The following is a 57,671-nucleotide window of genomic DNA, read 5'->3' on the forward strand; positions in this document are numbered from 1 at the left end:
CCAAGATATGAAGCAAATAAGAAATTCGCTAACCAATTGTTAGAACAGCTAAAAAAGGCTAATGGTGTTACGGCAGAAATAATTGAATTTAAGACAGATACATTGTCATATTTCAATGAGGATTTGTCTAATAATACTATCCTTATTGAGATTGGAAATGATAAGTCTAGTGACAGTGACATTCAACAAAGTGTAAATGTATTAGCTGCATCATTAAAGAACATACAAAATAAATAGTTTCTGTGAAAACATAAGCACACAATATCAATTGTTATTCAAAATTAACAAATTAATACTGTGTGTTTGTATTTTTGCACAGTTTTTTTCTTAGAATCTTTTAACCAATTAGAGGTTTTGAAGCAAAATATTTGTAATTTTAGACTTGTGTGATATATAATTAAACAAGTGAACAATTGTAAGTTATGATGAAGTGAGGGCTTACCTCATCTTGTGGAGGAATAGTAAGCCTATTTTATGTGTTTATATACTTAAATATTGAGTCTGTATACCATGCATGTCAAAAAGCGAATTAGGTAATGAGGCAGCCTATGACCTATTCAAGAAGTATTGATTGAGCCTAATGACCATGATGTTGTAGGATGTACAGTTAAAAATTTCAAGTGAGGTGGTATAAGGTTAGAAGAAATGCTTTCATCCCGTTTTGTGACTTTGGCGAAAGGAATGATTATAAAAATGAATAAATCAAAAGTAGAAAAAGTAAATTTTTATAGCGATATACTTGGTAAAGAGATGTTAATGCTGGTATATTTACCTGAATGCTATAATAGTTCAACTCCTATGCCTGTATTATACTTTCTACATGGGAGAAGTGGGAATGAAAATATAATGTTTGAAATGGATATAAACACCAAAGCTGATGGAATGATAAAAGATGAGGAAATTAAACCTATGATAATTGCATGTCCAAGAATTGAAAACAGCCGAGGATTGAATTCATCCTTAATCTGTAAAGAGGTGTCTGAACTTGGAGATAATAATAGAATCATAAATGTAGGAATGTATGAAGATTACTTTATAAAAGAGATAATACCTTTAACAGATAAAACTTTTAATACTATAAAAGATAGGAAAGGAAGATATATAGGAGGAGCATCTGCTGGTGGTTATGCAGCTCTTCACAATGCATTTCGGCATCAGAATATGTTTTTAAAGGTAGGAGGGCATATGCCTGCCTTAGAACTTCAACTTGAAGATGAAGACAAACCATATTTCAAAAATATGGGTATATGGCAAAAATATGATCCAATACATATTGCAGGAAACAATAATATTTCTTCTGATATTGATGTATATCTTGATGCTGGAGATAAGGATGAAGGGAGATTTTATGAAGGATGTTCAATTTTACATAAAATATTGAAAGAAAAAGGTATAAGTTCTGAAAATCATATATTCCCTGGTAATCACAGTGCTGAATATATACAGTCAAATATTGAAAAATATCTAAAATTTTATGGAGATTAATATATTGTGAACAGGCCTTGTGTAATTTATACAGATAAAACTAATAATTAATAACTATTAAAAAAAGAAAGTCAGAAAAGGTGAGTAATCCGGCTAAGGATTTATTAGATGATAACAGAGTTAAGATACCAAAGCATATTGCTATAATTTGTGATGGAAATGGTAGATGGGCTAAAAAGAAAGGCTTGCCTCGAACTTTTGGACATAAAGCTGGTACAAAGCCAATTGAAAATATTACTAGAGACTGTTTTCAATTTTACCTCAGGATTACCTGATGTTGATTTAATTACTAGAACGAGTGGAGAAATGAGGATAAGTAATTTCTTATTATGGCAGTCTGCAAAAGCTAAGTTATGGTTTACAAATGACTTTTGGCCAGATTTTAGATACGATCATTTGAAAAACGCAATTAAACACTATAATGAAATAGACTTGTAAATTTCTTAAACTTATGTATTTAATGTATACTTAAAATAAAATATAAAGGAGATAGAGGTGTGACAGAATTCTGGGAATCAAGTTTTATAGAAAATCAAATGATGTGGGGATTTGAACCTTCAGACTCAGCAATCTTGACAAAGGACTTTTTCCTTGAAAAGAAAGTTAAGGATATATTGATACCTGGTATTGGATATGGTAGAAACGCAAGAGTTTTTATTGACAATGGAATAAATGTAACAGGTATTGAGATTTCAAAAACAGCCATTGATTTGGCAAGGCAAAATGGGCTTAATATTAGTATTTTTCATGGTTCAGTAAATGACATGCCTTTTGATAACAAACTTTATGATGGTATATTTTGTTATGCACTTATTCACTTATTGAATAATCGAGAGAGAGAGAAGTTCATTAAAGATTGCTATAATCAGCTAAAGCCAAACGGATATATGATTTTTACGGCTATTTCAAAAGAAGCTCCAATGTTTGGAAAGGGCAAACAACTGAGTAAAGACTATTTCGAGATAATGGAAGGATTAAAAATGTTTTTTTATGATTCTGACTCGATAAAACAAGAATTTGGAAAATATGGACTGATAGAATCTTGGAAAATTGCTGAGCCACATAAGAATATGGAAAATAAACCTCCATTTAAATTTATAATGGTAAAATGTGAAAAGGAACTATAATTACATAATTAAAAAAAGTTGAGGATTAACAATGAGCAAATGAAAATTATGGTTTTAAGTAGAGACGGAACAGCTATTAAATAGTATTTACATAAGAAGTAAAGATACGCAAAGGATGTCGCCAACATTTCCGACAAAACCCATGCTAAGGAATGAAATTTATTAATATTTTATAATTCACCCCGGTTAAGCTATAGTGAGGCATTATATACAATGGTATAAATAACTTAATAAATATGAATTTGAGGTGAGCTGCTATGGACAAATATACAAGAGAAGAATTGTTAGAAGCCCTACCAATTGTATCTTCAACTATCAGTAAATGTGAAAAAATACAGCTAAAATTTGCGGAGGGTACCTCTCAACACACACTCCTTAAGAACAGGATAAAAGCAATGTATATTTCAAAATCATTGATAACAGATGAAAATGTTATGGACAAATATACAAAAGAAGAATTGATAGAAGCACTACGCCCCGTATCTTCAATTATCAGCAAATGTGAAAAAGCACAGCTAAAATTTGCGGAGGGTACCTCTCATCACACACGCTTTAAGAACATAATAAAAGCGATGTATATTTCAAAGTTATTAATAACAAATGGAATTAGTAAAAGAGGTTAATTTCCAGAACAATACTTGTGTTACAAGTGTAATTTATTATGTCTTAATTTATGTTTTTGGGTAAAGATAATATTACCATTGAACTGGAGAATTAAGCTGAAGATAGGAGAAGAGATTATGAAAAGTGAAAAGGAAAAAATGTTAGCAAGTGTTTATTATAACGCTGGTGATGAAGAATTGAGCAAAGAAAGAGAATACGCAAGAAACTTAACTTTTGAGTTTAATCATACAAGACCAAGTGAAAAAGATAAAAGAAAGAAAATTATAAAGCAATTGATAAATGCTAAAGGCTCTTTTTATGTTGAAGCACCCTTTAATTGTGATTATGGCTATAACATTGAAGTGGGTGAAAACTTTTATGCTAATTATAGTTGCATAATACTCGACGTGAATAAGGTCAAAATTGGAGATAATGTACTTTTAGCACCAAATGTTCAAATCTATACCGCTACTCACCCTATTAACCCTACTGAAAGACTCAATGGTAAAGAGTCCGGTAAGCCGATTGCTATAGGAAATAATGTTTGGATTGGTGGCGGAGCAATAATATGTCCAGGAGTAAAAATTGGAGATAACGTAACAATAGGAGCAGGTAGTGTCGTGACTGAAGACATACCTGATAATGTGATTGCAGCTGGAAATCCATGCAAGATTATTAAAAATATTTAATGCTGCGGAATATAATTATATGTATTAACAGCATATAGCTTGCTCCTAGGAGTAAGTAAAGATTTATTAGAAAGTGATAATACAGGTGATTACGAATGTGCAATAGAAGGTTATCTAAATCTTATTTTTATTTATAATTCATATGGGATTGCTATTACTTATTTTATTGGTTGTCTCTAAAGATAATGAAATAAATAATTTAAAATCCAAATGTCTGGTGATTATAATAGGGTTACTTATGTTTATTATTAACTATATAGTGTCGTTTTCTTTTTATAAAGTGTCACAAGTGTAAATTGTTTCGTACAAATAACATCTTAAAAGGGGAAAAATAAAATGATAGGAAAAATAAAAAAAGAATGTTCAAATCATGTAAAGTTTAATGATATGTATATAGAGAAAGATTATAAACTAAACTTAAGAAAAGAAACTGAACATTTTATAATTCATTATACTGAATTTGATAAGACATGTATAGATAAAATTTCGGATGTTCTTGAAAATAGTTATAATAGGATTACTAATAACCTCAATCAACAACTCCAAAAAAAATTGATTATAGAGGTTCATCCAGATCGTAATCAACTTCATATCGCTTTAGGATTTCCAAATGCACCTGACTGGATAAGAGGAGGACTTGGAATAGGTAAGATTGTAATAGCATCACCTTTAAATCCACCACCAGGTTCAGAATTCTATAATGTGTTAAATACAGCCGTTCACGAATTTGTACATATCATAGTAAATAAAATAAATGAGGACACACCAAGATGGTTAAATGAAGGAATTGCATGTTATGAAGCAAAAGACAATAGTGAAAACTGGATAGTAAAAACTGTTGGGAATGGATTAGTAAATAATATTCTTCCTACATTTAAAGATTTAGATACTGGGGTGGATTTTGAAACGTTTTTCAAACGTAATGGGTATCAATACTCATATACTATAGTAGAATCAATAATCAAATTATTTGGATATGATAAGTTGCGTAAATTAATAAAAACGCCAAATAGTTTTGTAGAGATTTTTGGCATAACCGAAGATGAACTTCAAAATCAATGGATTGATTATATAAAAGTGAACTACTTGTTAAATTAGACAATTATAATTTCTAAGATGATTGGAGCTGATTTTTCCACCCAGGTTTCATATCGTTTTGCATAATAGTTATCAGTACCTTTATATTGTTCTCTAAGCTCTTTTTCAATTTTATAAAGTTACTATTATGGATACAATAAAGTATAATTAGTTATATTAAAAATTAATTTATGGAGGAAAAAATATGGCTTTAAGAGAATCTAATATAGATATTCATATATCTTCTGACTTAGTACCATTGCTTGACGATTTAGCACATAGAAACAGTGTAAATGATAATGTAAGAATATCCATAGCTATTAGCTTATTTGTAGCAAAGACAGTTTCTCTTGCTAGAGCAGCAGAAATTGCAGAGTTATCTTTAAATGATTTTATATATAAGTTAAAAATAAAGAAAATTCCTTGGGGTGAATATTCAGAGGAAGATGTTGTTCAAGATGATATTGCAGTGAAAGATTTGCTCAGGGAATTAGGAGAAGGAAAGAATGGCTAAGGTAGTTTGTAATGCAAGTCCAATGATAGGACTAAGTATTATTGGTATTGGTAAGGTAGACTTGTTGTGGAAGATATTTGATGAAGTCTTTATTCCAGAAGAAGTTTATAATGAAGTAGTAAGTAATAATAAATATAGTAACTATGGAGAACATGAAATTAAAGAAGCTTTAAATAATGGAAATATAAAATTATACAAGGTTAAACATAAAAATTTCTACAAAAGAATAAAACTGTATTAGCTGCAAATAAAATTGCTCGTAAGTCTGGTTTTGAAATAGGAACTCTATGTTTTAAAGTTGGAGCTTCTGAATTACATAGCGATTGCAAAGCAAATGAAGTGCTGTCTACTAAAAAGGGTCAAGGCGTAAAGTCAGCAGAAGGAAAAATTAGATACTGGCTTCCTGTGAAAGATTGCGATAACGTTTATGTTCATATTACATTAGACCCTAATACTATTGAGTAAGAGTAAAATAGTTATGGATATACTTATAGGTCTAGTGGGAGCATCGTTGTTATGTACTGCAAAGTAAGTTACACAATTTAGAAATTTGTATTAGATATCTTATTAAATCTAGACACTACATATTTAATGTTTAATTAAGCTACCTGTTAAAAAATAAAACTAGAGCGTTTTTCACTCTAGTTGCTGAACAAAATCAATAACTTACGTCACAAGTATTATACTATGCGAAACAATAATCTACATATTATTAATGGAATAAGACTTACACATGTTAAAATGACATATAGATTTTAGTAATTGGAGGGATAGAAATGCGAATAGGTTTTTTTGACTCTGGCATTGGAGGCATTACTGTATTACATGATACATTAAAAATGTTACCTAATGAAGATTATATATATTATGCAGATACATTAAACGTTCCATATGGGCCAAAACCCAAAGATAAAGTTAAAAAGTATATTTTTAATGCTGTAGAGTTTATTATCCAACAGGGAGTTGAGGCAATAGTTATTGCTTGCAATACTGCTACAAGCGTAGCAATCAAAGAGTTAAGGGCTAAATACAGTATTCCAATCATTGGTATGGAGCCTGCCATAAAACCTGCTATTGAAGAAAACAAAAATATAAATAAACGAGTTCTGGTAACTGCTACAGCCTTGACTGTGAAGGAAGAAAAACTGCAAAATCTTATCGCCAAATTAGATAATGAACATCTCGTCGACTTGTTACCTCTTCCAGGATTAGTCCAATTTTCGGAAAGACTTGAGTTTAATGAAGAAATAGTAGTACCTTATCTTAAAGAACAGTTATTTAAATATGATTTAAGTAATTATGAAACTATTGTTTTAGGGTGTACCCATTTTTCTTATTATAAGGACATGTTTAGAAAATTACTTCCATCACATGTAAATATAATCGATGGAAACATTGGTACTGCAAAAAATCTAAAAAGAATTTTGAAAGAAATGAATTCCTTAAATGAAGGTAATGGTAGTATTACTTTCTATAATTCAGGATTCAAGATTGAGGATAAAGCTGAATTAGATAAATATAACAGACTATTCAAAAGGCTGGATACCATCAATGAATAAAATTAATTTTGGAAATTCTAATATTAAGAAGCAATATTCTTAGAAGTATTAAAGGAATATTAGATTATTGTATAACTGCTTTGGAATAATGGTAACCTACTAAAAAGAATTACTATTGAGGTGATAAATTTGAGAAAATCACTTTTTGCTTTATTTTTAGTGTTATTAATAATTTTTAATATTCCGTTAAATATTAAGGCTTCTTCATATAATTATGCTAAATTTGGATTAAAAGAACATTATATTACATATGTATAAACATAAAAAAATAAGAGTCACCCCCACAATAGAAAGTGACTTTTATTCTGCAATTGAAGCTGCCAATAAAAATTTTTGCTACATTTTTAAATATCTGAAAGAGTATCTTTGGCAATACATTTCTGTAAATCCTTGAAATTATTATGATAATATCCCATAGTAATTTCCAGTGAACTATCTCCAGCCGTTGACTTTACATCTAACGGATTACTTCTGTTTTTGATTAAGTTAGTTATTTATTACTTTTAATAGCTTCTTTATATCTGAATTGGTTAAGGGTTGCTTTTCATTCTTTACTTCTCTTACCTTTTTAACTCGTTCATTAATACGCTCTTTAACATATCCTTCCTGTTCCAAGAACTGCAAATATACCTTTAAATACCTAATACGAATATTAACAGTATTTGGACTTACCTTCTCCAACATGTAGGAAATGTAGCCTCTAATCAAAGTTATGTCATATCGAATTTGCTTATCCGAATAGACTTCATTTATGTAATTATTTAGATACAGGAAACTTCTGTCATAATCGTACATACTGAGTGGTGAAAGGTTTTGAGAGCGTTTGTAGATGAGAAATTCATTCTGTTTGTTCATGAAATCTTGAATTGTGAAATAGGTTTTTCTTAATCCTTTTACTTCTGTTTCAACCCCTATCGGAGTTACTTTTTCTGTTAATTGTAGTTCTTTTATGAGTTGCTAATCGTTTTAAATGTTATATTTCAATTTATGATATTGGAATATAATGTATATTTTAAAAATTATGGATACTATGCAAATTTGAGTACGGACAAATCTATATCATTACACTATATTACTAATGTGTTATTTAAAAGAATAATATGTAAATTTTTCTTAACTCGTTCATAAATTCACATTAATATTAAAGTAGTACTATAAGTCTATAGGAAAAAATTAGTGGAGGTATTTAAATGGAAAAAACAGTAGAGCAGATAAACTTGGCTCAGGGTAAGGCTGTCAATAAGAGAGATAAGAAAAAAATCGTAAGTGCTTTGGAACCATATTTCTATATCATTCCATGTATGGTGATATTTTTAGCATTTACTTATCTCCCATTTTTTAAAACTATATATTTAAGCTTATTTAATACAAATGCCCAAGGAGAAATAAGTTCTTTTGCTGGATTGTCTAATTATATTGATTTATTTAAGTCACCGTCTTTTATTAATAGTATAATTGTTACTTTTAAATATGTGATTGTGACCGCAGTGCCTTCCATATTGATAGGGTTAATGCTTGCACTTATTTGTAATAACAAATTAAAATTTAAAGGACTATTTAGTATAATGTATGCTATGCCTATGGCAGTATCTTCTGCATCGGCAGCTATAATATGGATGCTTTTATTTAATCCCAGTATAGGCTTTATAAATTTCTTATTAAAGAGGAATATAGGGTGGCTTACAAGTCCATTTTGGGGATTTATCTCAGTGTCCATAGTTGGTATATGGCTTAATAGTTGCATAAATTTTATATTTATAACTTCAGGACTTAAAAATATTCCCAAGGAATTAGTGGAAAGTGCATATATAGATGGAGCAAATTATTTTCAGGTGTTGAAAAGTGTGATACTGCCCTGCCTCTCACCTACGCTTTTTTTTGTTTTAATTATCAATATTATAAATGGATTTGAAACGTTTGGACAGATAAATATAATGACATTGGGTGGACCTGCTGAAGCCACTAATGTACTTGTGTACTCTATTTATAGAGATGCATTTTTTAATAATAGATTTGGTGCGGCCAGTGCGGAATCAATAATTTTATTCTTATTAATGTTTGTAATAACATTAATGCAATTCAGTTATGAGAATAGAAAGGTGTTTTATAAATAGAGATACTAAAATATAGGAAAGGAATGTATAGATGAAAAAAAATATAAATAAAATGGTTCTTTACATAGTGAATATAGTATTTGGATTAATAACAATAGCACCTATTTTATATGCTTTAGCTATTAGTCTTATGCCTCCTGATCAAATATTTTCATATCCACCTAGGCTAATACCTAAAAAGCTGTATTTTCAAAATTATAGAGATGCACTGAATACGGCACCTATAATAAAATTCATAGTAAATAGTTTTATTGTATCTATGGGAGTAACCATAGGTCAGATAGTAACATCTTGCTTATCAGCTTTCTCGTTTTCCTTTTTTAATTTTAAAGGAAAGAGAATACTCTTTATAGCTATGATTGCAACTATGATGATTCCTGCTGAATCAATTATGATATCAAATTATTTGACTGTGGGTTATTTTGGGTGGCTGGACAGTTATAAAGCGCTTATTATTCCATATTTAAGTGCTACCATGGGAATATTTATGATGAGACAGTATTATCTCACACTTCCTAAAGAGCTCTATGAAGCTGCAAAAATAGATGGATGTAATAGTTTTAAGTTTTTTACTAGGATAGTATTCCCTATGTCAAGACCTGTAATAGGATCACTTGGTGTGTATACTTTTTTAGTTACATGGAATCAGTACTTATGGCCGCTTCTTGTGACAAGTAAGGATAGTGCCAGAACCGTTCAGATAGGTATAAGTATGCTGCAGTTTTCGGAAAATCAATCTTTTGGATTAATAATGGCTGGTATTGTAATGGTAATAATGCCTTCTATTATAATATTTATATTTGGACAAAAGCAGCTCGTAGAAGGAATGACCTCTGGTGCAGTAAAAGGTTAAGCTTATGTGCTAATTACTTTGAGAGGAGAAAAATAATGAAAAAGAAATTTATAAGTTTATTAATGGCTTCCTTAATGATAGGAGGTATCTTAACTGGTTGCGGTAACAGTGGAAATGCTAGTAAGCCTGTGGAGATTACATTCTGGCATTCCATGTCCGGTAAAAATGGTCAAGCACTTACAAAGATGGTAAATGATTTTAATAACTCCCATAAAGACATTAAAGTAAATGCACAATATCAAGGAAAATACGATGATGGTATAAATAAATTAAAAAGTGCAGAAAGAACCAAAAATGGCCCTGATGTTATGCAGGTATATGACATAGGTACTAGATTTATGATAGATAGCGGGTGGGTTAAACCAATTCAGGATTTTATAGATGATGAGAAATATGATACATCAAACTTAGAACCTAATATAGCAGGATATTATACAGTTAATGATAAATTATACTCAATGCCATTTAACTCATCGACTCCTATAATGTACTATAATAAAGATTCTTTTAAAGCGGCAGGATTAAATCCGGATAGTCCGCCAAGGACGTTTTCAGAACTGGAACAGGATATGGTCAAGCTAACTAAAAAAGATAATTCCGGGAAAGTCACTCAATATGGATATTCAATGGCTATATATGGTTGGTTTTTTGAACAATTTATAGTCAAGCAGGGACAATATTATGCAAATAATGGAAATGGAAGAAAGGCAGCTCCAACAGCTGTAGAATTCGATAAAAATGGCTCAGGATTAAAAATACTAAATGAATGGCAGGAACTAGTCAAGTCTGGTAATGCAGGTAATTTTGGAAGAAATGAAGATGATACGGAAAATGCATTTATAGCAGGTAAAACGGCAATATATATTGAATCAACAGCAGATTTATCTGCCGTGCTAAGTGGAGTCGGCGGAAGGTTCCAGATTGGAACTGCATTTTTGCCATCATTTGATGGAGTACAGGATGGTGGTGTTTCGATAGGAGGAGCTTCATTATGGGCAATGAATAGTAATGATAAAGAAAAGGAAAAAGCAACCTGGGAATTCATAAAATACATGGTATCACCAGATGAACAGGCTTACTGGGCTACACAAACAGGATATTTTCCTGTGACTAAAAAAGCCTATGATGTTCAATTGATGAAGGATAATTTAAAGCAGAAGCCTCAATTCCAGACTGCAATAGATCAGCTTCATGCATCACCAGCTGTAGCTAAAGGAGCACTTATGTCAGTATTTCCTGAAGCAAGGCAGACTGTTGAAACAAATATAGAGCAGATGCTTCAAGACAAACAGACTCCAGAGGAATGTGTTAAAAACGCAGCAAGTAGTATAAATACAGCCATACAAAAATATAATAAAGAAAACAAAAAGTAAAGAGGGAACTTTAGGTATGATTAAAACTTTAAATATTGCACATAGAGGCTTCAGTGGATGTTTTCCTGAAAATACTATGATGGCCTTTGAAAAAGCAGTAGAAGCAGGTGCAGATGGGATAGAAACAGATCTTCATATGACTAAAGATGGCGTTATAGCCATTTGTCATGATGAAACTGTAGATAGAACCACAGATGGAACTGGATTTATAAAAGATCATACTTATGCTGAAATAAGAAAATTTAATGCTGGAAAGGGAGAAAAAATTCCAAGTATAGATGAAGTTTTAAATTATATAAAAGACAAAAATTTACTTTTAAACTTAGAACTTAAGAATGATATTATTGAGTACAATAACTTAGAAAAGAATACAGTAGATAAAATATATGAATACAAACTAGAAAAAAATGTAATAATATCTTCTTTCAATTACTCTTCTATACAAAAAGTGAAGCAGTATGATAGTAATATAAGCACAGGGTTATTGTATGATTACCATATTTACAAACCCTGGAAATATGCAAAAAAAATCGGAACTAACGCGCTTCATCCATTTTTTTTACTGGTTATGAATAAAAAAATAGTTAGTGATATTAAAAAGAACAACATACGTATAAACACATATACAGTAAATGAAGAAAGATATATGAAAAGACTTATAAATTTAGGGGTGGATGGTATCATAACCAACTATCCAAATGTGCTTCAAAGGTTGATTCATTAGAGAATGATATTTAATAGGAAGGAATATGATAGAAATGGCGGATCTATCCTTAAGACATATATATAAAATATATTTAGGCGATGTTGAAGCAATTAAGGATTTTAACTTAGAAATAAAGGACAAAGAATTTATAGTGTTTGTAGGTCCTTCTGGCTGCGGAAAATCTACTGTCCTTAGAATGATTGCAGGTCTTGAAGAAGTAACCAAGGGAGAGATTTACATAGGAGGTAACCTTGTAAACGAGGTAACACCTAAAGATAGAGATATTGCTATGGTCTTTCAAAACTATGCATTATATCCACATATGACTGTATATGAAAATATGGCCTTTGGACTTAAAATTAGAAAGATATCAAAATATGAAATAGATAAAAAAGTTAAAGAAGCAGCAGAAATATTGGATATATCCCATTTGTTGAGTAGAAAACCTAAAGAATTATCTGGTGGCCAAAGACAAAGAGTTGCTATGGGAAGAGCTATAGTAAGAAATTCAAAGGTGTTTTTAATGGATGAACCACTGTCAAATTTAGATGCTAAATTAAGAGTTAGGATGAGAACGGAAATATTTAAACTTTACAAAAAATTGCAGACTACGTTTATATATGTTACCCACGATCAAATAGAAGCAATGACACTTGGTACAAGAATTGTTGTAATGAAAGATGGTGTTATCCAGCAAGTTGCTACTCCACAGGAAATATATAATCATCCCGTAAATATATTTGTAGCTGGATTCATTGGAAGCCCACAAATGAATTTTATACATGCTAGGTTGAGATACATAAATGGAAGACTTAAAGCTTTATTTGAAGGTGAAGAGATAATTCTAGGGGATATTATGTCTGAATTTCTAGACCAACGAGGTTATGCAGATAAAGAAGTAATAGTGGGAATAAGGCCTGAGAATATAAGCCTTATGGAAGAGGATACCAATAGTCAAAATTGTGGAATAGAATTTAATATAGATTTAACAGAACTTATGGGAGCGGAGAGCTATGTATATTTATCTAAAAATAAAATTAATGTAATAGCCAGAATAAATGGTATAGTAAATGTTAAGTCAGGTGATAAGCTAAAATTAGCTCTAGAGTCTAATAAAATTCATATTTTTGATAATGAAACACAACTAGCAATTTTATAGTGGGGATGTAGTAAGCGAAGTATTAATCCTTTCGGGTTTTATACTGGCAACATGTTCAGTAATCACACCCTAATTTTATTACAATAGATTAATGACCTCAGCAAATAAGTTGAATGGAAATTTTTACATTGCAGCAGTATTAAATAAGTCATGGAGAAATACACTTGGGTAATTTATTGCAATAACACAATTTTCTAAGTTTTAGCTCTTTGATAAAGTATCACTATACCAGGAGATTAGAATAGTATATAAAGACCACGTTGAAGTAATATATTCTACGTGGCTTTTGACTTTTGAAGAAAAGTAATCCACAATGCTATACTAATAGTTTAGCTTAACAAAGTCTTATTGGTAATCATCACTAAAATTATTCATGTTGATTACCAATATTTCGATTCTTGTAAATGCAAAAATGCTAATTTAAAAATTCTATAATACCAAGTATTATTAGCAATATACCTGAAAATAATGGTGCATATTTACCGAAAAGTTTACCTAATACATGATTACCTATAGCTTGACCGAATATAATTGTAAGGATACTTAATATAAATGTAGATACGACTGTAAATTGAATACTAACTCCTGTTATACTTGCAGCTACTCCAGTTCCTAAGTTGTTGAAGGTTAATCCGAATGCTACAAGGATGGATTCTTTCATGCTTATGTCACCAGAGTTATCTGAATCTGATTTTTCAGCATATTCAATCATATCATGAATATTTTTCAAGGCAAGTTCCTTTGACTTGGTATTGTTTATAAGCTTTAATATGCTCTGAATTACAAAATATACTCCCAAGATAACAATAGCTACGGCACCTAAACCATTAGCTATATAGTGAGGCAAAAATTTTGATATATACGCCCCAATTGACATAGATAAAAAAGTTCCGGTAGATGTTACAACTGCTATTATAAGATTTGCAATTATACTCACATTTATTCTCTTTATTCCGTAAGCTATTCCTACAACTATATTATCCAGGTTAGAGGATAAGCTAAACAATAATGCAGATAAAAGCAATGCCATATGTGTTCTCTCTCTTTTTATTAGTTACATTATAATATATGGATTGTAAATTTATATGGTGATTAAGAATTTATAAAGGTCTTTTTAAATTATGCTAATAGAATTTTTATTACATCGTATTTTCCTTATTAAGTTGTATAATTAAAATATTCTTTATTAATAAAAATGTAAATTGTTATCAATTGATAATAATAACTACATATATATTATCAAAAAAAGTGTTTACAATAGAGAATTCAAAGCATATAATAAACGTGAAGTTATTATCAAATGAAAGTAAAGAAGGTAATAAAATAATTGTTAGGTGAGGCTCCTATGTATAGGATATAGGCTACTGCCCAAAAACATCGAGAGATGCCAATGGGTCAACAGGTACTACCGAATTAAGGTTTTACTTAATGTAGCTGGGGTTAACTCAAAGCCACATAGTGCTAAAGCTCAACGAAGAAATAATAATTTGTTGTTTTGACGAGCTTTTAAAGGCTCTTTTTTATTGTATAAATTACCTTCATATATTTGTGTAATAATACATATAAAAATAATTTTAAATTATAGGTCCAAGGGAGTGATGAATTCAATGGAAGATGGCTCGCATTATAAATATGGCCATATAAAAATTAGAAATTTGTTGCTGAAAAATATAATAAGGGTGTACTTGCATTAAACTTTGCATTGTTCACCCTGCAGGAAAAGGAGTGTGTTCAATGCGATTTAGAAGTGCTTATCTAAGTAGAATATTAGGTAATAAAATTTATACGGCTAATAAAGAAGTTATAGGAACTTTGAAGGATTTAGCTGTTGATATAAATTTTCAAAATCCCAAAATTACGATTGCTGTTATCAAGGCAAAAGAAGGGATAAAATTTATTGATTTTAATAATATTGATGTTTCTAAAGAAAAAGGACAATATGTTTTGACATGTAATAAAATTGAAAGTAAAGATTTAGGTAACTATATGCTATTGAAAAAGTTTGTCTTGGATAAACAAATTATTGATGTTAATGGCAGAAAAGTAGTTAGGGCTAATGATATTAGATTAGTTATATTACCTTATGGTATGTTTGCTGTAGCAGTAGATATCGGTATTGATGGATTATTGAGAAGGATTGGAATTGCTAAACCATTAAAGAGATTGGGATTTAAAGTATCTAGTAAGCTTATGATGTGGGATGATATTCAGACAGCTTTTACATCAAAAGACATTTTACTTTCGAAAACTTATAATAAATTATCTACACTTCACCCTTCAGATCTTGCGGATATAATTGAAGATTTTGATGTAAATACGGGGGTAATCATTTTCTCAAGTTTAGATAATGCAAAAGCTGCAGATGTATTAGAAGAATTAGAAGAAGACGTGCAGGTGAGATTGCTCAGAAAACTACCTACAGATAAGGCAGCTGATATCCTAGAAGAAATGCCAGCTGATGAAGCAGCTGATGTATTAGATGGACTAAATGAAAATAAAGCAGAAGAATTGCTTAGCAATATGGAAAAAGAAGCTTCAGATGAAATAAGAGAACTTATGGAATATGAGGAATATCTGGCTGGAAGCCTTATGAATACTGATTTTATATCATGTCCAGCTGACTATACAGTAGCTGATGTAATAAATGACATCCGTGAATCAGTAAATGAAATTGATCAAATTTATTATGTTTATGTTGTAAGTGACACTCATAAACTTATTGGAGTAGTATCTTTAAGAGATTTAATTATTTCTGACCCTGATAAAAGATTAGGAAATATTATGGCTAAAGAACTTATATATATGAAGGATACAGATGAAACAACCGGTTTAGTTAAAGCTATATCAAAATATAATTTATTTGCCATACCTATAGTTGATGAACAAATGCACCTAAGAGGAACCGTAAATATAAATGATGTTGTTCATGAATTTACCAAGAATAACAAAAGATACAGATAATTGGGGGTGAGAATATGAATGCAAAAAGAAAAACATGGATAGGAAATTTATTAATATTTTTAAGTATTTTAGGTCCTGGAATTATAACAGGTAGTGTTGATAATGATGCAGGTGGTATTACAACATATTCTGTAGCTGGTGCAACTTATGGTTATAAATTACTTTGGTCATTAATTCCATGTTTCATAGTTCTTCTTGTGGTACAGGAAATGAATGCTAGAATGGGCATAGTTACAGGAAAAGGTTTGGCAGACTTAATTAGAGAAAATTTTGGTGTTAAGGTAACTTTCTTTATATTCATTGGGTTAATTATTGCAGATATAGGAAATACAGCTACTGAGTTTGCAGGTGTTGCAGGTAGTATGCAAGTTTTTGGAATAAGCAAATATATATCGGTGCCACTAGCAGCTATTGCCGTATGGATTTTAGTTGTAAAGGGTACTTATAAGACCACGGAAAAAATATTCTTGATTTTTAGCATATTTTTGTTATCATACATTGGTTCAGCAATTCTTGCTAAACCAGATTGGCATGAAATAGGTAGTGCTTTGGTTCATCCTACTATTGAAACTAACTTTGATTATATAGGTATGGTTATTGGTATGGTAGGAACTACTATTGCACCTTGGATGCAGTTTTATATGCAATCAGCAGTTATTGAAAAAGGGCTAAAAATTGAAGACTTTAAATATGAATTCTGGGATGTAGTTGTTGGTAGTATTATTACAGTAGTTGTTGCTTTCTTCATAATTGTAGCTTGCGGAGCAACACTTCATAAAAGTGGAATTCAAATAAATGAGGCTAAAGATGCCGCAGTAGCATTAAAACCACTTGCTGGGGCCTTTGCTTCTCAAATTTTTGCTTTTGGATTGTTTATAGCTTCTATTTTTTCAGCTACAATACTTCCGTTAGCTACAGCATTTTATATTTGTGAAGCTTTTGGTTTTGAAGCTGGGATAGATAAAACATTAAAAGGAGCACCAGAGTTTTTTACGTTATTTACTATAATAATTGTTATTGGAATTGGCATCATATTGATTCCGGGAGCACCTTTGATTCAGATAACATTGTGGTCACAGATTATAAATGGTGTGTTATTGCCAGTAGTTTTAATTTGTATGATGCTTATGGTAAATAATAAGGAAATTATGGGTGAGTACGTAAATAGTAGAGTTAAAAATATAGTTGGATGGGTAACTATTGTAGTGTTAATTATACTAACAGCTGTTTTAACTTTTGAGCCTATTGTAACTGTCTTTAAAAAATAAAAACTAATACAAAAAAGATCACTTTTAAAGTGTTCTTTTTTCATATAATATAACCTAGTTTATTCCTATTAAAATTAACATAATTTCTGTTGCAATATTAGTTTTTTTTCTAAACATCTAAATTAGTTTGGACAGTTATTTAGATAAAATATGAATGATTTACATAAAAGGTAAGAAGAATTGTTATAATAATCATATAAATGATAGAGTTTTGTATATGGTGCTTGTTGAAGTGTTTAATGCCATGGTGGAAAATAAGTATTATTTTATAGAGAAGTGGAAGGAAGGATTACAGGGTGGGAATGTCTTAATTAGATATAAGGTAAAACAGTCTATAAGAATTATTGATAAGGCAAAGTCAATAAAGAATTTTATGCGGATTTATTTTTGGGGAATACAAGAAAAATGTAGATGAAGAAATGATTGACAAAAATATATCTGTAATATAACATGTTTTTATTAGAGCAAGCAATACATTTGAAATATCAAATGTGTAGGGCTGGGCCTTTACTGGCAACAGGTAGTAATTTAGATCTGTGGGACTATGACTTTTTGGCCATAGTTTCACAGTTTTTTAATTTTAGAGGAGGAATTCATTTATGATTACTTCTGATAGAAGAGTTAAAATTGCTTTTTTATCAATTTTATCAAACACAACACTTATAATTTTTAAAATTATAGCAGGTATTTTAAGTGGATCAGTAAGTATTATTTCTGAAGCAATACATTCAGGAATGGATCTGATAGCATCACTGGTTGCATTTTTGTCAGTCAGACATTCTGTAAAGCCTGCTGATAGGAAGCATCCTTACGGTCATGGGAAAATAGAGAATATTTCTGGCATAGTGGAAGGACTTTTGATTTTTGTCGCTGCTGCAATGATTATTATTGAAGCTTTTAAGAAGATATTTCAGCCTGTTGAAATCGCACAATCAACTATTGCAATTGGGGTTATGATTGTTTCAGCACTTATGAATTTTGCTGTGTCAACAAAATTATACAAAGTTTCACAAGAAGAGGATTCGATGGCTCTTGAGGCAGATGCTCTTCACTTGAAAACTGATATCTACACATCTCTGGGAGTAGGCATTGGAATTCTTCTTATCAAGCTTACAGGACTTCTTATACTCGATTCAATTGTTGCAATACTTGTAGCATTGCTGATAATCAAGGAAGCATGGCAGCTTTCCCAAAATGCCTTTAACTACCTTATTGATGCAAGATTATCTGATGAAGAAGAAGCCGAGATAGAAAAAGTCATAAGACAACACAGGTATCAATTTATAGATTATCATAAGCTCAAAACAAGAAAGTCAGGCAATATGAAGCATATTGACTTTCATATTACCGTTGACCCTCATCTTACAGTCAAAGAAACGCATGATGTTATTGGAAACCTGAAGAAGGATATGAACAAAAAATTTAAAAATACCCGGGTAAATATTCATATAGATCCGTATAAAAAAGAAAAGAGTTAGAAATTTAAGATATCATTTAACTATTCAGCTATTATATATTGATTTTTTACAAATGGTAAATACGATATATTGTGCTGTCAATAACTGATTAGTGCATTTTATGCAATATTTAAAGCCAAGTGTATCTATATATTTTAGTACAGCAGAAAAACTTACTGAATTTTTTCAGTACGCTTATAATTGTGGTTTTGATTGGTGGAGGCGAGCCGAATGAAGTTTCATACACACTTTCTCGTAGTGAAATTAATAATAAACAAAAACTTGATAGATTAATGACCTCAACAAATAAGTTGAATGGAAATTTCTGTATTCCAGTAATATTAAATAAGTCATGGAAAAATATACTTCTGAAAAAACCTTAGTGGGCATCACAGAAAGCACGGTTAAAAAAAGGCATTATTACGTTACAAAGTAGAGATAAAAAAGTAATAGTAAATTTCAAAGAAAAACCACATAATGTCTGGATGCATTAAAATGATCCAAGTGATTGATTAAAGGAAAGCATTGATAAAAATTTTTGTACCGGGTGATTATTAGTCCTATAGATAAAATAACTGTTTATTTGAGGTGCATCAAAATCAATTAAGGGTATGTAAATCAGGGAATTACTTTCTATATGGGATTCAACGATGCTTCTGGGCAAAAAACTATAACCAATACCGTCAAGTAAATACTGTATGAGTTTTGTGCTGTTATCAATCTCAAATAGAAATTGATAATAAGGAGGAAATAATGTACGTATAAATTGTCCTGTTTCTTGTAATACAAGATCACACATGAGATAATCTATTTTTAACAAATCATTTTTATAGATGCCATTTACAAAGGAATTATTTTTAGGACTGGTAACGAGGAGCAGCTTATCTGAAACAAAAGGAATACATTGATATCCAGGCTTTTTAAAAAATATGTAGGAAAAAACTATATCCAGTAGTTGGTCTTCTAATATTTGCAGTAGGTCCTGAGAATGATCAAGTATTACTTTGACTGATGTGTCGTGACTAGAGAGTAGAAAAGAATAGATAATAGGATATAAATGACATTCATAAATAGTATTGGCACTTCCAATTCGAAGCGTGTTTTTATAAAAATCTGCTTCAGTCATTTCTTGTATGGCGTTTTTCTCTAATTCCAGAATTCTTTTTGCATATTTTTTGAATAGAATACCTTCGGAAGTCAGCTTTACATGTTTTTTATCTCGGATGAATAATTTCTTACCTATTTCTTTTTCTAATTCAGCAATGCGGTTTGTGACAGTTGATTGTGCTACAAATAATTTTTCGGCTGTAAGTGAAAAATTTCTTAACTTTGAGAGTATAAGAAAAGTCTTTAGGTTCTGTGTGTTCATTTTAAAACTCCTTTTATTATTCGATAAACGAATTAATAGTATTTATAAAATTTATTTAACAAATACTAACATACGTATTATAATAAGTCAAGATAGTGCCGGGGAAACAGAGTGAAAGGAGATGTGTTGAAATGAATGAAACTCATGAAAACAAATATAAAAAGTGGATGATCTTTGCAGTGACTGGCATGGCCAATTTAGTTGTATCATTTTCTATAAACAGTTTGAACCTTGCACTTCCAACATTGGCAAAAGAATTTGGGGTGAGTGAGAACAACGTCAGCTGGCTGGCACTAGTATACTCACTGATACCATGCTGTACTCTGCTGATCTTGGGGCGCACGGCAGAACTTTATGGGTACAAACGACAGTTTAAAACTGGCTTTTTATTTTTTGGAGTAGTGTGTATTGCAGCACCATTATTGTCGGTAAATTTAGGAGTATTGATTTTTTTTAGATGTTTACAGGGAGTTGGGTATAGTATTATGGTTTCTATTACACAGGCAATTGTTAGTCGGACCTTTGGTTCAAGGGAACACGGTAAGGCTCTCGGTATGAATTCTGTATTTATTTCCATAGGGTTGGCTGCAGGGCCTACAATTGGCGGATTTTTGTTAACTCATTTCTCATGGCATGCTATTTTCTATTTCAATGTACCATTCTGTATTTTTGGCTTTGTTTCAACCTGCTTTGTTATGTCAGATGACAGCACGGGGACTTCTGAAGGTAAAAGTATGGACTGGCTTGGTGCGGGTTTATTTGCAATATCAGTAGGTGCCTTTTCAGTAGGACTTAATTTTAGCAATAACTGGGGATGGAAATCAGTTTATTTTTTAGGATGTATGCTTTTAAGCATGTTAGGATTGAATGCATTCATTATGCGTGAAAAACATATAGAATCACCGTTGATGTCTTTGAAGTTGTTTGAAAACAAAACATTCTCTATGGCAAATGTGGTTTGTATGCTTTCATATCTAGTACAACAATTAATTACCTACTTGGTGCCATTCTATTTAATAAATATACTATCATTACAATCGGATAAATCAGGATTAATCATGTTGTCATCACCAATTGCTATGATGGTAATGTCTCCGGTTGGAGGGAGCATGACTGATAAACGTGGAACACGTTTACCATCGGGTGTTGGATTGATTTTCATTTGTGCCAGCTGTCTGATTATGAGTTCATTAAAAGAATCCTCCAATTATGCTATGGTGATTCTTACATTGATTGCTATGGGAATTGGAAATGGATTAAGTGTTTCTTCCATCAATACAGCTATTTTAAATTCAGCTCCTAGGAAACATGCTGGTGTTGCTTCCGGAATGCTAGCAACTATGCGTAATTTTGGACAGACACTGGGAGTTGCATCTAGTAGTGTTATCTTAACATCTCGTCAGTTAGTTTATAATAAAAACACACATCTGGGTGTGAAGGATATTTACCTCCTTGCACAGAGAGATACTTATTATTTTGGAATTCTTATTTTAGTAGTGGCACTTGTCCTTGTGTTTTTACTTCCTCATTCTGTAACAGATAAAAGGTTAGATGAAGGATATTTCTAATATATATAATGAATTGATTTTTAGAATAACAATTACGTCGAAACATCCATCAGGCCAAGTATTCTTTTGTTAGAGTTACACTGCCACTATGTTCAGCAATTATATACTCATTTTATTATAACAGGGTAAAAAACCGACTGATTTAATAAAGTATTATTATGCAAGAAGACTAAATATTAATACCAATTAAGGCATTTATAGTGTTATTATAGTAACAAGTGAAAGTTGTTATAGGTACTAGCGATAAGTCAAGGGTGTTTAATAGTATCTGAATATAGAACAAGACGCAGTTGTAAATATTGTTTATAGAATGGAGAAGAATATGAAAATTGGTATTATTGGTTTTGGACATTTAGGAAAAGCATTAACAAAGGGGTTGATATATAAAAAAATAGTTTCTAAAGATGAAATATTCATATTAGCAAAATCTGCAAAAACAAAAGATATAGCTCAAAAAGAATTTGGGGTACAGGCTTGCAGTGATATTAATGATATAATCGAAAAAGCTAATATTATATTTTGGGTATTAAAAGGAAATGTATTTGTTGAATTAAGTAATGATATCCAACAGGATATTACTCATAAAATTCATGTAAGTTTTATGGCTGGTATGCCTATTACGTCAATTCGGCAAAAACTTGGAGATGTATTTATAATAAGGGCGATGCCTAATATAGCTATTGACAGAGCTGATGGTGTCATAGGTTATACAAAAACAAATAGCACATTTGTCAAAAAAATATTTAGTGAATTAGGATATGCTTTTGAAATTGAGGAAAAAGATATAGAAAAAGTTACTGCATTTTCTGCTTGTGGTTTAGGCTTTGCCGCCTATATATTGAATGCCTTTCAAAAAGTTGGGCAAGCCTTTGAATTTAGTTCAGAAGTAAGTGAGAAAATAGTAGCCAAAACTTTTAATAATGCTATAGACATGTCAGATTATGAAGGAACAGTAAATGCGGTTGCAACAAAAGGAGGAGCAACTGAACAGGGTATAATATGCTTTACAGAAAATAATTTGAATAGAATTGTCAGTGAGGCAATGAATAAAGCATATGATAAGATGCGATAGGTGCTAATGAGTTGTTTTGGAACCTTCTCATATTGTTGATTAATTGTGAGCCTACGGTATTTAAACAATAGTAATTTAAGGCGTCACATTTTAAGTAACGATATCTTAAAATGTGACGCCTTCTTAGATATTGTAAGAATCTATTATTAGATAGTAATGACATTCTGTATCTCCTATATTTTTAAACTGATGTCTATTATTACCTTGAAAAAAGATAGAATCTCCAGTTTCTAATTTAAATTCTTGATCTCCGATAAGCGCTGTTAACTTTCCTTTACTTACAGTTATATATTCCTTTACACCCTTATGGTGAGGAGGAAAGATATGTGATTCAGCGCCATGAGGGATTACATTTTTAACAAATTCAATTCCTGTTGTTTTAAGCTGTGGAGAAAGTAAAATTCTTTGAAAGCCTGTTAACTCATCGTGGTAAATTATTCTATCTTCCTTTTTTATAATAACAATATCTTGATTCTTAGGTTCATCAAGTAATGCAGATAAAGTTGTACCAAGAGCTTCAGCAATTTGAGCAGCTACTTGTAAAGTTGGATTTTTTTCTTCACGTTCAATTTTTGATATCATTGACTTACTTACTCCACTTAAATCAGCTAATTCTTGCAGTGAAATCTTTTTTTCTTGTCTCATTCTTTTAACTTTTTCAGAAAAATTCATGGCTTTTACCCCCTTTTAATTCGTATACTATAGTATACGAAATTTCTTGAATGCTTATTTAAATTATGTTATAATGCAATCACATACTATAGTATAAAATGTGTATACCCATATGACAATATTAATAAAATAGAAAATATAATACAAGGGGGAATTAAGATAAGTAATGATTTTTCAAAGTTACCTGAAAATGCTTTTATACATCCAAAAGGATTAAATAATCAAAAGATAATTGAACTATTACAAAGAGGAATCAACCTATTTACTAGTCATTTATCAGACTTTGAATCCACCTCTCCATTACCTAATAATCTAGAAAAGATATTTGATACTACTATACCAGACAGTCCTGTGCAATTAGAGCATATATTTGGTGGACTAAAAAATATTATTAAATTGTCAATGAATCCTTCACATCCAGGATATATTGGTCATATGGACTCGATGCCAACAACAATGTCGATTATTGGGGATATGATATCAGCAGCAGTAAATAATAATATGTTAAGTATTGAAATGTCACCAATACTTTCAAATTTAGAATTTTCTATTACTAAAGCTATAGCTAATTTATTTGGATTCAGAGAAAATTCAGGAGGAGTTTTAACAAGTGGAGGATCTTTAGCAAATTTACAGGCATTAACTGTAGCAAGAAATCATGCTTTTAAATCAGTAAAACAAAGCATTGTAGGGTTAAACTTTAAACCAGTTATTTTAGCTTCGGAAGTTGCACACACTTCATTACAAAAAGCTGCAATGATACTTGGATTGGGAACGGAGGCAGTAATATATATAAAAACAAATGAAAATTCACAGTTAGATGTTGGTGACCTTGTTACAAAAATTAAAAAATGTAAACTGGAAAACAAGTATCCGTTTTGTGTAGTTGCTACTGCGGGAACAACAGTTACCGGTAGTATAGACAACCTTATAGAAATAAATAAAATAGCAAAAGAACATAAACTGTGGTTTCATGTAGATGCAGCATATGGAGGAGGGCTAGTTTTTTCAGATAAATACAAAAAGCTCATTGAAGGCATTGAATTTGCAGATTCTATTACCTTCAATCCTCAGAAATTGTTGTATATTGCTAAAACTTGTGCAATGGTTTTGTTTAGAGATATGAGTTTAATTCATCAGAATTTTAGAATATCTGCACCATACATGAAGGAGATTGAAAATATTAATCTAGGAGAAATTTCTGTACAAGGCACAAGACATGCGGATATTTTGAAATTGTGGTTATCGTTACAGCATATAGGCAAGTGTGGTTATAACGAGCTTATAAATAAAAATATGAAATTAACTCAATACTTTATGTCATGTATACAAGAAAGACCTTATATTACTGTTACAAATATTCCTCAAACAAATATTATATGTTTTCGTGGAATACCTAGCTGGTTACCAGAAGATAGATGGGATGCATGGAATACAAAGTTACAAGATTATCTACTTAATAAAGAAAATGTATTTATTTCATTGCCAACATATAAAAACTGCCGTTGGCTAAGAGTTGTATTACTTAACCCTTATACTGATAAGAGTATAATTGATAATTTATTTAACAAAATTGACAACTTTATCAAGATAAAATATAAAAGAAATAGTACATTTAATAGAAAAATATATGGAGGTTGATAACTATGTTAGTAAAAAGAAAAAAAATCTCATTCTTAGGATCACAACCGACACTGATTAACTATCTTCCAACTCTTTCAAAAGAACTAGGGGTGGAACTGTTCATCAAACGGGATGACCTTACTTTGTTTGGCGCGGGTGGAAATAAGTTGCGCAAGCTTGAATACATTCTTTATGATGCTATTCAGAAAGGTGCTACAACACTGCTCACTGTAGGCGGAGCACAAACAAACCACGGGCGTCTCACCGCAGCAGTGGCAGCAAAATACGGTATGAAATGCGTTATTGTATGTGTTGATGAATATCCTGGTGAAATTAGTGCAAGTATACTTTTGGATGGCATCTTTAATGCAGAGGTTGTTATGAAAAAGAATGATGGTCGTGATAGCAATGTGCAGCTTGCTGAAACCGTAGCAGCTGCCAAAGCTAGATATGAAGATATGGGTGAAACAGTATATGAAATACCTCTTGGTGGCAGTGATGTAGTGGGAATTATGGGATACTATGAATGTGCAGTAGAGATTACAGCTCAAGCCCAAAAGTTAGGGATTGAAGATGCCACTGTTGCAACCGGTGTGGGTAGTATGGGAACTTATTTAGGCCTTTACTGTGGCCTCAAAAATGAAGGTTCACCTTTGGGACTTACAGGCATTGCTATCCTTCCTTTTACTGATTATCATGATAGACGAATCGTGGAATATTTTAGACAGGTAAAGAAAGAGTACAATCTTTCAATAAATGCATGCCGTGAGGATTTTAATATTGAAACAGGATATACAAGGGGAGCTTATAACAATCCTGACTCTACCGTTCGACAGGCTATTTATAGTATGGCAAGGGCTGAAGCTATATTACTTGATCCATGCTATACAGGAAAAGTATTTGCGGGTGTATTAGATATGATTGAAGAAGGAAAGATCAAAAAAGGTGAAAGAATAATCTTGCTTCATACAGGTGGTTTGCCTGGGCTTTATACTAAACATCATCGTGTGGAATTTGAGAAGGAGTTGATTGGACATGTTACAATCGTAGACTAATTCAAAATGAAATTATCTATTTTAGAAAGTAGAAATGATGATTTTTATATAGTCAATAAAATTTATAAGTATCCTGCTAGAAGTTGTGTCTAAGTTGCAGAACTGCCTTTGAATGTGCTTACTGAAATTGAATGTATTGCATTAAAAAAGTAGTTTGTACAAGATGAAACTATTGAATACTAGTAATTCTAGAGAGTTGTTCAGTATAAGGAAAATAGATCTATTTTTCCCTATCAAAAAGCCTAACTTATATCTGTTAAATCAGGATTTATAGAGGAGGTATAGATATGAAAAAACTAGGTTTAATTGGTGGAATAGGGCCAGAGTCCACAATTTCATATTATCACGATATCGTATATGGAGTCCAAAGCCAGGTTGGAGAAAAGTTTTTTCCTAATCTGACTATTGAGAGTCTAAATGTTTTTGATGTCCTTAATATGTGTGACAGGAAAGAATATGAAGCACTCATCAATTATTTAATGACTTCAATCAATAATTTGAAAGCCAGTGGTGTAGATTTTATAGCTTTATCGGGTAATACACCACACATTGTTTTTGATGAGTTGCAGAAACGTTCACCTATCCCAATTGTGAGTATTATTGAGGCTACTTGTGATGAAACAAAGCGACGTAATATATCTAAAGTAGGGTTATTAGGAACAATCTTCACTATGGATGGAGAATTTTTTAAAAAACCGTTTGAGAATAATCATATAGAAGTAGTAACGCCAACTGATGAAGAAAAGAGGTTTGCTAATCAGAAGATTTCACAAGAGTTAGAGTTAGGTATTGTCAAGGAAGAAACTTTATCAGCATTTCTGAAAATTGTGCAGAGAATGAAAGATGAAAATGGAATACAGGCGATTGTTTTAGGTTGTACTGAATTACCATTGTTGTTCAAAGGGATCAGAACACCAGTATATTGTTTAGATACAATGCAGATACACATACAAACTCTTGTTAATATTATTATAGAGAACTAAATTAAATTCTAATTCCTAGAGATGACTAAAGGGACATTATTTTGGGGCTTAGTTATGCCAGATTTTTCTTATTAGGCGCTAGGCGAAGTATTAATTTTGATGTTGAAGTTACACTGCCACTATGTTCAGCAATTATATACTCATTTTATTATAACAGGGTAAAAAACCGTACTGGTTCTGAACTGCCCCCTGTCAAGTAGACAGTGAAAATAATAAAAAGTTTTTTCAAAGGTGTCAATCATGTGATTGGCACTTTCTTTATGCCGCGCCACCAGAATGCTTTCTTTAAAATATTTACCAACTTGACCTATTTTGGATTCTTTAAATTTGTTGGATATAAATATATGAGCACTTAATTCCTTATTGTTAGTGCAATATCGATGTATTTCAATAGTTTTGTTAAACTTGTTTACATAATCAACAGTTTTTTTAGTGGTCTATATGTAGTATGATTTTAATATGCATTATGATATGATTTAAATTAATGTGCAGTACTTACGTAGACCAACTTAAACTTTAAGATATCAAGGTTTTATAAACGTCAATGGTGCTTAAGGGTTGTTGCTACTGGGTTTAAGACAATTTCCCCTGATACTTTTCATGTATTTGGTTTAAGTTTAATATAAAAAGTATATATTATTAAATTTGGGTTATTAGCTCTAAGATTTTAATATTAAATCTTTATAGAACGTCACAACAAGAATCTTTTAAAAGTTTCTAGGGCCTAAAAGTATTGATATACTTTAGGTGTAAATTTTCGAGTAAGTCCTATAGAATAAATAAAAATGGAGAGGTTAGTGTGAAAATTAATGCATTATTTAATAAGGAAGATATAAAGAATACAATTTTTGTAGTAGTCGGTTGTTTATTATCAGCTATAGGTGTAAACATGTTTTTAGTAAATGCAAAACTATTCAGTGGAGGGGTGTCAGGTATAGCCATCTTGATACAGTATGCTCTCAATATTCCCGTAGGATATACAGTACTAATAGCTAATATACCTTTGTTGGTATTAAGTTACAGAAAATTAAACAGAAGATTTACCACATACAGTATAATTGGGACTGTATCGCTGTCATTATTCTTAATACTGACTAAAAATTTAAGCAATGTTCTTACGGTACATGATACGCTGCTATTTTGTGTATATGGAGGTGTGTTAACTGGTGCTGGAGCAGGATTAGCGTATTCGAACCACGGTTCAGAGGGTGGTATGAACATAGTAGTAATGCTAGTTAAAAAGAAATATGATAGTCTTGATGTAGGACAGTTGGGTTTTATTGTAAACTGTATAATAGTATTTTTAGGAATGCTGCTAAATGGAATAACTGTTGCATTATACACATTAATGAGCATGTATATAGCAGGTTTTGTTACAGATAAGCTGATTCATGGTCTGTCAAGAAAGAAGGTATTGCTTATAATTACGGATAAAGAGGATGAAGTTTTTGAGTATATAACAACTTACATGCACCGTGAAGCTACAATCCTAAATGGTAAGACGCTTATTGGTAAGGAAAGAAAAGTTATATACTGTGTAGTGCATATATCAAGATTACCGCAGCTTAAATACTCAGTACAGAAAATAGACAGGGATGCTTTTATTTCAATAATAGATGCTTCAGAAGTAGATGGTAAAGGATTTAATTCAAGTATTTTATAATGGGTAATAGTATTTAAAACTGCAATTCGTAATTTGAACTAATTCAGAAAATTCTCTGACGGAAGAATGCGGCTTCAAGGCATTTTTGAGTATAATATTTATGTAAAAACACATGCATATTTAATGCATACAATGTATATTATGAATTGCAGATTAACTACTGTTCTGTAGTTGTATAATAATCTATTAATAAGGAAAAGTTGGAGGAATGTTTATGATAAAAAAGTTCGCTGAAAATCAGAATTGGGCTAAAGCTACTCCTTGGATGGGTACCATTTCGGTGATATTATTATTTTCATTCTATAGTTCATCGCAGGCAATGTTCTGGGCTTTTGTCAATATTCCACTCTATCTGTTCCACCAAGCTGAGGAGCATTATAAGCCAGGAGGATTCAAAGGTTATATAAATCAGGTTATTAACCATTTACCTGAGGGTGAAGAAAAACTGACTGATATTCAGATTTTCTGGATTAATGTAGGGTTTGTATGGATAATCCTTACCATTCTCGGTATACTTTCCTTTTATAATATAGGCTTTGGACTGCTTATTATTATTTTCAGTATTACAAATTGTTTGACACATATCTTCCAAGGAATTAAAAGGCGTGAATGGAACCCTGGGCTTATAGTTGCCAGTATACAGTTCCTTCTATCCGTATACGGGGCATATTTTATAACAATCAATACTTTGAACAACCAATGGTTATGGTGGAGCTGTTCAGTAATTTTTACGATAATTGTTCATGCATTGCTTTTCAAAAATATATTAAGGGATTAGATAAGTAAAAAGCATCAATTGTCGTAAATAGCCATCCCTTTCCATTTCTTTCGTGCCAATACCTATTAGGTCTCCACCATTTATTGGGATGCCGATGCTTTGCCCATTGGAGCAGCAAGAGGTACAATGTATTATTGACATAGGAAAACACTTGACTTGCTACAACATGTCTATGGTAGTTGCACCATCCTCTAATCACCTGATTTAGTCTACGGATTAGTTCAAATTGTTTGATTGCTTTTCCTTCTTCCAGAATAATAGTGGAGCATTTTCTTATGAAGTTTTTTATTGAACTTTTTGATGGCTTGATAATTAGTTTGCCGTTGAATTTTCTAAAAGTCCATCCAAGAAAATCAAATCCTTTATCTATATGCGTTATTCTTGTTTTTTCTTCTGAATGCTCTTAGGATGGGCCGTAATAAAGCAGCACATGATGGTTATGGATCTGTTGAATCAGCAAAATTATTAGTGGAATTTGCATATAAGCTTGGTGTACGGTTTATGCAGACCTATGGAGAACGGAATTATGAGCCGAAAGGGTTTATGACACCAGAAGACAGAAGTAAAGACCAAGATTTTGAAGCAACTATTAGGCAGCAGGAAGAAATAATAAGAGAACTAAATGATTAGTATGTAAACCACCTACATCTTTAAGGCTAGCGTTTTCAGCAGCCTTAAAGATCTTTTTACAACTATACCAACTGTCACACAAAACATGACCTTTATTTATTGGAGAAGGTAAAGAACTTATAAGTTCAATATCCATATCAATTTTGCTCTTGATTTTTTTATCATAAATAGAAATTGAGTAGGGTATAACAACATCAAGGAGACTTTCATATTATTTTTTCTGAATTTGACTTGTTATATTTTTTATATTCCCATAAGGTATGGACACCTTAGTATTGATGAGGTAACATAAGGTGAAATGGTGCCTAAAAAGATATATTGGTAAAAATACGATATATAGGTATAATGATAGAAATGTAAGTTATTTTATCAGGAGGATATTTTTTTGGAACAAAGGATTAAAGAAAAGAAAGAATTAATAGTTATTTTTACTCAAACAGGCTTTACAGTAGATTATGAAATAACTTCTAAAAAAATTTTATCTAAAGAAAATCAAAACAATCAAGAAGTTTGGTATACAAAATTCTTAGAGGATAAGTATAAAACCTTATTGGAGCTTGGATTTAGTAATCAGGATGATTGGATGTCACAATCAATAAGCTTTTTATATTTTGTAGCTAATAAATTAATAATGAAACTTTCAAGGCAGTCAGATATAGAGTTTACCAGGGAAGCAGCAGAGTTATCTTTAGACTATGAAGAGCTTGATGAAATTAAAAATAGAGTACCTTTTGCAATAGGTATAGAATTTATTAATGATAAATGGATTTCTTTCATCTGGGAAAAAATTATTGATGTATATAAAAGACAGATATCCAACTATAATGGAACCGTTAAGGATTTTTTAATAGAGAGAAATACTAATATCAATATAGTTGGAAGAGTATTTTTTCATTTAGTGGAAAGTAAGGAAGAAGATTATCCCTTTGCATTTCTGGCTACATATTCTACAGAAAATAAAACTGCAGGTTTACATAAGGCAAAGCACATGCCTTTAAAAAATGCTCTTTTAGAATATAAAGAAGATAAAGAAAAACTTCTCCAATTAATGTCAACTATAAGCAAAGCAGCAGATAAAAGTAATTTTATATCAGAGCTTATGGAAAGCGGAGAATTATTTTCACCATTAAAATTTTCAAGAAAAGAGGCTTACACCATTTTAAAGGAAATACCTATTTATGAGGAAGCAGGAATAATGTGCAGAATTCCAAACTGGTGGAAAAAGAAGAGTAATTCCTTAAGACTTTCAATTTCTATTGGAGAAAAAGAACCTTCAAAGGTTGGAATGGATGCATTATTAGCTTTTGAACCAGAAATATTCCTTGGAGAAGAAAAAATTTCTAAAGAAGAATTGCAAAAGTTACTTTTAGAATCTGAAGGCCTAGCTTTAATTAAGGGAAAATGGATAGAAATTGATAAGAATAAGCTGTCAGAGATTTTAGAAGCCTATGAAAAAGCCAATAGCTTATCTAAAAATCAAGGATTAACCATAGCAGAAGCAATGAGGATGGAATTAACTGCAGGTGAAAAGTTAGGGATTAATGAAGCTGTTGTGGACTTAGAAGTATCAAATGGAGCATGGCTCAAAAAAATTAGAGAAACTATGCTTAATCCAGAAATTATTAAAGAAATCAAACCTGTTGAAAGTTTTAATGCCACTCTAAGACCGTATCAACAAACAGGTTTTTCATGGCTTTCTTATATGCAGAAGCTTGGTTTTGGAGCTTGTCTTGCGGATGATATGGGACTTGGTAAGACTGTGCAGATTATTGCATTTCTTGAAAAAATCAGAACTGAAAGAGGAGGAAAGATACTTATTATAATCCCAGCCTCCCTCATCGGGAACTGGCAAAAGGAAATAGAAAAATTTGCACCTGAAATGGCAGTAACTGTACTCCACGGAAAAGAATCTGCCATAAATTTAAAATCAGATACCGCATTTTTGTATATTACTACCTATGGTATGGCAGTCCGCTTAGAAGAGCTAAAAGATATTATTTGGGACATATTAATTCTTGATGAAGCTCAAGCAATAAAAAATCCAGGAACAAAACAAACTAAAACCATTAAACAAATTAAAGGCAAAAGTAAAATAGCAATGACAGGTACCCCTATTGAAAATAGACTTTCAGATCTTTGGTCTTTGTTTGATTTTTTAGATGCAGGTTTACTTGGAAATGCTAAGGAATTTACAGATTTCACAAAGAGAATAAGAGAAAACAATAGTGCTTATGCAAAGCTTAGAAATATTATAAATCCATTTATATTAAGAAGATTAAAGACAGATAAAAATGTCATAGCTGACCTTCCGGAGAAGGTTGAAATTAGAGAGTATGCAGCTTTAAGCAAGAAGCAAATTGTTCTCTATAATAAGCTGGTAAAAGAGCTTGAAGTTAAATTACAAAATTCAGAAGGCATAGAAAGAAAAGGTCTTGTGCTTGGAGGTATAATTAAATTTAAACAAATATGTAATCATCCAGGTCAATATCTTGGTCTTCAAGAATATAAATGGAATTACAGTGGAAAATTTGAGCAACTTAAGGATATTTGTGAAAATATATATGAAAAACGAGAAAAAGTTCTTGTTTTTACACAATTTAAAGAAATGACTGAGCCTATAGCAGAATTTTTAGAAGGGATATTTAATAGGAAAGGCTTAGTTCTTCATGGGGGAACTTCTATTAAAAAAAGAAGTAAAATGGTGGAAGAATTTAATGGAGAAGAATATATTCCCTATATGGTACTTTCACTTAAAGCAGGTGGCGTTGGATTAAACCTTACAGCAGCTAATCATGTTATTCACTTTGATAGATGGTGGAATCCAGCAGTTGAGAACCAGGCAACAGACAGAGCATTTCGTATAGGTCAGACAAAAAATGTAATGGTGCATAAATTTATTACAGCAGGAACAATTGAAGAAAAAATAGATTTGATGATAGAAGAAAAGCAAAAATTAGCTGGTGATATAATAGGTTCATCAGGTGAAAATTGGATTACAGAGCTTGATAATAAGGAAATTATGGAATTGTTCAAGTTAGGTGGTGAAAAATAAATGGGTCACTATGGATTTTTTGAATATGTTCCTGTTGCACAGAAAAGGGAAAACGCTAAAAAAAGTCTTGATAAACTTAAAAAGACAAATCCTGATATTTCACCAATTATTATTGAAGGAAGAACAATTGCAAGTAAATGGTGGGGGAAGGCTTGGAACAAAAACTTAGAAAGTTATGCTGATTCCAGCAATAGAATAGGACGAGGCAGATCCTATGTAAGAAATGGTTCGGTATTAGATTTAAAAATTAAAGAGGGAAAGGTTGAAGCTTTAGTTCAAGGCAGCAGCTCTAAACCATATAGCGTTGTAATTTCAATTGATAAATTAGATAAATCTAAGTGGCAAAAGGTTAAAGAAATTTGTAATCATAAAATTGATACTATGGAAACCTTACTTGCAGGAAAATTTCCTAAGGAATTTGATGAAGCATTTAGTACTTCATCAAATGGAATGTTTCCAAGTCCAAAAGAAATTCATTTTAAATGCAGCTGCCCGGATTCAGCAAGAATGTGTAAGCATATAGCAGCGGTGTTATATGGAGTTGGTGCGAGATTAGATGAAGAGCCAATTCTATTCTTTAAGCTTAGAGACATTGATTTTCAAGAATTGCTAAAAAAATCAATGGAAGAGAAAATGAAAAATATGCTTAAGAATGCAGATAAGGGGAGTAAGCGTATTATTGATGATACAGATGTATTTGATCTGTTTGGAGTATAAGCTATACTATTACTATCAATGAGTTTTTTTAATTTCATTACTGAAAATGGAGGAGACCTTACTAAAGTCGTTAAAGAGATTCAGTCTTGGTCTATTAAATATTATTCTTACTTAGACAGCGAATGTAAATAATCTGATATAAAAGGTCTGTTTCATGAGGAATTCAAAATAAAAATGGATGAATTGCATGACAGAAAAAATAAATTGGAGCTAAATATTAGGGAACTGGAAAACAGGAGTCATACTCCAACAATAATCGAGGAAGAAATTAATCTATAGCTTTCCATATCATATAATTGTATGAGGACAAAATAGTAAACCGTACTGAATTTTCGGTACGGTTGTATGTATCATTTATCGTGGGTTTTGGTGTCTAATAACTATAATATTGATACAATTTAGCGACTTTTTCAATAGGAACGTAGATTTTAATATCGCTAAATTGTAGGGGTTTCTGCTAAAAGATGCACACCTCAATTTAAAATCCTCTGTAGTGTCATGTTTAATAAGTATATACTTTTTACTGCAATCATTTAAATTTTATATTATATAGCGGCGGCGAAGCACGACCTTTGAAATCCACTGCTCTTTCTAAATATAAAAATGCACCAGCATTTGCTGATGCTAATAAAACAAAAATTTTAAGACATTTTTAAAAACGGTTAACCTACTTCTAATTCTGTATACGAGGTGTAAATCCAGTTATAATTAATGTTGACCATTCACTATCTTCATTATCAATCCACTGGCATTCCACATCTAAATATTTAAGCCATGCATTAAGTCCATAACTTTTCTTACTTATGTTAGGAGATTTTCTACCATGCTGTTCTTTTATAACCTCTAGCAATTCAATTTGCTCATCCTTACCTAACTCTTTATTTACTAATTCTAGTACTACTTCTAGACATTCTGTATATGCTCTTCCATCCCCAAGATAAATTTCATCTGAATAAATTTGTCTTTCCTTATTTAAAACATCAATAATTTCATTAATTTCTTCTTTATTAGATAGGTAATACTTTGCTCTTCTTAAAGCTTCAATGTCTCCATCTAATTTGTTTATCTTTTTCTCTAAACTTTCTTTTATCATAAACATACTCTCTTTTCATTTTTTAATTAGTCTTCATTAAATACCTTAATAAAGACTAATTAATTATACCAGCAATAATATATTATTGCTATTTATCTTTGTATTTAAATTTCATTATTATTTAGATATAGATTTTTTATGCACAAAGTTATATAATAAAATTCATTCAAAACGTTATAATCGATTAGGGCTAAAGGTGATTTATATACAATTTAGCAAATCTCAAACCTTAACGCAAAAACCACTAATTCTACGCAAAAGTTGCCCTCCCCCTAGGTAAAGTTTGGTTAAAATTCTAGTCCACGGAAACATAACTACTCAAAACCTATGCTATTTATGGTACGGTTCACCGTATCTATTTAACTGCGGTTTCTATTAAAAGTTAATGTGCTAATACCTCATATCCGTTGCTTGTAACCAATACCATGATTTCCTCTTGAGCTGAAGGCTGTCCATCTGCCGTATAAATAGTCCAACCATTCTTCTTATCTAAAAATATTTCGTCCGTTCCTGAATTAATCATTGGTTCTATGGTAAATACCATGCCTGGCACCATCAGCATCTCTGTTTTTTTCTTAGAAATATAGCTTACCCATGGTTCTTCATGAAATTCTAATCCAATTCCATGTCCTCCGATTTCTTTTACTACAGAGTATCCATTTTTCATCGCATGCTCATGTATTGCTTGCCCCATATCCCCAAGAAATCCCCAAGGTTTTACTTGTCTTAACCCTAAATCAATACATTCTTGCATAACGCGAATCAGACTTCTCTTCTTCTCACATACAGCTCCAATGCAGAACATTCTAGATGAATCCGAAAAATATCCTCGATAGATGGTTGAAACATCAATATTGATAATATCCCCGCTTTTTAGTATTACATCTTTTGATGGTATCCCATGACATACCTGTTCGTTAATAGAAGTACATACACTTTTGGGAAATCCTTCGAACCCAAGTTGTGCTGGTACAGCACCAAACTCTATTGTTTTTTCATAGGCAAGTTGGTTAATTTCTTCTGTAGTTATACCTGCCTGGATATGCTCAGCAATATAATCTAAAACTGCAATATTAAGTTTTCCACTTTCACGTACTCCTGTTATCTGTTCAGTTGTTTTTATAATATTCATAGGTGGGACTATATGTCCATGTGTTTTATAAAACTCAATCCTACTATCAAACTTGGCATGACATTTTTTGTATTTGTTTTGACTGCCACACCAACATAAATCATTTCTCCCTAATTTCATCCTACTCTCCCTTTACTAACTTCTTTATTTAAATTTCCACAAATTCATTATTTGCCACTGGAAGGATATTAGGCCTCACATATAACTGAATGGTAGCCAAAGTCTTTCTATATTGATTGGGGGTGTATCCATAAGCATCTACAAAGGCCCTTGTAAAACTTTCTTGACAGGAAAATCCATATTTTAATGCTATATCCAGAAGTCTATCCTGTGTATTTTTCACGTCTATTGCAGAAAGAGTTAATCTACGCTTTGATAAATATTGTTTAAAAGTAATCCCCACATATTCATGAAATTTATTTGAACAATAGAACTGAGAGTATCCAACATAATTTGACATTTCAGCCAGCGTTGGATTCCTTGTAATATTACCTTCTATCCAGTTAACCATATTTTCTACCGTTTTAATGGACAACCATAATCCCCTCCCTGTAAGAATAGTGTACTAGATTCTTTAGCTAAAAACTTAACATGACTTGCAATAATATCTACTTATTTGAATGCCTTATCAAATATTATATACCTAAAATGACTGCACCTTCAATTAATGCCACAAATTCAACTGCTTCAAGTTATAACTACAAAAACAGGGGACAGCTCTATGTCTTAAAACGCAGAACAGTCCCCTGTCATATACAGTATTTCCAATGTTCTTATCAAAATCGCAGTCACTTATGGTACGGTTCACCTTATATAATTCTAAATCTGTGAACGAAAAAAACATCGAAAATGTTTCTGCTAAAAAGTGCACACTCCACCTAAAAAAATGCACACCCCAAATTCTAAAAATTTTAGAGTGTGCATTTTTATGAAAAACATCCCATTCTTTAAGTCTTCATGCTCAATTTTAGCATTCATTTTCCCTTCAAAAAACACCGAAAGCCACTGATATCAAGGGCTTTCTATTGTATTAATATTTAAGTCTATGTATGGTGGAGGCGAGCCGAATGAAGTTTCATACACACTTTCTCGTAGTGAAATTAATAATAAACAAAAACTTGATAGATTAATGACCTCAACAAATAAATTCAATGGAAATTGTTACATTGCAGCAGTATTAAATAAGTCATGGAAAAATATACTTGAGTAATTCATTGAAATAGCATAATCTACTAGATTTTATCTCTTTAATAAAGTATTATTGTGCAAGGAGACTAAATATTAATACGAATTAAGGTATTTGTGGTATTATATAGATATGTAGTGTTATTATAGTAACAAGTGGAAGTTGTTATAGGTACTAGTGATAAGTTTAGGGTGTTTAATAGTATTTGAATATAGGACAAGATGTAGTTGTATTTATGCCAGGGAGGATTGGTAAAATTGATAAAACTAAGTTTTCTTGCTGAAAAGCTACCACAGTGTTGTGAAATAGATTCTTTCCATATCTCATTATGTTCTGAAAGTGAAAAACAATCGTTAAAAGAGTTTTTACCAGAATGTAAATCAGTAATTGTTTTGGCACATCATGTAAAGCATTCATTAGAGTGGGGGTGGTTTCCTCTTGAATCTGAACGAAATAATGTCACTTGTGCTGCAGACTTGCACTTAAAATCAGAATGTGAAAAAATTGTATCAATATTAGAAAAAAAAGGATATCATAGTTTGAGTATACCATACCCAGGTAAGTGTGGTATAAGATTTAAAGATTTAGCAAATAAAACTGGACTCGGCAAAATAGGTGATAACTTTATGTTCCTTCACAAAGAGTGGGGAACTTGGACGCATTTAAGAGTAATAGTTACTGATGTGGAAATATCAGATAACTTACCCATTTGTGAAGATGTCTGCACTCATTGTGGAATTTGTAAAGCCTCATGTCCAGCAAAAGTAATTAAAAATGATACTTTGTTAGGTGTTGAATGTGATGAATATCAGGATAAACGAGATGCTGATATTGGTATACAAGGAAGTTATGTGTTTAAATGTGAAGAATGTGCTCGCGCTTGTCCCGTAGGTGATATGCCAGAAAGAATCACTATATCTAAATACTGACAATGTATCTTCACAAAATTCTTATAATGTCTAATTAATTTACCTAGTAAAAAATAAAACTAGAGTATTTTTCACTCTAGTTGGAGTAATACCACCAAACGTGTAACCAGGGGCAAAGGGTACTGTATTTGAAATTTTTTGTACATAAGTAGTTACTTTTCTACAATATTAGGCTTGTTTGATAAACATAGTCCCTGTTATTAATATAGTTGGTGAAGTTATGTTTTTTACGTCTAATTGTACTAATACACCTAATTGAATTATTAAGTTAGCAAAAATAGCTTTTCTTTTTTAAATAATTTAAGCTTAAAGTTTTTATTCTGTTAAATATATATATTTTTGTCTATTACTTTTAATATATTTTCAGTAACTTCAGATGCGTAAACAACATATTTTTCACAGTTTTTGTGATGTTCCGGTTTTCCCCATTCAACACTTTTAGTAAGTGCACGACAGCAAGTGTATTTAAATTTTTCTTTGAACTTATCATGTATTTCTTTAGAGGCTTCAAATGCAGGATTTTCACTTTCTGATTTTTCAGTTCTACCTAAAATACAGCTTGTAACAAGTACACTACCGGTTATACAACCACAACAGCATTTAGAATTTCCTAATCCTGTTCCAAAACCAGTAGCCATTTTTAGTGCTTTTTCTGAAAGTTTTAGGTTGTACACTTCATTAAATGCCTTTAAAATTGCTTCACTACAATATAAACCATTCTTAAAGTAATCTAATGCTACTTTAGAAACTTTTTCATTAACTTGTATACTCATAGGAACACCTCTCATTTGTATATTTTTTATTATAGAATAGATCATATTCTATATGGTATCAATAAAATTATTAAAATAAATAGGTCCACAAACTCCCGTTGAATAGCAACAGCACATGGCTGGAATAAAAATTTCTATCTTACTCACTTTTATCGGCCCTTATAATTTAATTTCTTTATTTTCAATTCTTTTAGCTAAGTCTTTAATTTTTTCTTCAATGGCTTTAGCTGTTTTTATAAACTCATCATCACTTTTTCCAGAAGGATCTTCTAGTCCCCAGTCTTCCTCACACTTTGAAGGTAGGAATGGACAAACTACATTACATCCCATTTTAATTACTATATCAATTTTAGGAAGATCACTAAGTAGTTTTGACTTTTGTGTTTTATTCATATCAATATTATATAAATCCTTTATAATTCTTACTGCATCTTGATTTATATTTGGTCTTAATTCTGTTCCAGCAGAGTAGGATTCGAATATATCCTTTGCAAATAATTTTCCTAAAGCTTCTGCCATTTGTGATCTACAAGAATTGTGTACGCATATAAATGCTACCTTTGGTTTCATAATTGTTTCCTCCGTATTTAATCTAATTTTGTAGGTATTTTAAAATATTTTTTTCTCCAATGTAGTGCAACATTTACAAGACCTATCATAACCGGCACTTCGACTAATGGACCTATAACAGCCGTAAAAGCTTCTTTTGATTCTATTCCAAATACTGCAACTGCAACTGCTATTGCAAGTTCAAAGTTATTACTTGCTGCGGTAAATGACAGTGTAGTTGTTTTTTTATAATCTATTCCAGATTTATAACTTATAAAGAATGAGACTGAGAACATTATTACAAAGTATATTAAAAGTGGAACAGCTATTCTTATAACATCAAAAGGAAGTTCAACTATATATTTTCCCTTATAAGTAAACATGATTATTATAGTAAATAGTAAAGCAATTAATGCCAGTGGACTTATCTTAGGTATGAATTTTTTTGTATACCATTCTGTTCCCATTTTAGGTTCTAGTAATAATCTTGTAAATAAACCAGCTGCAAATGGTATTCCAAGATAAATTGCTACGGATTCTGCTACTTTAACTATAGAAATATCCACCCTGTAACCGGTAAGTCCAAACCATGTTGGTAAAACAGTTATAAATATATAACAATACATTGAATAAAATATAACTTGAAAAATTGAGTTGAAAGCTACAAGAGCAGCTGCATATTCTGTATCACCATCAGCTAAACTATTCCAAACAATAACCATAGCAATACATCTTGCAAGACCAATTAATATAAGTCCAGTCATAAATGCTGGATATGACTTTAAAAAAACAAATGCAAGTATAAACATTAAAACCGGTCCTATAATCCAGTTTTGTAAAAGTGATAACCCCAAAACTTTAGGATTTCTAAAAACTTTATGGAATTCCTTATAGTTTACTTTGGCAAGGGGTGGATACATCATTACAATAAGTCCAATGGCTATAGGTATGGACGTAGTACCTACAGATAGATTAGATAAACCTTTTGATATTCCTGGTATTCCCCATCCAAATAGAACTCCTATAAACATGGCAAGAAATATCCAAAGCGTCAAATAACGATCAAGTAACGACAATCTAGATGATTTACTTTTCATATATATTCCTCCTGTTTTCTTTAACCTAATAACTCAAATAATTTTTCGTCTTTAATTTCTTCTGCTTTCCATTCTATCAATGCAAAATTTCCGTTAGAAATTTCGTTAACTTTATTGATCTATGGTATTTCATTGCTTGCTTTAGCTTTAAGTACACTATTTGTGGTATCAGCTGCATAGATACTGGAGTTTATAACCCACCATTTACTTGCAATTCCAGCACGTTTTAGATCTACTTCAAGGCGCATGGATTCATAAACTGGAGTATCCTCAGCTAAAGTTACAATAATAACTTCTGTATCATTAGCATTTTTAAGTTTAGGTAAAAGATCTTTAACAGATTGAGGTATATTACCTTCCGAACGCTGAATTTCTTTATTATAGCTTTCCGTAGAATCTAATAGTAATAATGTATGCCCTGTAGGTGCTGTATCTATTACTACAACTTCATCCTTTGATTTCTCAACTATTTCTGCAAAAGCCCTGAATACAGCTATTTCCTGTGTACATGGAGATCTTAAATCTTCTTCAATATATGCTATATCACTTTCGTTCATAGTTTTTCTGGCATTATTTAATACTTCTTTTTTATATTTTTCAAGTTCTTCTTTTTCATCAATATGACTTAATGTAATTCCATAGTTTTTGTCTAAGACAAATTTTAAATGTGCTGCTGGATCTGTAGTAGTTAAATGAACCTTTTTACCTTTTTTTGAAAGTCCAAGAGCAATAGCAGCTGCAACTGTTGTTTTACCTACTCCACCTTTTCCCATAGTAAATATTACTTTTTTATCATTATTATATAGATCGTTAACTATATCTTTTAACTTATTTATTTTATTTACGTTCAGCTCTGAAATTTTATATTCAACGTTATCTTTTTTTAAAAATGCTCTTATATTTTTAATTCCTGTTATATTATATGGTCTAAGTGGTATTTCATAAGTTTGAAGACATTTTATACTTTTAGGTATACTCTCTAAAGCATTTTTCTGCTTTAAATAAATTGCATTTGAAATATTATCATCATGAATTTCAAGTACACCATTTATAATCAGTGACTGATTATTTATACCTATATCTCTTAATTCTTTAGAGGCTCTTTCTGCTTCTCTAAGAGGTGTAATTTCAGGTCGTGAAACAATAATGAGGGTAGTCTTTGTTCCATCCGATAAAGTTTCAACCGCATTTTTATATAATGTTTTCTTATCTTCAAGTCCTGATAACTGACCTAAACATGAAGCTCCATGAGTGCTCTCTCCTATAAAATTGCTCCAGGCCGAGGGAAGTTGGAGCATTCTCAGAGTATGCCCTGTAGGTGCTGTATCAAAAATTATGTGATCAAATTTTCTCTCTATTTTTTCATCAGCAATAAAAGTTGAAAATTCATTAAAAGCAGCTATTTCCACAGTACAAGAACCTGAAAGCTGTTCTTCCATATTTTTAATAGCTGCCTCTGGTAACTTATTACGATATGGAGCTATCACACTTTCTCTATATTCTGCAGCAGCTTTTTCGGGATTAAGATTCGCTACTGTTAAGTTTGGTACTTCTCTAATTTTGACCCCTTTATTATTAAGCTCTGTACTAAATACATCCTGCAAATTTGAAGCTGGGTCTGTACTAATAAGCATGATTTGTTTACCTTGATCTGCAAGGGCAACAGCAGTGGCACAGGCAGTGGAAGTCTTGCCTACACCGCCTTTACCTGTAAAAAGCAAATATTTAGTTAAATGTATACTGTTGGTATCAAATTTTTTGAACATTAACAACATCCTCCACAATCACAACCTTTAGACTTTATCTTAAGTCTAGTCTTTAAATAATCTTCTGGTATACTTAGTAATTGACAAAATTCTTTATTTGTTGGATATGCTTTTGTCTTTACTATTACACCATCTACCATAGTTACTGGAAGTATTTCTGTGCCTTCTTTATTCAATATTTCATTAATAGTTTTATTATCAACAAATATCTGGGGATTGCTGGTTAAATTATATCTTTCAACTAATATACCTTTCTTTTGAAGATTATTAATAACAGTAGAAACCCTCAATAATTCAGGATCTATAGAGGGGCCACATACACCTGTAGAACAGCACATTGCGGGCTCAAAAATTATCATTTTTTTCACATAAATCTCTCCTTATCATATAAATTTATTTTTTATTATCAGTTTTACATGAACTAGTACCCTGGCTTTTGCAGATACATTCCTCTGTATCTGTTATAATATTCATCAAAAACAGCATTAGCTTGTTTGTATTAGCATTGTCTAAGGAATAGTAATTCCATAGTCCTTCTTTCCTACATTTAATAAGGTTACAATCCATCAGCACCTTCATGTGGTGGGATAGAGTAGGTTGCGTAAAATTAAAATTTTCCAATAAATCACAGGCACATTTTTCACCACAGGAAAGTATATCAATAATTTTTAACCTGTTTTGATCAGACAGTGCCTTGAATATTTTTGCGTTTAATTCATAATTCAAATTCATAAAGTCACTCCTTATATAGATAACTATCTATGTTTACAATATAGACCATTATCTATATAGTGTCAATATAATTACTCAAATAATAAAAACAATAGACTATTATATATATAATAGTCTATGTAATGAATATTTATGTGTTACCTATGTTTATCAATTTTTAATAAATAACTTTAATTTACTCCAAAGAAGAGTGACAATCAATATTAGTCATGTACAAAATCTAAAAAATGCTTGTAATAAGCCAAAGTAATGCAACAAATATTTTCATAATTGGACAGATTTTTATAGGTAATACTGAGGTTTTTGCACCAGTAAACAAAGAAAGAATTGCCATACTAACAAGCATCAAAGAGGACAGTCTAATTACGATAATTCCTACTTGATCACTTGAAAGCCCCATTATAGTGAGTACAAGCACTAACGTTCCAACAAAACAAAGAGTAATCCCCTCTGCTATCCACTCCATAGTAATAATCAACTTATTTTCCTTTGAAATATCTCCAAAACCATTCACTACTTGTTTCGTAGGTATAATATGGGCTATACCCCACCCAATTGAAATTATTGAACCTAAAACAAATAATAACTTAGATGACATATTTTGTCCTCCACATAAAATATTTGGATTTTGATCACTATTAGGACTATTTCCTTTCAATTGTTGTACATTTTTTTACAATTACGAATTAATACATAACCATCTATACCAACATTATACTAAATATAGAAAAATAATTAAACCGCAAACTCATTTACATTTTAAGGAATTGAGTTTGCGGTTTATCGTAGATACCCTAGGATTACCCCATGTAACTAAAATATAAAATATTATTTTGAAATTATTTCATCTAATCTTTTCCTCAAAGTTGCTTTGTCTAATTTATCTACCGGTAGATCAATAAGTAAATTAATTCTTGTATTTAACTCATTTCTTATTTTTTTAAAGTGAGTAACTGTCTTTTCCTCGTTGCCTTTAAAGTCTCTTGGGTCAGTTATTCCCCAGTGTACATAAATCGCATCATTCGGTAAAGTAGGACATTCATTTTTAGCCTTATCACATAATGTAATAACAAAATCAAACTCCTCAATTCTTTTATGTAATCATTCATAATCATATGATAGATTATATCAGTTATCAATAATTATAATAATTATTTAGCATATATTTAACATTAATTTAAAATTCAGTATACTTAATCTTCAAACAACCTTTAAAAGTGAGTGATCTTAATAAATGTAATGATACAATAAATCTATAATATCCAATTAGGTAGAGGCTAAAAAATAAAACTAGAGCAGTTTTTGGTCTAGTTAATAAGCAAAACAAGAATATTATAATAATAGTGAGATTTTGGTACTACACTATTAATTACAGTATCCACAATTACAGTTACACTCTTGTTTAGTATCATCAACATACTGTATAGCTCCTGAAGGACATAAACTTTGACATCCTCTACAACCCTCTATACATCCCTCTGGAAAAATTATTATTGATCTATTTTCCTCTTTTTTATATACTCCATGTTTGCACTTGTTAAAACAAGCCCCGCACTCTTTACAAATTGCATAATCAATAACAGGATACCATGTTTTTGACATATCCCTAACCTCCTAAAATAATATTTATTATAAAACTTTCTTTTTAAAAAATTATTATAATTTTTTTATTGGTAAGAATTTGCATTAAATTTGACAACTAAAGAGCTTATAACTACTTTAGATATCTTTAATTAACGCATAACTTAGCAACAAAGTGACTATAAGTAAAGAGCCATAAATAACAAATAGTGCATTTATGCCATATACCATTATGACTCTTCCTCCAATTGCAGTTCCTAATCCACCGCCCCCCATGAAGCAAAATGCAACTAAGGACATAGCAGACCCTCTTGATTTTTGAGCAAATTCAGTAGCTCTTGTTAAAAGTGTGGAATGTGTAAATATAAATCCAATCCCAAGTAATGCAACTCCTAATACTAACATGAATATATTAGTTCCCGAAAAATATATTACAATGTCGGCAAGTGAGGCAGAAATGAGTCCTATACTTAGAATTTTGCGTTGACCAATCTTTCTTGTAATTTTTCCACTCATTCTTCCACCGATTACTGACATAATTCCAAATCCAGTCATTATAAAGCCAATATAAAGATTATTATAATGGTATGTCTTAGCAATAAAAGATCCAATGTATGAAAAGCTCCCAACTATAAACATTCCTTCAAAAATTACAATTAAATAAGTAAATAAACTTGTAGTATTTGATATAAGTTTTATATAAGGTTTGATAATTTGACTATTCGGATTCTTTTCCGAAGGTAACAGTTTATAATTTTTAATTAACAAAATTGCAGGAATAAGGGATATTAGAGCATATGTCACAAATACACCTCTCCAATTTAATAAGAATGCAATTGTTCCCCCTACAGCCATACTTAATCCTTGTCCAAGAAATGACAATCCCATAAATGTACCAATTGCTTGTTGTCTCTTTTGCATTGGGAAAACATCACCTATTAACGCCAATGATATAGGTATTACAGAGGCTGCAAAAATTCCTGTTAATGAACGAAATAAAGCTAAACTTGTTAAGCTTGAACCTAAAGCACATATACCTGTAGCAATTGTAAATGCTAACATCGAAAACGTAATTACTTGCTTTTTCCCATATCTATCAGCTAAAGGCCCAAAAATAATTTGGAAAACACCAAAAGGTATCATATATGCTGTTATTAGTAATCCTGACTTTGCTATGTCTATATTTAAATTTTGAGATATAGTTGGAAGTATGGGAGATACTACCCAGTTGTCAGCCATAACAATGAATCCAGCAAGTCCTAATAATACAATGAGATTTCTTTTATCAATTATTTTTTTGTTCCATAATTTATACCCCTTCTTAATTCATTTAAACTTAATTATTTAATTAATATTCTTTATTTTGTGTTACTAGAGCTAAGTATAAGATATCTCTGATGTAAAACTTGTTAGACTATTATAAAATTAAATAAATAACCAATGAATACTATTCCTAATGCTACTACTCCAAAGAATACTGATAATAGCTTAGGTTTTAATACTCTTCTTAAAAGAATTGCTTCTGGTAAACTAAGTGCTGTTACAGCCATCATAAATGCAAGTGATGTTCCCATTGCAACTCCAGCTCTTGTAAGTTCGCTAACTAATGGGATTACCCCAGCAGCATTGGAGTATAGTGGAACTCCAATTAGTACAGCTACAAATACTGCAAATGGATTACTCTTTCCAGCATACTTTGCTAATGCCCCTGCAGGAATCCATCCATGTATAAAACCACCTATGGCAATACCGATTATTACATACAACCATATTTTTTTTATTAAATCCCACGTAAAATTCCAAGAATCTATTAATCTTTCCTTTGTAGTTGGATCAGGCAATTCTAAATCAGAATTCATTTGCATTTCATAAACGTATCCTTCTACATGCTTTTCCATTTTTAATTTTCCAATTATAATACCACTTACTATTGCAATTATTTCACCAGAAACTACATAAATTATGGCTATTTTTATTCCAAACAAGCCATAAAGAAGTCCTAATGCAACTTCATTTACCATTGGTGCAGCTATCAAAAAAGAAAATGTAACTCCAAGGGGCACTCCTGCTTCAACAAAACCAATAAAAAGTGGCACTGCAGAACATGAACAAAATGGTGTAACAATTCCGAGTAATGCTGCAAGAACATGCCCAATAAATGTGCTTCCTTTACTCTTTGCAAGTATCTTTTTCGTTTTTTCTGGTGGAAAGAAACTCCTTATAAAAGTGATTACATAGATTATTATTAACAATAAAATAAATATTTTTATAGTATCAAATACGAAGAAATTAAGGGAACTTCCAAGTTTACTTTCTTTAGCAATTCCCAAAATATTATAAATAAGCCAATCAGCAAAAATTTGTACAGGTGTAAACATATTACCCATCCTTCCAATCTATAACTTTATAATTAAACACTTATATACTACCCTGAAATAAGGGACTTTAATCCTATTAATATAGGGTTAAGTCCTTTCTTAATATAGGTTGCCCTTATTTTTCATCATTAATGTATTTTGTAATTTCATCGACATTACAAACCTTACCGAACATTTTAACTTTTTCATTTATTACTATAGCTGGTGTTCTCATAACTCCATATTTCATAATTTCTTTAATATCTTCAACTTTTGTAATATTAGCTTCTACATTAAGCCCTTTAACAGCTTCCCTTGCATTTGATTCAAGTTTTCTACAATTTGAACAACATGATCCTAAAATCTTTATTTCCATAACCATCCTCCTATAGGATATATTTATTTTAAATAATTATTTAGCTTTGCTGAAATTATTTATATAGTTTATTACACATCTATCAACACATTCTATAACTTTCTTTATTTCATCATTGCTAATTCTATAATGAATATTCATTCCAATCTTTTCAGATGCGAGAATACCAGCATCTTTAAGTATCTTTAAATGTTGAGATAAATTAGCCTGGCTAAACTCTACATCTTCATTTAATTTACATACACACTTTGGACCGTTAAATAAAAACTTTACAATTTTATATCTAATTGGATGACCTAATGCTTTGAATATTTTTACACTTAGCTCTTCTTGGTTCATAATTTCCTCCCATAACCTAATATTCGTAAAGTATAAATCTAATTTGTGATCTTCAATAAGTGATATTTAGGCATATAATTATTTACTAATATAATTATAACCAATATTATCCCATTAATCAATACTAATGCTTAAAAAATTATAAATTAATTTTTTAGGATTATTTTTAATAGATTTCACATCTTTTTTAATATAACAATTAGGGAACTATCTTATTCTGACAGTTCCCTGGCAAATGACTATTAGTTACATTTCATTTTTAATATAATACTAAAATTTTTGTTACTTTACTTGTAGCAGTTTTAAACTGACATATAGAAATAGTGTTATCCTTTATTATGTATAATTTTATTGTTTCTATATGTCTACATACAAGGTTCCAATTAAATGCTTGTTTATCTTGTAGCACTAATTTAGTTATAATTGATTAAGAAATATATAGTTTTCAGATGATAATTTTTACAATAGAGTCATGTCTAATACCTTAGAAAGAATAGTGATCATGTTATCAGTTTCCTTATGTGTAATTATTAAGGGTGGCATTAAACGAATAGTGGATGGTCTTGGTGAATTTAATAGGAGACCTTCATCCAAACATTTGATAACAATTTCACTTCCTTTATTTTCTGGAATATCAAAAGCAATAAGTAATCCTCTTCCACGTATATTTTTTAATCCATACGTATTCTTTATTTCATTTAATTTTTCTATTATATATTCTCCTTGTACCTTGGCGTTATGTGATAGATTTTTATTGATAACTTCACTAACTACAGCTATACCTGCAGCCATACCAAGAGGTTGGGCTGAGTAGGTTCCGCCTTGATCCCCAGGCTCAAATATATTAAGTGCTTCTTTAGCTAATAATGCAGACAACGGGTAACCTCCGCCTATTCCCTTTGCTAGTGTCATTATATCAGGTTCAACTTCATAATATTGATATGCAAATAAATCACCAGTTCTTCCAATGCCTGTCTGAACTTCATCAAAAATTAATAGAATTTTACGTTCTCTACATATATTTCTTAAGGCTTTTATATAACTTTTACTGAGTTCGTTAACACCGCCTTCTCCTTGTATAGGTTCTAACATGATTGCACATGTATTAGAAGTTATAGAGGTTTTAATGGCGTCTAAATCATTTAGTGGAACATGTTTAAACCCTGGAACCTTGGGTTCATACAAATCTTTCCAGGCCTTCTTGCCAGTTGCAGACATGGTAGCAAGAGTTCTACCATGAAAACTGTTAACAGCAGTTATTATTTCATAAGCACCATTTAGAAACTTAGCACCATATTTTCTTGCTAACTTTATAGCGCCTTCATTTGCTTCAGAACCACTGCTAGCAAAAAATACTCTATCAAAGCAAGAATTGCTTGTAAGGAGCTTTGAAAATTCAATCATAGGCTTATTATAAAATGAAGGGCTTGCATTTATTAATGTATTACTTTGATTTGTTAATGCTTCTATAAGGACATCTGGACAATGTCCTAATGATGTAACAGCCCATCCACCCATAAAGTCAAGATAACCCTTTCCATTGGTATCCCATAAATACATACCTTTTCCATGCTCCATTACAATATCAGGACGTATGGTAGTAAATAAAATAGATTTGTTTGCTTCATTAAGCAGATCACTTGTGTTGTTTAAGTTGTATTCCAAAAGTATCAGCACCTTTCATAAATTTATAATTTAAGAGGTAATTATTGAAATGCAATTAAAAATAAAATCAATCTAAAATAAAGTTAAATATTTATAACAATTTATCTAGAATTTAAATTTTTAATATTATCCAAATAACCACCTATTCTTATAATTATACTATATTATGTATTATTATAAAATTATAAGTTTCAGATACAACGAAAAATAATTGATATTATTCTGAATTCCATAGGATGATGTTTAATGTCCTATGAATATTTATGCATATATATTATTTGCTTGCGATAATGATTTATTTAAAAATAAATATTAATGTTTTAAAATAAAATTTCCCTAAGTAACCTGTTATGCTAGTTAAATTTTGAAATTATTGAAAAGACAAAGTTGAATTTTTGGAAATAGAGAATTCTACCCTTAAAAGCATTGTTGGGGATATGATGAATCAAATAGCACAACAGACCAATTAAATAATATGTGTTGATTTAGAAATCTACTTTTCGCCATAAGCTATAAAGATACTTATACTTACATTTTCACAACTACAATTCGAAGTGGTATTACAATTACCGCCAGTACAATCAACTACAACATTCTTAAGTCCTGCACTTACGAACCATTGTTTTATATTTTCTCGATTAAATCCCATCCAGCGATCAAAGTGTTCTGTTTTTAAGAACTCAAAATCATGTTTATCTAAATCAGTAATGACAATTTTTCCACCTGGTTTTAAAATTCTTACCATCTCTTTAATTGCAGTGAGAGGATCTTCTACATGATGTAAATACATATTTGCCATAGCATAATCGACTGTATCATTTTCTATCGGTAGAATTTCAGCTTCACCTTGACGATACTCAATATCATTATATTCTTTAAATTTTAGCTTCATTTGCTTAAGCATTTCTTCTGAACTGTCTACAGCAATAACTCTTAATCCGTTTTTAATTAATCCTTCTGTAATAAATCCTGTTCCTGACCCAATGTCAGCAGCAACCTTTCCGGATTCTACCTTTGCGATATCATAAGCTCTTTCTCTTATAGATTCCGAAAAGAAATTTTGACGCATAGTATCCCATTGGTTAGCTATTTTCTTAAAATAGTGTTTACTATCCATGATATTGCTCCTCTCATATTCATTTATTATTACTTATTGCTTCCAGTAAGATTTCTAAGCTTTCTAACACTTGTTTCTTTTTGTCTTCAGGTATAAGGGTATAAACATTCTTGTAGTATATATTCATACTCTCCTCAATTGCCATAAACACTTTTTCTCCATCTTCAGTAAGGAAAATTGTTATATACCTCCTATCCTGTGGATCAACTTCACGTCTCGCTAAGTTCCTATTTACAAGATTATTAACTGTTCTGCTCATGGTACTGTTATCCAAATTTAATAACCTAGAAAGTTCGTTTAATGATATGTTTCCTAAACGACCTATTTCAACCAAGGCATGACATTGAGCCATAGTTACACCGCAGCAAGTAGTCTGAAAATCCTTAAGCGCTCCAAGCTTTCTTTCCAGTATCCGTATCAGTTCTCTTAGCTGCTTTGAACTAGTTACTTCAGACATGTAAAAAACCTCCTCCAATACTAATAATTATTAGTATTGTAATATACAAGTGTTGCAATATACAAGTATTTTTTATATTACATGGGGTAATGGGAGCATCCGTGGTGCGTCCCGACAGGGCGCATATTCTAGCAGGCGGAAATCCTGCCAAGGTAAGATTTAGCAAATCGCCTTGTATCGAGTCTTGGAGGTGTTGCGGTAACGTAACATTTTAAGCGTAGACAGAAAGCTAGCGAGGTAGAATTGACTGGGTGGTAACCCAGCAGTGAATGGGATTGAGCTTCGAAAACTCCTTGATGATGTGGCAGAAACGGTCACGGACGTGGAAAGCAATATTTATTTGTGCGATAAAGCGAGTGCAAATAAACACATCTGGGGTCTGAGACCCTACCTAGCTAAGTATTGAGAATATGCGGAAACTCGGGGAGATCCTGACTGGCCTTTTCTAAGGAAAAGTATGCAGTACAAACTGAAGAAGTAAGGAAGGCAAAAGCCAGCAGGAAGTCGGATACTTTTATAGTACTGATGATAACGGGTAATGCCGGAGAAAGGAAGGAGAGTAACATATGAAACAGCTTAAAAGGGAAACATTGCCCGGACTTAGAATCGGAATAACAGTGAGAACAAAACTTGCAAGCATAGCACAGGTAGCTCGAAGAGATAAAGATGCAAAGTTCTGTTCATTAGCTTATTTAATGAGCTCGAATACATTAAAAGAATCTCTTAAAAGATTGAATAACACCGCATCTCCAGGTATTGATAAAGAAACTAAAGAAAGTTATAAAGTACATTTGGATGAAAATGTGAGTAATTTGCTAATCAAATTAAAGAAAGGTTCGTACAGACCCCAGCCAATAAAAAGACAGTATATACCTAAAGCCGGAAGTGATAAAATGAGACCACTTGGTATTCCTGTTTTAGAAGATAAGATAGTGCAAGGTGCTTTAGTTATTATTCTACAAAGTATTTATGAAGAAGATTTTCTTCCTATATCATTTGGGTTTAGACCAAATAAAAGTTGTCACGATGCATTGAAAAATCTAAGCAATGACATAATGAAGAAAAAAGTTAACTACATCGTAGAGGCTGATATTAAAGGTTTTTTTGACCATGTAAACCATGAATGGATGATGAAATTTCTTAAACTTAGAATAAATGATAGCAGGATACTTGCTCTTACTAAGAGGTTCTTAAAAGCAGGCATATTGGAAAAAGGAAAGTTCATTGAAATTACTGAAGGCGTAGCACAAGGTGGAAGTCTGTCTCCACTTTTGGCCAATATATATTTGCACTATACTCTTGATTTATGGTTTACCAAGGTAGTAGTTAAACACTGTAAAGGTGAATGCTATCTAACAAGATATGCGGATGATAGTGTAGCATGTTTTCAATACGAAGAGGATGCAAAAGCATTCTATAAATCATTAAAAGTTAGACTATCAAAATTCGAACTCAATATTGCAGAAGAAAAGACTAAAATTATAGAGTTTGGAAGATTTGCAGAGGAACGAATAAAACGAAAAGGTGGAAAGAAACCAGAAACATTTGATTTTCTTGGATTTACACACTACTGTAGTAAGAGTAGAAAAGGAAATTTCAAATTAAAATGGAAAACAGCCTCAAAGAAATTTCGGACCAAAGTTAATGAATTCAATAAGTGGATAAAAGAAAATAGAAATCTTCCACTAGGTCTAATATGGGAAAAAGTAAATCAAAAACTACAAGGACATTATAATTATTATGGCGTTAGTGATAATTGGGGCAACTTACTGAAATACAAAAGGCAAATCATAAAATCAATGTATTACTGGTTAAAGAAGAGAAGCCAACGAACTAAATTAAACTGGGATAAAATAGCCAAATTGTTAGAATATTACCCACTCGTAAATCCTAAACCCAATTCTTTAGTTAATCTAAATCCTACCTATGTGTAAAATAGGTTCATATGGGGAGCCGGATGCCTTAATTGGGCACGTCCGGTTCTGAGAGGGGCGGTATCTGTGAAGATTACCGTCTACTTGCCACATCAGGGGCAAAGTATATTCCATAATTTAGGTGTTTTCATTAGATGTCTTATTGCATATTAGACAGAAGATTTATAATGTCTAATTAAGCTACCTGTTAAAAAATAAAACTAGAGCGTTTTTCACTCTAGTTGCTGAACAAAATGAAGATAATGTGTCTTTAAAAACTATAGTATAAAGATACATGTAAAAAGAAAGAGAAAAATAAAGATAAACCTGCATAAATTAGGTTGGAAAAGTGTATCATTGTGTTTTAATAGTTTGATGATACATCTTATGGATGGATAAAGTTATCATAGGAATAATTTCCTTTATATAATATTTTTCAGGTTGGAACTTCCACTTTCAAAAGGGAGTAGATAAAATTGAAACTCCCACAGAGCCATTTTAAAGCGGTTTTTCTTATCGGGGATATAGATAGCCTAATTTTATGAAAACATCTAAATGACCTTTCTATGGTTCTTGAATTTTTGATATGTTCATTTACTTTTATCTGTAACACTTTATTTGTCTTGTTAATATTATAAACGTACATACAAAATACAAAAGATAATAAAGAGGATTCTTTATACCATGTGGATGACGAAATCAAATATCCAAAGAAATTGAAGGGAAATGAAGAATTTCATTTCCCCTTTTAGAGTAATAGTTTATTTAGTTATTTGTATGGTTCTTGAATTTTTAATATGTTCATTCATCTGTTGCGGTAACATTTTACTTGTCTCATTAATATTATAAAAATATATAACAAAAGATAATAAGGATAATTCTTTATGCCAAGGTGTAATCGTAAATATGATAGTGGTTGTGGTAGATTCGGACAAGGAGAAGAAGTACTAGTCATAATAATGCTCTTATTATTATGTTGTGGCATTAACTGTGGTTACTAATGCTAAGGAAAATGTTCTAGATTACTTAAGAAGTAAAAGAAGATTTAGTAAAAAATATATATTTTTTATTAAATAGTCTTTGTAATTTACTAAATTAATTTTAGAGGCTTGATTAAAGCAACAAGATATAGAACAAATGATCATAAATTGGATAACTAAAAATATATGTTTAAGATAACAAGGAGGGATCTCTATGGGACGTAGATGTGATTGTGATAGATTTAGACACGGACGCGGATGCGAAGTAATAGTAATAATAATAATTTTATTATTATTATGCGGATGTGGACACGGATTTAGAGACGGAATATGCTAAAATAGATTGTTAGAGGGAAATGAAATTCTTCGTTTCCCTTTTTAAAATAACAGTTTATTACTTTAGTGATTTATTCTTCTTCGTATTTTATACTTTTTTACCTTTAAATTACACTATATTATAAGATTTAAAATATTTTATATTTAAAACTAATCAGCTCATTATCCTGCTTAGTCCATTTCCTGATTATAGATAGCTCCCATGCTAATCATATTTATTTTAGCAAGAGCCTTTTCTGCTTTCTCTGCCTTGGCTTTCCATTCCTCAACTTCTCTCTCAAGTCTTTTTCTTTCAAGAGGTGAAAGTCTGTCTAACTTCACGCCGTCAAGTTCAGCTATATATTGACGGGTAAAAATAGGCCACATACTGGGGAAAATATCATGTGCTCACGTATAAAAAAGTTCGTATTTTGTACAAGTTTTATCATTAAATTATTCAAATAATATAATATTTATATAAACATCTAATATTATACATTCTGACACAGGGGGCGTATTTACAATATTTTATCACTTATTTTTTTCAATATGCCCCTTAGTACATTCACTCACACAAGCAAGTCAATTTTTATTTATCTGCATAATTTAAGTAAATTCTATCGCAGTTCTTATTGAAAAAAATGGGTTTATTAATATTTTATTTCATTTTACTATCTTATACAATGTAGTAATTCAATGTTAAAACAACCTTAAGTCAAGTAGGCTTGTTGAATTAAGTGTAAATATTCACGATAACAATTATTGATACACTGCAAAGGGTTAATTTACGGTCAACTATTATTCATTTCTTAAAATGTACTTTTTAAAATATATTCTTTTGCATTTTGATATTTTCAATTTGTCACACAAAATTTATACCGTATATCTCACAAAACTCTGATATCGTCTTTTCAGGTTCTGGAATAAATTCTAAAGCTCTATCACATGCATTTTCAAGTAAACGAATGGCTCCATGCGGTGATTGTATCTTTTCGCCTCCCTCGTGAGATTGTATAGCACAAAACATAAATTTATCCATGTAACACCCTAGACTGTTAGATAGTATTAAATATTCTTTTTCTACATTTTTATTTATAGGGTTTTTCCCTACTCTATACAGTTCGTCTGATAAGAACTGACCCAGTAAAATCATTACTTGAAAATATTGTTCTGGTGTACTCAATTTCCCTAGTTTAAATCCAGTATATAATGACTCAACCCACTTTTGTTTTAGTTCTTTTATTGGCTTATCAGCACTGATTACTGGTGTCCCCGTTATCCTATATATTTTTAACATTTTTAAATCTCTCCCTTATTTTAAGGCACATAAAATAGCATTAGAACTACTCCCTTATAGTAATTCTTTAAAAAAGCTCCTAAAATTTTTTGTTCTTTAGGGTAGTAATGGAGAATGTCTTATATAGATATTTTACCTTACAAGGTATACTATGCTATGCTTTACCTATGAAGTTACTAGAAAACTGAAGTGATATACTATGGGCTTTTTGGTTTATGATGTAGACAAATTTAAAAGAGGTGGGTATATACCTCTTATTTTTAATGTTCTTAATCAGCTCTATATGCTCATAAAATTGCATGATTATTTGTCTGACACTTAAATTATAAAATTAGTTATAAACTAATGAATTATATTCACTTATAGGGGTAATGGGACATGGCCATCAAGCTAAGGAAAAAATAGTCCCCATTTATAAAAAATAGTACAATAAATAATAGAAATCTATTTTTTATAAGGAGGGCTAAAAAATAGCAAAAGAAAAATTAATAACACAAAATGGAATCAAGGAATTATCAAACCATATACTAAAATACTTTTCACAAGAAGAAGTTGAAAAGATAGCAAGAAAGGTTGGATTTGTACGAAGAGAAGGTAAATTAAAAGCATGGGAATTCCTTTATTTATGTGCATTTTCACAATTGGACGTATCAAAAGATACACTTGTAACAATGAGTGCTAATCTAAGCTCAAAAACAAAAACAACAGTAAGCAGCCAAGCATTAGACCAGCGTTTAAATGAAAAGGCAGTAAAGTTCTTAAAAGAAATATTTACAAGGCTTTTAAATAGTGTAACACTCACAAATTCAAATATACCTACCATATGGGATGAACATTTTAACAGAATAAGAATAGTTGATTCTACGGCATTTCAAGTCCCGGAAATATATAAGAGTGTATATCCAGGTTCAGGAGGGAGTTCACAGCCTTCCAGCATAAAGATACAGCTTGAATATGAATTAAAATCAGGAAACTTCATGCACATAGATGTGGGTCACGGGAGTGGAAATGACAATACCTTTGGAAGTAAAATAAAAGACACATTTAAGGCAGGAGATCTTTCATTAAGAGACCTGGGATACTTTAATCTCAAGGATTTTGAGGATATGGAAAATAAAAAATCTTTCTATGTTTCAAGACTTAAACCTAATATAGCTGTGTATGTAAAAAATGAACATGTTAAATATCTTAAAAATGGACAACCAAGGAAGTCAAGTGTTTATAAGAGATTGTTTTTAAAGGACGTGACAAGTAAAATGCAGGAAGGCCAAATTAAGGAAATACCAGATGCATTTGTTGGGAGAACTGAAAAGCGCAAAGTACGTCTAATAATCTATAAACTTACCAAGAGCCAATTTAAGGAACGGAAAGAAAAGGTCTTTAGAAATGCTAAAAAGAAAGGTATTAAGAAAAGTGCTAATACAATTGATTTGATAGGAATAATAATATACATGACCAACATATCAAATGACATATTGATTACAAAACAAATACATGATATTTATTCATTAAGATGGCAGATTGAACTAATATTCAAGATATGGAAGTCAATATTTCACATATCTAGTGTAAAACCAGTAAAAATTGAACGTTTCAAGTGCCAATTATATGGTAAACTTATTTTACTAGTTTTAAGCTCCATAGTGATGTTTAAAATGAGATCTGAACTCTTAAAAAAGAAGAAGTTTGAAACAAGTGAAATTAAAACAGCACAAATAGTGCATGAATATGTTCAAGAGCTGTATTTCAGCTTTATGACGCCTTCAAGTAATTTCAAAGTTTTAACAAGAATATATAACTGTATATGTAAAAATGGGCGGAAATCGCACCGTAAGGACAAAAAGACCTTCTTTGACATTCTTGGAGTCCCCTACAACCATCAAGAAAGAA

Annotated in this window: 56 protein-coding genes, 2 pseudogenes and 2 riboswitches (2 of these 60 cut by a window edge); of the genes and pseudogenes, 33 read left to right on the plus strand and 25 right to left on the minus strand. The window is 31.1% G+C overall.

Annotation, left to right across the window (positions count from 1 at the left end):
• The 10 genes and pseudogenes from ACJDU8_RS09020 to murI all read left to right on the plus strand — a co-directional run.
• Nucleotides 1-237, plus strand: partial view of a stage II sporulation protein P gene (locus ACJDU8_RS09020; RefSeq protein WP_406791820.1) — the end only. The gene continues 480 nt to the left of window position 1, outside the view; the window shows 237 of its 717 coding nt (coding positions 481-717); its start codon lies off the left edge, out of view; it ends in the stop codon at nucleotides 235-237.
• A gap of 456 nt (nucleotides 238-693) precedes the next feature.
• Nucleotides 694-1,485, plus strand: a complete 792-nt coding sequence (locus tag ACJDU8_RS09025; RefSeq protein ID WP_406791821.1) for an alpha/beta hydrolase — start codon at nucleotides 694-696, stop codon at nucleotides 1,483-1,485.
• Nucleotides 1,486-1,565: 80 nt separating this feature from the next.
• A pseudogene (locus ACJDU8_RS09030) lies at nucleotides 1,566-1,923 on the plus strand (undecaprenyl diphosphate synthase family protein).
• A gap of 59 nt (nucleotides 1,924-1,982) precedes the next feature.
• Nucleotides 1,983-2,612, plus strand: coding sequence for a class I SAM-dependent methyltransferase (locus ACJDU8_RS09035; protein WP_406791822.1), 630 nt, complete (start codon nucleotides 1,983-1,985; stop codon nucleotides 2,610-2,612).
• A 257-nt stretch (nucleotides 2,613-2,869) separates the two neighbouring features.
• Nucleotides 2,870-3,235: a hypothetical protein gene (locus tag ACJDU8_RS09040; protein ID WP_406791823.1), complete on the plus strand. Its 366-nt coding sequence runs from the start codon at nucleotides 2,870-2,872 to the stop codon at nucleotides 3,233-3,235.
• A gap of 117 nt (nucleotides 3,236-3,352) precedes the next feature.
• On the plus strand, nucleotides 3,353-3,904 hold the full coding sequence (locus tag ACJDU8_RS09045) for a sugar O-acetyltransferase (protein ID WP_406791824.1): 552 nt from the start codon (nucleotides 3,353-3,355) through the stop codon (nucleotides 3,902-3,904).
• A 336-nt stretch (nucleotides 3,905-4,240) separates the two neighbouring features.
• Nucleotides 4,241-5,002: a peptidase MA family metallohydrolase gene (locus ACJDU8_RS09050; RefSeq protein ID WP_406791825.1), complete on the plus strand. Its 762-nt coding sequence runs from the start codon at nucleotides 4,241-4,243 to the stop codon at nucleotides 5,000-5,002.
• A 184-nt stretch (nucleotides 5,003-5,186) separates the two neighbouring features.
• On the plus strand, nucleotides 5,187-5,495 hold the full coding sequence (locus ACJDU8_RS09055; protein WP_406791826.1) for a UPF0175 family protein: 309 nt from the start codon (nucleotides 5,187-5,189) through the stop codon (nucleotides 5,493-5,495).
• Entirely contained in the window at nucleotides 5,488-5,736 is a 249-nt protein-coding gene (locus tag ACJDU8_RS09060) for a PIN domain-containing protein (protein ID WP_406791827.1), read from the plus strand. Before ACJDU8_RS09055 ends, ACJDU8_RS09060 begins: the two co-directional genes overlap by 8 nt.
• A gap of 535 nt (nucleotides 5,737-6,271) precedes the next feature.
• Nucleotides 6,272-7,054, plus strand: coding sequence for a glutamate racemase (murI, locus tag ACJDU8_RS09065; RefSeq protein ID WP_406791828.1), 783 nt, complete (start codon nucleotides 6,272-6,274; stop codon nucleotides 7,052-7,054).
• A gap of 486 nt (nucleotides 7,055-7,540) precedes the next feature.
• On the opposite strand, the gene ACJDU8_RS09070 is transcribed toward murI, so the two are convergent.
• The gene (locus ACJDU8_RS09070; protein WP_406791829.1) at nucleotides 7,541-7,738 is read right to left on the minus strand and encodes a hypothetical protein; all 198 of its coding nucleotides are present in this window, start codon (nucleotides 7,736-7,738) and stop codon (nucleotides 7,541-7,543) included.
• Between the two features lie 506 nt (nucleotides 7,739-8,244).
• Here ACJDU8_RS09070 and ACJDU8_RS09075 point away from each other — a divergent pair.
• Genes ACJDU8_RS09075 through ACJDU8_RS09095 form a run of 5 tightly spaced genes read left to right on the plus strand, consistent with a single transcriptional unit; the run spans nucleotide 8,245 to nucleotide 13,259 of the window.
• Nucleotides 8,245-9,168: a carbohydrate ABC transporter permease gene (locus ACJDU8_RS09075; RefSeq protein ID WP_406791830.1), complete on the plus strand. Its 924-nt coding sequence runs from the start codon at nucleotides 8,245-8,247 to the stop codon at nucleotides 9,166-9,168.
• A 31-nt stretch (nucleotides 9,169-9,199) separates the two neighbouring features.
• Nucleotides 9,200-10,021, plus strand: a complete 822-nt coding sequence (locus tag ACJDU8_RS09080; RefSeq protein WP_406791831.1) for a carbohydrate ABC transporter permease — start codon at nucleotides 9,200-9,202, stop codon at nucleotides 10,019-10,021.
• A gap of 35 nt (nucleotides 10,022-10,056) precedes the next feature.
• On the plus strand, nucleotides 10,057-11,394 hold the full coding sequence (locus ACJDU8_RS09085; protein ID WP_406791832.1) for an ABC transporter substrate-binding protein: 1,338 nt from the start codon (nucleotides 10,057-10,059) through the stop codon (nucleotides 11,392-11,394).
• Between the two features lie 16 nt (nucleotides 11,395-11,410).
• Nucleotides 11,411-12,118 (plus strand): glycerophosphodiester phosphodiesterase, encoded by a 708-nt coding sequence (locus ACJDU8_RS09090; protein WP_406791833.1) that lies wholly within the window; start codon nucleotides 11,411-11,413, stop codon nucleotides 12,116-12,118.
• A gap of 34 nt (nucleotides 12,119-12,152) precedes the next feature.
• Nucleotides 12,153-13,259: an ABC transporter ATP-binding protein gene (locus tag ACJDU8_RS09095; RefSeq protein ID WP_406791874.1), complete on the plus strand. Its 1,107-nt coding sequence runs from the start codon at nucleotides 12,153-12,155 to the stop codon at nucleotides 13,257-13,259.
• A gap of 415 nt (nucleotides 13,260-13,674) precedes the next feature.
• Here ACJDU8_RS09095 and ACJDU8_RS09100 read toward each other — a convergent pair whose 3' ends face one another.
• Nucleotides 13,675-14,289 carry a manganese efflux pump gene (locus tag ACJDU8_RS09100; RefSeq protein ID WP_406791834.1) on the minus strand — a complete coding sequence of 205 codons (615 nt, stop codon included), beginning with the start codon at nucleotides 14,287-14,289 and terminating at the stop codon, nucleotides 13,675-13,677.
• Between the two features lie 289 nt (nucleotides 14,290-14,578).
• A riboswitch (M-box (ykoK) riboswitch) is annotated at nucleotides 14,579-14,747 on the plus strand.
• Nucleotides 14,748-14,993: 246 nt separating this feature from the next.
• Between ACJDU8_RS09100 and ACJDU8_RS09105 the strand changes: the two genes are divergently transcribed.
• The 4 genes from ACJDU8_RS09105 to ACJDU8_RS09120 all read left to right on the plus strand — a co-directional run bounded on the left by ACJDU8_RS09105 (nucleotide 14,994) and on the right by ACJDU8_RS09120 (nucleotide 18,966).
• Nucleotides 14,994-16,220, plus strand: coding sequence for a magnesium transporter (locus ACJDU8_RS09105; RefSeq protein WP_406791835.1), 1,227 nt, complete (start codon nucleotides 14,994-14,996; stop codon nucleotides 16,218-16,220).
• A 14-nt stretch (nucleotides 16,221-16,234) separates the two neighbouring features.
• On the plus strand, nucleotides 16,235-17,488 hold the full coding sequence (locus tag ACJDU8_RS09110; protein WP_406791836.1) for an Nramp family divalent metal transporter: 1,254 nt from the start codon (nucleotides 16,235-16,237) through the stop codon (nucleotides 17,486-17,488).
• A 154-nt stretch (nucleotides 17,489-17,642) separates the two neighbouring features.
• Nucleotides 17,643-17,903 (plus strand): recombinase, encoded by a 261-nt coding sequence (locus ACJDU8_RS09115; protein ID WP_406791837.1) that lies wholly within the window; start codon nucleotides 17,643-17,645, stop codon nucleotides 17,901-17,903.
• 35 nt (nucleotides 17,904-17,938) lie between these two features.
• Nucleotides 17,939-18,035, plus strand: a riboswitch (NiCo riboswitch).
• Between the two features lie 52 nt (nucleotides 18,036-18,087).
• The gene (locus tag ACJDU8_RS09120) at nucleotides 18,088-18,966 is read left to right on the plus strand and encodes a cation diffusion facilitator family transporter (protein ID WP_406791838.1); all 879 of its coding nucleotides are present in this window, start codon (nucleotides 18,088-18,090) and stop codon (nucleotides 18,964-18,966) included.
• Nucleotides 18,967-19,435: 469 nt separating this feature from the next.
• Here the strand turns inward: ACJDU8_RS09120 and ACJDU8_RS09125 are convergent, their stop codons facing one another.
• Entirely contained in the window at nucleotides 19,436-20,314 is an 879-nt protein-coding gene (locus ACJDU8_RS09125) for a LysR family transcriptional regulator (protein WP_406791839.1), read from the minus strand.
• A gap of 95 nt (nucleotides 20,315-20,409) precedes the next feature.
• Between ACJDU8_RS09125 and ACJDU8_RS09130 the strand changes: the two genes are divergently transcribed.
• Together ACJDU8_RS09130 and ACJDU8_RS09135 are read left to right on the plus strand one after the other, a co-directional pair.
• Entirely contained in the window at nucleotides 20,410-21,882 is a 1,473-nt protein-coding gene (locus ACJDU8_RS09130; protein WP_406791840.1) for an MFS transporter, read from the plus strand.
• A 322-nt stretch (nucleotides 21,883-22,204) separates the two neighbouring features.
• Nucleotides 22,205-22,954, plus strand: coding sequence for a pyrroline-5-carboxylate reductase family protein (locus ACJDU8_RS09135; protein ID WP_406791841.1), 750 nt, complete (start codon nucleotides 22,205-22,207; stop codon nucleotides 22,952-22,954).
• 123 nt (nucleotides 22,955-23,077) lie between these two features.
• On the opposite strand, the gene ACJDU8_RS09140 is transcribed toward ACJDU8_RS09135, so the two are convergent.
• A complete protein-coding gene (locus ACJDU8_RS09140; RefSeq protein WP_406791842.1) occupies nucleotides 23,078-23,626 on the minus strand; it encodes a helix-turn-helix domain-containing protein in 549 nt (182 codons plus the stop codon).
• Between the two features lie 252 nt (nucleotides 23,627-23,878).
• Here ACJDU8_RS09140 and ACJDU8_RS09145 point away from each other — a divergent pair, with 252 nt between their 5' ends.
• The 5 genes from ACJDU8_RS09145 to ACJDU8_RS09165 all read left to right on the plus strand — a co-directional run bounded on the left by ACJDU8_RS09145 (nucleotide 23,879) and on the right by ACJDU8_RS09165 (nucleotide 29,728).
• Nucleotides 23,879-25,267, plus strand: a complete 1,389-nt coding sequence (locus ACJDU8_RS09145) for a pyridoxal phosphate-dependent decarboxylase family protein (RefSeq protein ID WP_406791875.1) — start codon at nucleotides 23,879-23,881, stop codon at nucleotides 25,265-25,267.
• A gap of 5 nt (nucleotides 25,268-25,272) precedes the next feature.
• Nucleotides 25,273-26,304 carry a 1-aminocyclopropane-1-carboxylate deaminase/D-cysteine desulfhydrase gene (locus ACJDU8_RS09150; RefSeq protein WP_406791843.1) on the plus strand — a complete coding sequence of 344 codons (1,032 nt, stop codon included), beginning with the start codon at nucleotides 25,273-25,275 and terminating at the stop codon, nucleotides 26,302-26,304.
• 287 nt (nucleotides 26,305-26,591) lie between these two features.
• Nucleotides 26,592-27,287 carry an aspartate/glutamate racemase family protein gene (locus ACJDU8_RS09155; protein WP_406791844.1) on the plus strand — a complete coding sequence of 232 codons (696 nt, stop codon included), beginning with the start codon at nucleotides 26,592-26,594 and terminating at the stop codon, nucleotides 27,285-27,287.
• A 799-nt stretch (nucleotides 27,288-28,086) separates the two neighbouring features.
• Complete coding sequence (locus ACJDU8_RS09160; protein WP_406791845.1) at nucleotides 28,087-28,950, plus strand: YitT family protein; 864 nt, start codon at nucleotides 28,087-28,089, stop codon at nucleotides 28,948-28,950.
• 214 nt (nucleotides 28,951-29,164) lie between these two features.
• Nucleotides 29,165-29,728: an HXXEE domain-containing protein gene (locus tag ACJDU8_RS09165; protein ID WP_406791846.1), complete on the plus strand. Its 564-nt coding sequence runs from the start codon at nucleotides 29,165-29,167 to the stop codon at nucleotides 29,726-29,728.
• On the opposite strand, the gene ACJDU8_RS09170 is transcribed toward ACJDU8_RS09165, so the two are convergent.
• Nucleotides 29,706-30,107 (minus strand): group II intron maturase-specific domain-containing protein, encoded by a 402-nt coding sequence (locus tag ACJDU8_RS09170; protein ID WP_406791876.1) that lies wholly within the window; start codon nucleotides 30,105-30,107, stop codon nucleotides 29,706-29,708. The genes ACJDU8_RS09165 and ACJDU8_RS09170 overlap by 23 nt on opposite strands.
• 29 nt (nucleotides 30,108-30,136) lie before the next feature.
• Between ACJDU8_RS09170 and ACJDU8_RS09175 the strand changes: the two genes are divergently transcribed.
• From ACJDU8_RS09175 to ACJDU8_RS09185, 3 genes are all read left to right on the plus strand, one after another.
• Nucleotides 30,137-30,358, plus strand: a complete 222-nt coding sequence (locus ACJDU8_RS09175; RefSeq protein ID WP_406791847.1) for a hypothetical protein — start codon at nucleotides 30,137-30,139, stop codon at nucleotides 30,356-30,358.
• 385 nt (nucleotides 30,359-30,743) lie between these two features.
• Complete coding sequence (locus tag ACJDU8_RS09180; RefSeq protein WP_406791848.1) at nucleotides 30,744-33,410, plus strand: DEAD/DEAH box helicase; 2,667 nt, start codon at nucleotides 30,744-30,746, stop codon at nucleotides 33,408-33,410.
• Nucleotides 33,411-34,127, plus strand: a complete 717-nt coding sequence (locus tag ACJDU8_RS09185) for an SWIM zinc finger family protein (RefSeq protein ID WP_406791849.1) — start codon at nucleotides 33,411-33,413, stop codon at nucleotides 34,125-34,127. It abuts the gene before it with no gap.
• A 673-nt stretch (nucleotides 34,128-34,800) separates the two neighbouring features.
• Here the strand turns inward: ACJDU8_RS09185 and ACJDU8_RS09190 are convergent.
• The 3 genes from ACJDU8_RS09190 to ACJDU8_RS09200 form a co-directional block, all read right to left on the minus strand.
• Entirely contained in the window at nucleotides 34,801-35,220 is a 420-nt protein-coding gene (locus ACJDU8_RS09190) for a hypothetical protein (protein WP_406791850.1), read from the minus strand.
• Nucleotides 35,221-35,602: 382 nt separating this feature from the next.
• Nucleotides 35,603-36,472 (minus strand): methionyl aminopeptidase, encoded by an 870-nt coding sequence (locus ACJDU8_RS09195; RefSeq protein ID WP_406791851.1) that lies wholly within the window; start codon nucleotides 36,470-36,472, stop codon nucleotides 35,603-35,605.
• Nucleotides 36,473-36,500: 28 nt separating this feature from the next.
• The gene (locus ACJDU8_RS09200; RefSeq protein ID WP_406791852.1) at nucleotides 36,501-36,887 is read right to left on the minus strand and encodes a helix-turn-helix transcriptional regulator; all 387 of its coding nucleotides are present in this window, start codon (nucleotides 36,885-36,887) and stop codon (nucleotides 36,501-36,503) included.
• Nucleotides 36,888-37,795: 908 nt separating this feature from the next.
• On the opposite strand from ACJDU8_RS09200, the gene ACJDU8_RS09205 reads away from it, so the two are divergent.
• Nucleotides 37,796-38,467, plus strand: a complete 672-nt coding sequence (locus tag ACJDU8_RS09205) for a hypothetical protein (RefSeq protein ID WP_406791853.1) — start codon at nucleotides 37,796-37,798, stop codon at nucleotides 38,465-38,467.
• A 323-nt stretch (nucleotides 38,468-38,790) separates the two neighbouring features.
• Here the strand turns inward: ACJDU8_RS09205 and ACJDU8_RS09210 are convergent, their stop codons facing one another.
• From ACJDU8_RS09210 to ACJDU8_RS09280, 15 genes and pseudogenes are all read right to left on the minus strand, one after another.
• Entirely contained in the window at nucleotides 38,791-39,240 is a 450-nt protein-coding gene (locus ACJDU8_RS09210; RefSeq protein ID WP_406791854.1) for a C-GCAxxG-C-C family (seleno)protein, read from the minus strand.
• A gap of 159 nt (nucleotides 39,241-39,399) precedes the next feature.
• A complete protein-coding gene (locus tag ACJDU8_RS09215) occupies nucleotides 39,400-39,810 on the minus strand; it encodes an arsenate reductase ArsC (RefSeq protein ID WP_406791855.1) in 411 nt (136 codons plus the stop codon).
• Nucleotides 39,811-39,827: 17 nt separating this feature from the next.
• Nucleotides 39,828-40,886, minus strand: a complete 1,059-nt coding sequence (arsB, locus tag ACJDU8_RS09220) for an ACR3 family arsenite efflux transporter (RefSeq protein ID WP_406791856.1) — start codon at nucleotides 40,884-40,886, stop codon at nucleotides 39,828-39,830.
• A 20-nt stretch (nucleotides 40,887-40,906) separates the two neighbouring features.
• Nucleotides 40,907-42,652: pseudogene (gene arsA, locus ACJDU8_RS09225) on the minus strand (arsenical pump-driving ATPase).
• The gene (arsD, locus tag ACJDU8_RS09230) at nucleotides 42,652-43,020 is read right to left on the minus strand and encodes an arsenite efflux transporter metallochaperone ArsD (protein WP_406791857.1); all 369 of its coding nucleotides are present in this window, start codon (nucleotides 43,018-43,020) and stop codon (nucleotides 42,652-42,654) included. The pseudogene arsA and the gene arsD overlap by 1 nt, the downstream one beginning before the upstream one ends.
• Nucleotides 43,021-43,045: 25 nt before the next feature.
• On the minus strand, nucleotides 43,046-43,384 hold the full coding sequence (locus ACJDU8_RS09235; protein ID WP_406791858.1) for an ArsR/SmtB family transcription factor: 339 nt from the start codon (nucleotides 43,382-43,384) through the stop codon (nucleotides 43,046-43,048).
• Between the two features lie 220 nt (nucleotides 43,385-43,604).
• A complete protein-coding gene (locus tag ACJDU8_RS09240) occupies nucleotides 43,605-43,982 on the minus strand; it encodes a hypothetical protein (protein ID WP_406791859.1) in 378 nt (125 codons plus the stop codon).
• A 767-nt stretch (nucleotides 43,983-44,749) separates the two neighbouring features.
• Entirely contained in the window at nucleotides 44,750-44,986 is a 237-nt protein-coding gene (locus tag ACJDU8_RS09245; RefSeq protein WP_406791860.1) for an ATP-binding protein, read from the minus strand.
• 117 nt (nucleotides 44,987-45,103) lie between these two features.
• The gene (locus tag ACJDU8_RS09250) at nucleotides 45,104-46,291 is read right to left on the minus strand and encodes an MFS transporter (protein WP_406791877.1); all 1,188 of its coding nucleotides are present in this window, start codon (nucleotides 46,289-46,291) and stop codon (nucleotides 45,104-45,106) included.
• Between the two features lie 83 nt (nucleotides 46,292-46,374).
• Nucleotides 46,375-47,343 (minus strand): permease, encoded by a 969-nt coding sequence (locus ACJDU8_RS09255; protein WP_406791861.1) that lies wholly within the window; start codon nucleotides 47,341-47,343, stop codon nucleotides 46,375-46,377.
• A gap of 115 nt (nucleotides 47,344-47,458) precedes the next feature.
• Nucleotides 47,459-47,698, minus strand: coding sequence for a thioredoxin family protein (locus ACJDU8_RS09260; protein WP_406791862.1), 240 nt, complete (start codon nucleotides 47,696-47,698; stop codon nucleotides 47,459-47,461).
• A 36-nt stretch (nucleotides 47,699-47,734) separates the two neighbouring features.
• Nucleotides 47,735-48,037 carry an ArsR/SmtB family transcription factor gene (locus ACJDU8_RS09265; RefSeq protein WP_406791863.1) on the minus strand — a complete coding sequence of 101 codons (303 nt, stop codon included), beginning with the start codon at nucleotides 48,035-48,037 and terminating at the stop codon, nucleotides 47,735-47,737.
• A gap of 459 nt (nucleotides 48,038-48,496) precedes the next feature.
• Nucleotides 48,497-49,702, minus strand: coding sequence for an aspartate aminotransferase family protein (locus ACJDU8_RS09270; protein WP_479723067.1), 1,206 nt, complete (start codon nucleotides 49,700-49,702; stop codon nucleotides 48,497-48,499).
• Between the two features lie 493 nt (nucleotides 49,703-50,195).
• Nucleotides 50,196-50,819 carry a class I SAM-dependent methyltransferase gene (locus tag ACJDU8_RS09275; RefSeq protein WP_406791864.1) on the minus strand — a complete coding sequence of 208 codons (624 nt, stop codon included), beginning with the start codon at nucleotides 50,817-50,819 and terminating at the stop codon, nucleotides 50,196-50,198.
• A 19-nt stretch (nucleotides 50,820-50,838) separates the two neighbouring features.
• Complete coding sequence (locus ACJDU8_RS09280; protein ID WP_406791865.1) at nucleotides 50,839-51,276, minus strand: MarR family winged helix-turn-helix transcriptional regulator; 438 nt, start codon at nucleotides 51,274-51,276, stop codon at nucleotides 50,839-50,841.
• Nucleotides 51,277-51,842: 566 nt separating this feature from the next.
• Between ACJDU8_RS09280 and ltrA the strand changes: the two genes are divergently transcribed.
• Together ltrA and ACJDU8_RS09290 are read left to right on the plus strand one after the other, a co-directional pair.
• Nucleotides 51,843-53,210 carry a group II intron reverse transcriptase/maturase gene (gene ltrA, locus ACJDU8_RS09285; RefSeq protein WP_406791866.1) on the plus strand — a complete coding sequence of 456 codons (1,368 nt, stop codon included), beginning with the start codon at nucleotides 51,843-51,845 and terminating at the stop codon, nucleotides 53,208-53,210.
• 1,173 nt (nucleotides 53,211-54,383) lie between these two features.
• On the plus strand, nucleotides 54,384-54,506 hold the full coding sequence (locus ACJDU8_RS09290; RefSeq protein WP_406791867.1) for a hypothetical protein: 123 nt from the start codon (nucleotides 54,384-54,386) through the stop codon (nucleotides 54,504-54,506).
• A 170-nt stretch (nucleotides 54,507-54,676) separates the two neighbouring features.
• Here ACJDU8_RS09290 and ACJDU8_RS09295 read toward each other — a convergent pair whose 3' ends face one another.
• Nucleotides 54,677-54,871: a hypothetical protein gene (locus ACJDU8_RS09295; protein ID WP_406791868.1), complete on the minus strand. Its 195-nt coding sequence runs from the start codon at nucleotides 54,869-54,871 to the stop codon at nucleotides 54,677-54,679.
• Nucleotides 54,872-55,346: 475 nt separating this feature from the next.
• On the minus strand, nucleotides 55,347-55,781 hold the full coding sequence (locus ACJDU8_RS09300; RefSeq protein WP_406791869.1) for a hypothetical protein: 435 nt from the start codon (nucleotides 55,779-55,781) through the stop codon (nucleotides 55,347-55,349).
• 524 nt (nucleotides 55,782-56,305) lie between these two features.
• Between ACJDU8_RS09300 and ACJDU8_RS09305 the strand changes: the two genes are divergently transcribed.
• Nucleotides 56,306-57,671, plus strand: the 5' portion of a protein-coding gene (locus tag ACJDU8_RS09305; RefSeq protein WP_406791879.1) for an IS4 family transposase. 20 nt of this gene lie beyond the right edge of the window; only the first 1,366 of its 1,386 coding nucleotides appear in the window; it begins with the start codon at nucleotides 56,306-56,308; its stop codon lies beyond the right edge, outside the window.

Origin of the sequence: Candidatus Clostridium eludens, assembly GCF_045310515.1 — a bacterium.
In the GTDB taxonomy this organism is placed as follows: Bacteria; Bacillota; Clostridia; order Clostridiales; family Clostridiaceae; genus Clostridium_B; species Clostridium_B eludens.

Bases quoted from the DNA above. Each gene is read 5' to 3' on its own strand.
- ACJDU8_RS09060 (WP_406791827.1), top strand. From the start codon at position 5,488: ATGGCTAAGGTAGTTTGTAATGCAAGTCCAATGATAGGACTAAGTATT.
- ACJDU8_RS09135 (WP_406791841.1), top strand. From the start codon at position 22,205: ATGAAAATTGGTATTATTGGTTTTGGACATTTAGGAAAAGCATTAACA.
- ACJDU8_RS09050 (WP_406791825.1), top strand. From the start codon at position 4,241: ATGATAGGAAAAATAAAAAAAGAATGTTCAAATCATGTAAAGTTTAAT.
- ACJDU8_RS09155 (WP_406791844.1), top strand. From the start codon at position 26,592: ATGAAAAAACTAGGTTTAATTGGTGGAATAGGGCCAGAGTCCACAATT.
- ACJDU8_RS09055 (WP_406791826.1), top strand. From the start codon at position 5,187: ATGGCTTTAAGAGAATCTAATATAGATATTCATATATCTTCTGACTTA.
- ACJDU8_RS09120 (WP_406791838.1), top strand. From the start codon at position 18,088: ATGATTACTTCTGATAGAAGAGTTAAAATTGCTTTTTTATCAATTTTA.
- ACJDU8_RS09235 (WP_406791858.1), bottom strand. From the start codon at position 43,384: ATGAATTTGAATTATGAATTAAACGCAAAAATATTCAAGGCACTGTCT.
- ACJDU8_RS09290 (WP_406791867.1), top strand. From the start codon at position 54,384: ATGGGACGTAGATGTGATTGTGATAGATTTAGACACGGACGCGGATGC.
- ACJDU8_RS09105 (WP_406791835.1), top strand. From the start codon at position 14,994: ATGCGATTTAGAAGTGCTTATCTAAGTAGAATATTAGGTAATAAAATT.
- ACJDU8_RS09190 (WP_406791850.1), bottom strand. From the start codon at position 35,220: ATGATAAAAGAAAGTTTAGAGAAAAAGATAAACAAATTAGATGGAGAC.
- ACJDU8_RS09185 (WP_406791849.1), top strand. From the start codon at position 33,411: ATGGGTCACTATGGATTTTTTGAATATGTTCCTGTTGCACAGAAAAGG.
- ACJDU8_RS09165 (WP_406791846.1), top strand. From the start codon at position 29,165: ATGATAAAAAAGTTCGCTGAAAATCAGAATTGGGCTAAAGCTACTCCT.
- ACJDU8_RS09125 (WP_406791839.1), bottom strand. From the start codon at position 20,314: ATGAACACACAGAACCTAAAGACTTTTCTTATACTCTCAAAGTTAAGA.
- ACJDU8_RS09210 (WP_406791854.1), bottom strand. From the start codon at position 39,240: ATGAGTATACAAGTTAATGAAAAAGTTTCTAAAGTAGCATTAGATTAC.
- ACJDU8_RS09195 (WP_406791851.1), bottom strand. From the start codon at position 36,472: ATGAAATTAGGGAGAAATGATTTATGTTGGTGTGGCAGTCAAAACAAA.
- ACJDU8_RS09295 (WP_406791868.1), bottom strand. From the start codon at position 54,871: ATGTGGCCTATTTTTACCCGTCAATATATAGCTGAACTTGACGGCGTG.
- ACJDU8_RS09215 (WP_406791855.1), bottom strand. From the start codon at position 39,810: ATGAAACCAAAGGTAGCATTTATATGCGTACACAATTCTTGTAGATCA.
- ACJDU8_RS09260 (WP_406791862.1), bottom strand. From the start codon at position 47,698: ATGGAAATAAAGATTTTAGGATCATGTTGTTCAAATTGTAGAAAACTT.
- murI (WP_406791828.1), top strand. From the start codon at position 6,272: ATGCGAATAGGTTTTTTTGACTCTGGCATTGGAGGCATTACTGTATTA.
- ACJDU8_RS09110 (WP_406791836.1), top strand. From the start codon at position 16,235: ATGAATGCAAAAAGAAAAACATGGATAGGAAATTTATTAATATTTTTA.
- ACJDU8_RS09100 (WP_406791834.1), bottom strand. From the start codon at position 14,289: ATGGCATTGCTTTTATCTGCATTATTGTTTAGCTTATCCTCTAACCTG.
- ACJDU8_RS09090 (WP_406791833.1), top strand. From the start codon at position 11,411: ATGATTAAAACTTTAAATATTGCACATAGAGGCTTCAGTGGATGTTTT.
- ACJDU8_RS09245 (WP_406791860.1), bottom strand. From the start codon at position 44,986: ATGTCAAAAACATGGTATCCTGTTATTGATTATGCAATTTGTAAAGAG.
- ACJDU8_RS09255 (WP_406791861.1), bottom strand. From the start codon at position 47,343: ATGTTTACACCTGTACAAATTTTTGCTGATTGGCTTATTTATAATATT.
- ACJDU8_RS09085 (WP_406791832.1), top strand. From the start codon at position 10,057: ATGAAAAAGAAATTTATAAGTTTATTAATGGCTTCCTTAATGATAGGA.
- ACJDU8_RS09115 (WP_406791837.1), top strand. From the start codon at position 17,643: ATGATTTACATAAAAGGTAAGAAGAATTGTTATAATAATCATATAAAT.
- ACJDU8_RS09300 (WP_406791869.1), bottom strand. From the start codon at position 55,781: ATGTTAAAAATATATAGGATAACGGGGACACCAGTAATCAGTGCTGAT.
- ACJDU8_RS09175 (WP_406791847.1), top strand. From the start codon at position 30,137: ATGGGCCGTAATAAAGCAGCACATGATGGTTATGGATCTGTTGAATCA.
- arsB (WP_406791856.1), bottom strand. From the start codon at position 40,886: ATGAAAAGTAAATCATCTAGATTGTCGTTACTTGATCGTTATTTGACG.
- ACJDU8_RS09240 (WP_406791859.1), bottom strand. From the start codon at position 43,982: ATGTCATCTAAGTTATTATTTGTTTTAGGTTCAATAATTTCAATTGGG.
- ACJDU8_RS09075 (WP_406791830.1), top strand. From the start codon at position 8,245: ATGGAAAAAACAGTAGAGCAGATAAACTTGGCTCAGGGTAAGGCTGTC.
- ACJDU8_RS09095 (WP_406791874.1), top strand. From the start codon at position 12,153: ATGGCGGATCTATCCTTAAGACATATATATAAAATATATTTAGGCGAT.
- ACJDU8_RS09040 (WP_406791823.1), top strand. From the start codon at position 2,870: ATGGACAAATATACAAGAGAAGAATTGTTAGAAGCCCTACCAATTGTA.
- ltrA (WP_406791866.1), top strand. From the start codon at position 51,843: ATGAAACAGCTTAAAAGGGAAACATTGCCCGGACTTAGAATCGGAATA.
- ACJDU8_RS09140 (WP_406791842.1), bottom strand. From the start codon at position 23,626: ATGAATTTTTCTGAAAAAGTTAAAAGAATGAGACAAGAAAAAAAGATT.
- ACJDU8_RS09280 (WP_406791865.1), bottom strand. From the start codon at position 51,276: ATGTCTGAAGTAACTAGTTCAAAGCAGCTAAGAGAACTGATACGGATA.
- ACJDU8_RS09080 (WP_406791831.1), top strand. From the start codon at position 9,200: ATGAAAAAAAATATAAATAAAATGGTTCTTTACATAGTGAATATAGTA.
- ACJDU8_RS09150 (WP_406791843.1), top strand. From the start codon at position 25,273: ATGTTAGTAAAAAGAAAAAAAATCTCATTCTTAGGATCACAACCGACA.
- ACJDU8_RS09045 (WP_406791824.1), top strand. From the start codon at position 3,353: ATGAAAAGTGAAAAGGAAAAAATGTTAGCAAGTGTTTATTATAACGCT.
- ACJDU8_RS09070 (WP_406791829.1), bottom strand. From the start codon at position 7,738: ATGTTGGAGAAGGTAAGTCCAAATACTGTTAATATTCGTATTAGGTAT.
- ACJDU8_RS09025 (WP_406791821.1), top strand. From the start codon at position 694: ATGAATAAATCAAAAGTAGAAAAAGTAAATTTTTATAGCGATATACTT.
- ACJDU8_RS09275 (WP_406791864.1), bottom strand. From the start codon at position 50,819: ATGGATAGTAAACACTATTTTAAGAAAATAGCTAACCAATGGGATACT.
- ACJDU8_RS09265 (WP_406791863.1), bottom strand. From the start codon at position 48,037: ATGAACCAAGAAGAGCTAAGTGTAAAAATATTCAAAGCATTAGGTCAT.